General features: G+C 44.5%; 53 protein-coding genes (1 of these 53 running past the window's edge). 37 read left to right on the top strand and 16 right to left on the bottom strand.

Annotated features, from left to right (window positions below; translation table 11 throughout):
• On the bottom strand, positions 1 to 603 hold the start of the coding sequence (locus L1076_RS00735; protein WP_237302930.1) for a DUF1501 domain-containing protein. The gene continues 723 nt to the left of window position 1, outside the view; 603 of the gene's 1,326 nt are visible here — the first part of the coding sequence; the start codon lies at positions 601 to 603; its stop codon lies beyond the left edge, outside the window.
• A gap of 9 nt (positions 604 to 612) precedes the next feature.
• Complete coding sequence (locus tag L1076_RS00740) at positions 613 to 2,175, bottom strand: DUF1800 domain-containing protein (RefSeq protein ID WP_237302931.1); 1,563 nt, start codon at positions 2,173 to 2,175, stop codon at positions 613 to 615.
• Positions 2,176 to 2,756: 581 nt separating this feature from the next.
• Here L1076_RS00740 and L1076_RS00745 point away from each other — a divergent pair.
• Positions 2,757 to 5,225, top strand: a complete 2,469-nt coding sequence (locus L1076_RS00745) for a hypothetical protein (protein ID WP_237302932.1) — start codon at positions 2,757 to 2,759, stop codon at positions 5,223 to 5,225.
• A gap of 124 nt (positions 5,226 to 5,349) precedes the next feature.
• Here the strand turns inward: L1076_RS00745 and L1076_RS00750 are convergent, their stop codons facing one another.
• Positions 5,350 to 6,612: a hydroxymethylglutaryl-CoA reductase gene (locus L1076_RS00750; RefSeq protein WP_104036532.1), complete on the bottom strand. Its 1,263-nt coding sequence runs from the start codon at positions 6,610 to 6,612 to the stop codon at positions 5,350 to 5,352.
• A 540-nt stretch (positions 6,613 to 7,152) separates the two neighbouring features.
• The gene (locus L1076_RS00755; RefSeq protein ID WP_042601467.1) at positions 7,153 to 8,166 is read right to left on the bottom strand and encodes an AraC family transcriptional regulator; all 1,014 of its coding nucleotides are present in this window, start codon (positions 8,164 to 8,166) and stop codon (positions 7,153 to 7,155) included.
• A gap of 148 nt (positions 8,167 to 8,314) precedes the next feature.
• On the opposite strand from L1076_RS00755, the gene L1076_RS00760 reads away from it, so the two are divergent.
• From L1076_RS00760 to L1076_RS00775, 4 genes are read left to right on the top strand one after another with little or no spacing between them, the layout of a single operon-like run.
• Positions 8,315 to 9,436 carry an HlyD family secretion protein gene (locus L1076_RS00760; RefSeq protein ID WP_237302933.1) on the top strand — a complete coding sequence of 374 codons (1,122 nt, stop codon included), beginning with the start codon at positions 8,315 to 8,317 and terminating at the stop codon, positions 9,434 to 9,436.
• The gene (locus L1076_RS00765; protein ID WP_171306760.1) at positions 9,426 to 10,439 is read left to right on the top strand and encodes a DUF2955 domain-containing protein; all 1,014 of its coding nucleotides are present in this window, start codon (positions 9,426 to 9,428) and stop codon (positions 10,437 to 10,439) included. The genes L1076_RS00760 and L1076_RS00765 overlap by 11 nt, the downstream gene beginning before the upstream one ends.
• A 29-nt stretch (positions 10,440 to 10,468) precedes the next feature.
• A complete protein-coding gene (locus L1076_RS00770; RefSeq protein ID WP_237302934.1) occupies positions 10,469 to 11,590 on the top strand; it encodes an AI-2E family transporter in 1,122 nt (373 codons plus the stop codon).
• On the top strand, positions 11,587 to 12,246 hold the full coding sequence (locus tag L1076_RS00775; RefSeq protein ID WP_009705362.1) for an ion channel: 660 nt from the start codon (positions 11,587 to 11,589) through the stop codon (positions 12,244 to 12,246). The genes L1076_RS00770 and L1076_RS00775 overlap by 4 nt, the downstream gene beginning before the upstream one ends.
• A 67-nt stretch (positions 12,247 to 12,313) precedes the next feature.
• Here L1076_RS00775 and manA read toward each other — a convergent pair whose 3' ends face one another.
• From manA to uhpT, 5 genes are all read right to left on the bottom strand, one after another.
• Positions 12,314 to 13,522 carry a mannose-6-phosphate isomerase, class I gene (gene manA / locus L1076_RS00780; protein WP_237302935.1) on the bottom strand — a complete coding sequence of 403 codons (1,209 nt, stop codon included), beginning with the start codon at positions 13,520 to 13,522 and terminating at the stop codon, positions 12,314 to 12,316.
• Positions 13,523 to 13,640: 118 nt separating this feature from the next.
• Positions 13,641 to 14,981, bottom strand: a complete 1,341-nt coding sequence (locus L1076_RS00785) for an MFS transporter (protein WP_237302936.1) — start codon at positions 14,979 to 14,981, stop codon at positions 13,641 to 13,643.
• A gap of 5 nt (positions 14,982 to 14,986) precedes the next feature.
• Positions 14,987 to 16,486, bottom strand: a complete 1,500-nt coding sequence (gene uhpB / locus L1076_RS00790; RefSeq protein ID WP_038877357.1) for a signal transduction histidine-protein kinase/phosphatase UhpB — start codon at positions 16,484 to 16,486, stop codon at positions 14,987 to 14,989.
• Complete coding sequence (gene uhpA / locus L1076_RS00795; protein WP_005435246.1) at positions 16,486 to 17,094, bottom strand: transcriptional regulator UhpA; 609 nt, start codon at positions 17,092 to 17,094, stop codon at positions 16,486 to 16,488. Before uhpA ends, uhpB begins: the two co-directional genes overlap by 1 nt.
• Before the next feature lie 136 nt (positions 17,095 to 17,230).
• Positions 17,231 to 18,628 (bottom strand): hexose-6-phosphate:phosphate antiporter, encoded by a 1,398-nt coding sequence (uhpT, locus tag L1076_RS00800; RefSeq protein WP_038870657.1) that lies wholly within the window; start codon positions 18,626 to 18,628, stop codon positions 17,231 to 17,233.
• A gap of 647 nt (positions 18,629 to 19,275) precedes the next feature.
• On the opposite strand from uhpT, the gene L1076_RS00805 reads away from it, so the two are divergent.
• The 8 genes from L1076_RS00805 to L1076_RS00840 all read left to right on the top strand — a co-directional run bounded on the left by L1076_RS00805 (position 19,276) and on the right by L1076_RS00840 (position 26,078).
• On the top strand, positions 19,276 to 19,734 hold the full coding sequence (locus L1076_RS00805; RefSeq protein ID WP_054755324.1) for a hypothetical protein: 459 nt from the start codon (positions 19,276 to 19,278) through the stop codon (positions 19,732 to 19,734).
• 2 nt (positions 19,735 to 19,736) lie between these two features.
• The gene (locus L1076_RS00810) at positions 19,737 to 20,243 is read left to right on the top strand and encodes a hypothetical protein (RefSeq protein WP_020196865.1); all 507 of its coding nucleotides are present in this window, start codon (positions 19,737 to 19,739) and stop codon (positions 20,241 to 20,243) included.
• Between the two features lie 38 nt (positions 20,244 to 20,281).
• Positions 20,282 to 20,746, top strand: coding sequence for a hypothetical protein (locus L1076_RS00815; protein ID WP_237302937.1), 465 nt, complete (start codon positions 20,282 to 20,284; stop codon positions 20,744 to 20,746).
• Positions 20,747 to 20,809: 63 nt separating this feature from the next.
• Positions 20,810 to 21,808, top strand: a complete 999-nt coding sequence (locus L1076_RS00820) for an AraC family transcriptional regulator (RefSeq protein ID WP_237302938.1) — start codon at positions 20,810 to 20,812, stop codon at positions 21,806 to 21,808.
• A gap of 570 nt (positions 21,809 to 22,378) precedes the next feature.
• Positions 22,379 to 23,710 (top strand): amidohydrolase family protein, encoded by a 1,332-nt coding sequence (locus L1076_RS00825; protein ID WP_038877362.1) that lies wholly within the window; start codon positions 22,379 to 22,381, stop codon positions 23,708 to 23,710.
• A 79-nt stretch (positions 23,711 to 23,789) separates the two neighbouring features.
• Positions 23,790 to 24,422 (top strand): DUF3299 domain-containing protein, encoded by a 633-nt coding sequence (locus L1076_RS00830; RefSeq protein ID WP_054755320.1) that lies wholly within the window; start codon positions 23,790 to 23,792, stop codon positions 24,420 to 24,422.
• A 111-nt stretch (positions 24,423 to 24,533) separates the two neighbouring features.
• On the top strand, positions 24,534 to 25,760 hold the full coding sequence (locus L1076_RS00835) for a carbohydrate porin (RefSeq protein WP_237302939.1): 1,227 nt from the start codon (positions 24,534 to 24,536) through the stop codon (positions 25,758 to 25,760).
• 99 nt (positions 25,761 to 25,859) lie between these two features.
• Positions 25,860 to 26,078: a DUF6500 family protein gene (locus L1076_RS00840; protein WP_005446898.1), complete on the top strand. Its 219-nt coding sequence runs from the start codon at positions 25,860 to 25,862 to the stop codon at positions 26,076 to 26,078.
• Between the two features lie 66 nt (positions 26,079 to 26,144).
• Here L1076_RS00840 and L1076_RS00845 read toward each other — a convergent pair whose 3' ends face one another.
• Positions 26,145 to 27,848 carry an FAD-dependent oxidoreductase gene (locus tag L1076_RS00845; RefSeq protein ID WP_237302940.1) on the bottom strand — a complete coding sequence of 568 codons (1,704 nt, stop codon included), beginning with the start codon at positions 27,846 to 27,848 and terminating at the stop codon, positions 26,145 to 26,147.
• 150 nt (positions 27,849 to 27,998) lie between these two features.
• Between L1076_RS00845 and L1076_RS00850 the strand changes: the two genes are divergently transcribed.
• The 3 genes from L1076_RS00850 to L1076_RS00860 are packed head-to-tail and all read left to right on the top strand — an operon-like array spanning position 27,999 to position 29,174.
• Positions 27,999 to 28,292: a metalloregulator ArsR/SmtB family transcription factor gene (locus L1076_RS00850; protein ID WP_005435229.1), complete on the top strand. Its 294-nt coding sequence runs from the start codon at positions 27,999 to 28,001 to the stop codon at positions 28,290 to 28,292.
• Between the two features lie 10 nt (positions 28,293 to 28,302).
• Positions 28,303 to 28,719, top strand: coding sequence for a YeeE/YedE thiosulfate transporter family protein (locus tag L1076_RS00855; RefSeq protein ID WP_343231838.1), 417 nt, complete (start codon positions 28,303 to 28,305; stop codon positions 28,717 to 28,719).
• 14 nt (positions 28,720 to 28,733) lie between these two features.
• Positions 28,734 to 29,174 (top strand): YeeE/YedE family protein, encoded by a 441-nt coding sequence (locus L1076_RS00860; protein WP_054755317.1) that lies wholly within the window; start codon positions 28,734 to 28,736, stop codon positions 29,172 to 29,174.
• Here L1076_RS00860 and L1076_RS00865 read toward each other — a convergent pair.
• A complete protein-coding gene (locus L1076_RS00865; RefSeq protein WP_038877369.1) occupies positions 29,171 to 30,034 on the bottom strand; it encodes an endonuclease/exonuclease/phosphatase family protein in 864 nt (287 codons plus the stop codon). The two genes, L1076_RS00860 and L1076_RS00865, sit on opposite strands and share 4 nt — an antisense overlap.
• A gap of 308 nt (positions 30,035 to 30,342) precedes the next feature.
• On the opposite strand from L1076_RS00865, the gene nrdD reads away from it, so the two are divergent.
• Both nrdD and nrdG read left to right on the top strand, forming a co-directional pair.
• Complete coding sequence (gene nrdD / locus L1076_RS00870; protein WP_045465626.1) at positions 30,343 to 32,463, top strand: anaerobic ribonucleoside-triphosphate reductase; 2,121 nt, start codon at positions 30,343 to 30,345, stop codon at positions 32,461 to 32,463.
• Between the two features lie 85 nt (positions 32,464 to 32,548).
• The gene (gene nrdG, locus L1076_RS00875) at positions 32,549 to 33,019 is read left to right on the top strand and encodes an anaerobic ribonucleoside-triphosphate reductase-activating protein (protein ID WP_038870682.1); all 471 of its coding nucleotides are present in this window, start codon (positions 32,549 to 32,551) and stop codon (positions 33,017 to 33,019) included.
• A 139-nt stretch (positions 33,020 to 33,158) separates the two neighbouring features.
• Here nrdG and L1076_RS00880 read toward each other — a convergent pair whose 3' ends face one another.
• Positions 33,159 to 34,544, bottom strand: coding sequence for an MATE family efflux transporter (locus L1076_RS00880; RefSeq protein ID WP_237302941.1), 1,386 nt, complete (start codon positions 34,542 to 34,544; stop codon positions 33,159 to 33,161).
• Positions 34,545 to 34,696: 152 nt separating this feature from the next.
• Between L1076_RS00880 and L1076_RS00885 the strand changes: the two genes are divergently transcribed.
• From L1076_RS00885 to L1076_RS00895, 3 genes are all read left to right on the top strand, one after another.
• Complete coding sequence (locus L1076_RS00885; protein ID WP_038877372.1) at positions 34,697 to 35,554, top strand: AraC family transcriptional regulator; 858 nt, start codon at positions 34,697 to 34,699, stop codon at positions 35,552 to 35,554.
• A 155-nt stretch (positions 35,555 to 35,709) separates the two neighbouring features.
• A complete protein-coding gene (locus L1076_RS00890) occupies positions 35,710 to 36,897 on the top strand; it encodes an amino acid aminotransferase (protein WP_045405347.1) in 1,188 nt (395 codons plus the stop codon).
• 12 nt (positions 36,898 to 36,909) lie between these two features.
• Positions 36,910 to 37,587 carry an ATP-dependent zinc protease gene (locus L1076_RS00895; protein ID WP_038870689.1) on the top strand — a complete coding sequence of 226 codons (678 nt, stop codon included), beginning with the start codon at positions 36,910 to 36,912 and terminating at the stop codon, positions 37,585 to 37,587.
• Between the two features lie 95 nt (positions 37,588 to 37,682).
• On the opposite strand, the gene L1076_RS00900 is transcribed toward L1076_RS00895, so the two are convergent.
• Both L1076_RS00900 and L1076_RS00905 read right to left on the bottom strand, forming a co-directional pair.
• The gene (locus L1076_RS00900) at positions 37,683 to 38,213 is read right to left on the bottom strand and encodes a hypothetical protein (protein WP_038870690.1); all 531 of its coding nucleotides are present in this window, start codon (positions 38,211 to 38,213) and stop codon (positions 37,683 to 37,685) included.
• Between the two features lie 166 nt (positions 38,214 to 38,379).
• A complete protein-coding gene (locus L1076_RS00905) occupies positions 38,380 to 38,751 on the bottom strand; it encodes a NirD/YgiW/YdeI family stress tolerance protein (protein WP_054755315.1) in 372 nt (123 codons plus the stop codon).
• 163 nt (positions 38,752 to 38,914) lie between these two features.
• Here L1076_RS00905 and L1076_RS00910 point away from each other — a divergent pair, with 163 nt between their 5' ends.
• From L1076_RS00910 to modC, 4 genes are all read left to right on the top strand, one after another.
• Entirely contained in the window at positions 38,915 to 40,366 is a 1,452-nt protein-coding gene (locus tag L1076_RS00910) for a cobyric acid synthase (protein WP_237302942.1), read from the top strand.
• Between the two features lie 90 nt (positions 40,367 to 40,456).
• The gene (gene modA, locus L1076_RS00915) at positions 40,457 to 41,209 is read left to right on the top strand and encodes a molybdate ABC transporter substrate-binding protein (protein ID WP_054755314.1); all 753 of its coding nucleotides are present in this window, start codon (positions 40,457 to 40,459) and stop codon (positions 41,207 to 41,209) included.
• Positions 41,210 to 41,220: 11 nt separating this feature from the next.
• Positions 41,221 to 41,910 carry a molybdate ABC transporter permease subunit gene (gene modB / locus L1076_RS00920; protein ID WP_039977772.1) on the top strand — a complete coding sequence of 230 codons (690 nt, stop codon included), beginning with the start codon at positions 41,221 to 41,223 and terminating at the stop codon, positions 41,908 to 41,910.
• Positions 41,907 to 43,013 (top strand): molybdenum ABC transporter ATP-binding protein ModC, encoded by a 1,107-nt coding sequence (modC, locus tag L1076_RS00925; RefSeq protein WP_237302943.1) that lies wholly within the window; start codon positions 41,907 to 41,909, stop codon positions 43,011 to 43,013. Before modB ends, modC begins: the two co-directional genes overlap by 4 nt.
• Before the next feature lie 74 nt (positions 43,014 to 43,087).
• Here modC and L1076_RS00930 read toward each other — a convergent pair whose 3' ends face one another.
• Positions 43,088 to 43,525, bottom strand: coding sequence for a DUF3069 domain-containing protein (locus L1076_RS00930; protein ID WP_038870697.1), 438 nt, complete (start codon positions 43,523 to 43,525; stop codon positions 43,088 to 43,090).
• A 184-nt stretch (positions 43,526 to 43,709) separates the two neighbouring features.
• Between L1076_RS00930 and L1076_RS00935 the strand changes: the two genes are divergently transcribed.
• The 3 genes from L1076_RS00935 (at position 43,710) to L1076_RS00945 (ending at position 46,759) form a co-directional block, all read left to right on the top strand.
• Positions 43,710 to 44,669 carry a diguanylate cyclase gene (locus L1076_RS00935; protein ID WP_038877400.1) on the top strand — a complete coding sequence of 320 codons (960 nt, stop codon included), beginning with the start codon at positions 43,710 to 43,712 and terminating at the stop codon, positions 44,667 to 44,669.
• A gap of 20 nt (positions 44,670 to 44,689) precedes the next feature.
• Positions 44,690 to 45,655: a Solitary outer membrane autotransporter beta-barrel domain gene (locus L1076_RS00940; protein WP_258075265.1), complete on the top strand. Its 966-nt coding sequence runs from the start codon at positions 44,690 to 44,692 to the stop codon at positions 45,653 to 45,655.
• A 129-nt stretch (positions 45,656 to 45,784) separates the two neighbouring features.
• The gene (locus tag L1076_RS00945; RefSeq protein WP_237302944.1) at positions 45,785 to 46,759 is read left to right on the top strand and encodes a Solitary outer membrane autotransporter beta-barrel domain; all 975 of its coding nucleotides are present in this window, start codon (positions 45,785 to 45,787) and stop codon (positions 46,757 to 46,759) included.
• A 45-nt stretch (positions 46,760 to 46,804) separates the two neighbouring features.
• Here L1076_RS00945 and L1076_RS00950 read toward each other — a convergent pair whose 3' ends face one another.
• A complete protein-coding gene (locus L1076_RS00950; RefSeq protein ID WP_038870701.1) occupies positions 46,805 to 48,049 on the bottom strand; it encodes a GGDEF domain-containing protein in 1,245 nt (414 codons plus the stop codon).
• Positions 48,050 to 48,304: 255 nt separating this feature from the next.
• Here L1076_RS00950 and L1076_RS00955 point away from each other — a divergent pair, with 255 nt between their 5' ends.
• The 9 genes from L1076_RS00955 (at position 48,305) to L1076_RS00995 (ending at position 56,953) form a co-directional block, all read left to right on the top strand.
• Positions 48,305 to 48,673, top strand: coding sequence for a late competence development ComFB family protein (locus tag L1076_RS00955; RefSeq protein WP_038870703.1), 369 nt, complete (start codon positions 48,305 to 48,307; stop codon positions 48,671 to 48,673).
• Positions 48,674 to 48,723: 50 nt separating this feature from the next.
• Positions 48,724 to 49,005, top strand: a complete 282-nt coding sequence (locus tag L1076_RS00960; RefSeq protein ID WP_038877383.1) for an HlyU family transcriptional regulator — start codon at positions 48,724 to 48,726, stop codon at positions 49,003 to 49,005.
• 435 nt (positions 49,006 to 49,440) lie between these two features.
• Positions 49,441 to 50,997 (top strand): Re/Si-specific NAD(P)(+) transhydrogenase subunit alpha, encoded by a 1,557-nt coding sequence (locus L1076_RS00965; protein WP_038877384.1) that lies wholly within the window; start codon positions 49,441 to 49,443, stop codon positions 50,995 to 50,997.
• Between the two features lie 12 nt (positions 50,998 to 51,009).
• Positions 51,010 to 52,404 (top strand): Re/Si-specific NAD(P)(+) transhydrogenase subunit beta, encoded by a 1,395-nt coding sequence (gene pntB, locus L1076_RS00970; RefSeq protein WP_038877385.1) that lies wholly within the window; start codon positions 51,010 to 51,012, stop codon positions 52,402 to 52,404.
• Between the two features lie 220 nt (positions 52,405 to 52,624).
• On the top strand, positions 52,625 to 54,046 hold the full coding sequence (vxrA, locus tag L1076_RS00975) for a sensor histidine kinase VxrA (protein WP_161625078.1): 1,422 nt from the start codon (positions 52,625 to 52,627) through the stop codon (positions 54,044 to 54,046).
• Positions 54,021 to 54,683 carry a response regulator transcription factor VxrB gene (vxrB, locus tag L1076_RS00980; protein ID WP_038870712.1) on the top strand — a complete coding sequence of 221 codons (663 nt, stop codon included), beginning with the start codon at positions 54,021 to 54,023 and terminating at the stop codon, positions 54,681 to 54,683. The genes vxrA and vxrB overlap by 26 nt, the downstream gene beginning before the upstream one ends.
• Positions 54,684 to 54,692: 9 nt before the next feature.
• Positions 54,693 to 55,574, top strand: a complete 882-nt coding sequence (locus L1076_RS00985) for a DUF2861 family protein (protein WP_038870714.1) — start codon at positions 54,693 to 54,695, stop codon at positions 55,572 to 55,574.
• A gap of 59 nt (positions 55,575 to 55,633) precedes the next feature.
• A complete protein-coding gene (locus L1076_RS00990) occupies positions 55,634 to 56,755 on the top strand; it encodes a conjugal transfer protein TraF (protein ID WP_237302945.1) in 1,122 nt (373 codons plus the stop codon).
• A 42-nt stretch (positions 56,756 to 56,797) separates the two neighbouring features.
• Entirely contained in the window at positions 56,798 to 56,953 is a 156-nt protein-coding gene (locus L1076_RS00995) for a YoaH family protein (protein ID WP_080774323.1), read from the top strand.
• The last annotated feature ends 718 nt before the right edge of the window (positions 56,954 to 57,671 follow it).

The raw sequence follows: 57,671 nt of genomic DNA on the forward strand, positions 1-57,671 counted from the left end.
TACCGTTTGACGTTGTTCTAATCCTCGCAGCCAAAGTGAATCACCATGCACGCTATAAAGAGGCGTTATTTCAGAAGAAGGGCTCATTACATCCAACATTCTGCCTGCCCAGCCAAGGTTGGTAAATTCGTCCATGCCACCGCGCAACCAAGAGTTTGTTTGAGAATTATGTGAGAACAGTTGGTTTGGTAACGGGACATCACCAGATTCGATCGCCTGTTTCGTCATTGGTTGTTCTAGAATTCCGCTATTGAGCACGACGGTGGCGTCACCGTTATCAAACATCTCAGATAGTCGTGCAAGTTTAGGGTGCATTCCTAAAGGGACGGTATTACCTTGGTTGTCTTTTGCATTGAGGCCAATCGGAATGATCGTATTTTTAGCGACAGACAGTTTGCCTCTGACATTCGCATATTGGTCATAATGAAAATCAGACAATGGCAATATGGTGTTAATCGCATCATTACCACCCGCTAAATAAACACAGATTAACGCTCGAAAATCGTTGTTTGGTGAGGCAAGTGTGTAACCTGGTAGCCCAACCGTTGCCAATGCACCAAGAGAAGCGGTTCCTTTGATAAAGTTTCGACGTGAAGTGTCCATAATTCGCTCCTAATCTTGAATATAAAATTCATTGCCAGATACCGCAGTGAATATCACCAAGGCAAGTTTGGTTTTGGGTACATAGTTGGTTTGATAGTTGTCGAGGACATCGAGCATTACTTGCTTCAATCCAGTAGACGCTGTGTTAGCAAAGAAACGCGCATCAATCGCGTCTACTAGCGCGGGGTGGTTGTCTAACAAGCTGTAGAGCTCGTCCATATCAAGCGTATAAGTGGCGCCGGATTCTTTGCGTACGCTATAGAGCATAAAATTGACCAGTTCACTGTAGACAGACCAGTCAAACAGTTCATATTCGGGTGAGACCATACCTGTAAAGACGAAATCCGATGAAGGTTGGTAATTGGGAGAATAAAAGTTGAATACAGAAGGAGAACGCAAAGGTCCTTGGTTTGCAATGTTCATTAATGTCACTGCGCCATCGTATCGCGTGGCGGTTAGGGTGAACCCCGCAGCGCGATGAAAATTAGTAAGTACGAGGATTGGTTCTTTGACTTTCATGGGGCGATGAGCGGTTAAACCTTTGGCTTCGTCATCGAGCAAAACGGCTTTGATCACGGCATTCAAGTCGCCTTTCACTCCTTTACCATTGTTGTTAAACACCGAGGCGACTCTTGCGATGTATTCTGGCGTTGGGTTGGAAGTCACAAATCGTTGAATCAACAACTTAGACACAAATGGCGCAATGTTGTCGTGCGCCATCAAGAGATCAACAACTCGATTTAGTTCTTCCTCTGCTGTCAATCCGGCTGGGATGATGGTGCCCAATACCGTTTTTTCGCCCGTATCGTGACGGCCGTTAATGGCGCGCATTGGCTTCACAAACAAAGTATCTGACTTGTTCCAACCTGTAAGGGCACGAGCCAATTCTTGTATGTCTGCTTGCGAATATGTTGCAAGCGGTTGTCCGGTTTCTTGGTCAAATCTAACACTACCATCAAGGTTGAGTTGGTATAACCCAATAGTGAAAAGCTGCATCAATTCGCGAGCAAAGTTTTCATCAGGTAGGGCGCCTGTCACGGTATTTTCTTTTGCACTGCCCATCATTGAGAGATAGTTGCCCATCACTGGATGTTTCGCCGTATGTAAAAGCAAATCTCGATAGTTGCCAAATGCATGCTCAACCAACAAATCGTAATAATTGATTAAACCATCGGGTTTGCTAGAAAGAATTCCTCCATAGCGGGACACGACCAAAATTTGACTAAGTGCGTATGCCATTCGCTGTCTCAACTGATCATCCGCGGTGAGAACGGTTTGATACCACGCATTTTCTCGATTAGCTTGCGCACCTTTGCTAAACGACGTGGAGTAAAGAGCGCTGTGAAAAGTGGGAGGCAAAAGAATTTGTTCTGTAATCCAATCTTGGTAACTGCTTCGCTTAACCTGTTCGATTAACTGAGGTGTTGGACCAAATGTGGTTTGATAGATAAAGCGGGCATCGGCTAAATCTGGGTCATCTTCATCAGCTGAAACCGGACCAACAAAGAAGAGCAGCATTGCGACAAAGCCAAGCACCCAACAAGAAATTTCGTTTTGTTTCTGACGTCTCATAGTTAACTCGCTTACCCAAAGGAACGACTTAAATCCATTTAACGGGAGTCATGAAGCTCGAAATGAGCTAATTAATAAATTTAGTGAAATCAAGCAGCTGCAAGACGGATTATAGACGGTAAAAATCACTATCAAAGCTATCAATTACAGAAAATAGTCTGGCAAGGTCTTAATTTAAGATAATAAAAAACGGATAAGTGACTGAATAGTATTGCTACCAATCCGTTGTGATCGAACTCAAATAAAATGTGAAACTTTTTTGAATACGTAGAAATATTGGACGGGGTCACATGTCAGAAATTACGTCTGACTTCATACTGATATAACAGTTAGTTTGATGATTGTGAGCTTTTAAGACAATTAGATCTATAAAAAACATGCCAGAGTGATTACTTTACTGATCGATTTATTAATTAAGTTGCATAAAGCGTGAATGAGCTCACGATTGTACATAAATTGCACAAACAAATGCGATCAGTAACTAACATTTACCGGGTCGATAAGTTCGACACGGTTCAATCCGCAGCTAGTAAAGAGGAGAGGTAATAGCTGCACCATAAATGTTGGATAGGAGAGCACACATGGAAGCTCGCAAAACTATGCTCGCTGTTGTTATTGCATCTACGGTCGCTGCGTGTGGCAGTGATGACAATGATGAGAGCGCCAGTCAAACGTACACACTTAATGGTACCGTCGTAGATGGGTACATCTATAACGCTTTAGTCTGGATGGACATCGATAGAGATGGTGAGCCAGACGCTGATGAACCTCAGGCAAACACTGGTCTTGATGGTACATATTCATTTCAAATTTCAGAAGCACAAAAGGACGCCTTAGTGGGTGTGCCGATTTTGGCTCAGTTAACGAACGACTCTGTCGATGTCGGGACTGAACCCCCAACTACGATGGAAGAGTTAGAGCAGAAAATCGCTGTCAATGAAGCAGAGAAAGTCTTTGAAGATGCTGAAGATGGGCACGCCATTGTTCTTGGGATGCCACCTTTAACACAAGCCGACTTTGATGATCTTGAAGACGGTGAACTCGATGGTCAGGTCATCAACCCTTTTACTACCCAAGTTCATGAAGAGCTGACATCTCGAGTAAGCGCCGTTCTGGAAGATCAAAACCTCGATGAGTTGAGTGATGAGGAAATAGCAGCGCTGCTTGTTTCGCTTGGGAGCCTGGTGAACCAAGCAATTGACGATGCAGTCGACGAGTTAAAAGAAGAGCTCGAAGATAGCACCTTGACCGATGAAGAACTTAAAGACCGTTTGATGGGGGATTTTATCGCTGAAGGCGACACAGGCGAAATTCTCGAACTAGCTGAAAGTAAAGTCGACGAGCGCGTATCGGATGAGCGAGTTGCCGAAGAGTTAGAAGATGAATACCCCGACGGTAAGGTGACCCATTACTCGTATACAGACAGTTACTACGGTACACCGGACAACATGGATATCTCATTAGACTTCACGGTCGAAGGCAGTGAAACGGAGATCGTCGATGAAACCGCGAACACATTGACCTATCAAGCCACGGCTACAGAGTATTATCAACGAGCCGGCGTAAAAACGGTGTTCAGTACGTTTACAGAGGAAGCGGTGCAGAACCTCGATGACGGTACTTTCACGGCCAAGATAACGTTTAAAGCAGACTTGAACTTCGATGGCGAGTTTGATTTTACGAGCCATGTATATGATGTCGGTGTCGCAGATGAGCGGGAGACTCGCGGTCAGTGGGAATTTACCCGTTACGTTGATGAATCCAATCCTGCCGATTCTGGTGGTGACAGTGTCACTACGGATAACCCAGAGCGAGAGTTAAGCTACAGCACGGTTGATTTGTTCGCAGAAGCCATCATGGCGGGTGAAATGTCCGGTGTGGACCTGTTGCAGACCATGGTTGAGGTGGAAGAAACAACGACTGAATACGATTACGAATCTCGTGAATTTAAAGAGTACGACCTAGACGCTGCAGTACCTCTAGAAGCGGCTACCTATGCGCAAGTTCGTGAACGATGGGACTATGTGGATGGTGGTAACAAAGAAGTCATCATGCATGATTGGGATGCAGACGGTTCAGTTAATGAAACGACAACAAGTATGAACAATGCCGATGGCTCCGAGTCATACACGAAAGCAGGTCCGGTTTGGAACTGGGATGGTTCAGTTAGCTTCGAATACCAAGTCAATTATTGGGAAGAATATACCTATACCAAGGGTGTCAACGACGACAGTCAGAAAATCGAAACGAGTGTCGGTGGCAAATATATTCTCGATGAAGCTAACGCGGTCAAGAAAGTTGATGAAAATGGCGATGGTATGATGTTCAACCGTTGGGACGAAGTGAAAACCTATTGGTCAGAGACAGATATTCGTACTCATGTTGAATGGCAACACTTTGCAATTGAAAGGTATGACTACACCTTTAATGATGGTGGACAAAAATACAGCACTCTAATCAACGACAATTACACCGGTTATCCTGAGTACGTTGGTCCTTATATTGAAGACTTAGGCGAACTGGTCGACGGTTGGATCGAAGAAGGACTGTCCAAACAAGCGATATGGTTGCGAGTCATTGGTGAGTCTATACGTGGCGTGAGTCGCAGTGAGGGTTACGATTACTGCGAGGTCAATGCGACTGGTGCATCAGTCAATGCCGCTTTGTTGGCGACAGAGCTGACAAACTGTGGTGGCCTTCAACCATTAACGGCGGATGACGTTGTCGATTCAAGGCTGACGAGACGCAAAGGAAACGGAGTCGAAGTTCGTTTCTGGGACATCTATGAAGGTGGTATGGCCGATCGCGAGACTTGGAAAGCCGAAGGTAATACTGAAAACCTCGGTTGGGATTGGAGTATCACCTCAGAAGGTTACTTAAGGTTAAGCAAAGGAGACGATTTTGTCCGTTTGATTGCGCCTTACTTCAAAGGTGAATATGGCGCTGCAGTTATTATCTTTGACAAATATGCAGATACGAGTATGAACGAGATGTGGAGTACGTATTTTGTTGATACTGTGGATTTATACATACCACCGCAACCTGAGTAAAAAAGCCAAGTTGCTAGTAGTATCGATAACGAAATAAGCACAAGAGCTTAAACTAAAAAGCCGCTCACTCATTGTATTAGCACGAGTGCGCGGCTTTTCGTTTTAACGAATTAGGCTCAACAGCTTATTTTCTCGCAAGCTTATGATGCGCTCTAGAAAAATGATCGGCACAGAATGCGCCAACAATGGAAAGCTCACCTGCCAAGCATAAACCGGCAGCGACTTCTGCTAACGCTTTTGCTTTGCCGTTGCCGTGCAAACCAAGGATATCCAAACACGCTTTCTGAGTTGGTAGGCCTGTACCGCCACCAACGGTGCCAACCATGATGTTTGGCAAAGTGACAGAGGTATACAGGTTGCCATGAGAATCCACATCCATTCTAGTAATACCAACCGCAGATTCTGCAACGCACGCTGCATCTTGTCCGCAGGCGATGTACAAAGCGGTGAGGGCATTGGCGTAGTGCGCATTGATACCGATAGTGCCGCTTAGTAATCCACCAACAGTATTCATTTTGCCAAACTTCACCATCGCATCTGGTGTGGTGTGCAGGTATTTCTCGACCAAAGCTGCAGGAATCGTCACTTCAGCTGAGACTTTTTTACCGCGAACAGAGCGTAAAGTGTGGGCGTTGGCTTTCTTATCACCAGATAAGTTGCCGTCAAGGTAAGCATCAACCGGCGCGACTGGACTGTGTTCAAGAATGTAATGGAAGACTTTGTGTGTCGCGATGGTCACCATGTTCTGACCAGATGCGTCACCCGTCACGTATTCAAACACCAAGTAAACATGATTGCCTTCGATGTTGACGTTGATGTCTTTAAGCTTACCGTGCGTGGTGGTGGATTCTGCTTCTTTACGGAAGATATCGTATTGAGTGACCACCCAACTGACGAACTGCGCGGCTTCTGCAAGTGATTGGAAACCAAACACCGGAGTACGACTCACACCTTCGCTGATCAAAAGCGTACTTGCGCCACCAGCTGCGGTAATCAAGTTCGCGCCTCGGTTATAAGAGGCAACGAGAGCGGCTTCTGTTGTTGCGAGTGGTACTAGGTAGTCGTCATTCGCGAACAAGCCGTTAATGCGAAGAGGCCCAGCAACACCGACAGGGACGTTAACGGTACCAATAAAGTGTTCAATGTTGTTGGCGTATTGGTCGTAATGCGATTGTGTGAAAGGATCCAGCAGAAGATCTTTGTCCGTCATCGATTCGAGTACTTTCCAACGGCGTTCAATGTGCTTTTCCGTCAGACCCGCACTGAGGCAAAGTTTCTTTTCTGGCTTGTGGTATTTCGGTTCTAATGCCGATTGTACTTTTTCGCAGGTTTCATTATCAGAGAGTGCAGAGCTATTCCTTGCGCTGTCTAAATTTAATTTCGGCATACAAACGTTTCTTTATTCATTTGGTTTGGAATTGTAGTGATACAAAACGTGATTACAATCCCGCGTATACGTTTTGCAACAAAAGGCTGCTTAACTTCAAACTCACTGAAATCTTACTTGGCGAATAAATAGCCCTTTAAATGCTTGGTATAAAGCGTCTGGTTTTTGCGCCTTTTTTCTCTATGCTCTTGAAAAAAAGAGAAAAATCGGGCTTATTTGAAAGGTTAAAATCGAGCAATGAAGAGCTCAAATAGAAATTCTTTCTTTCTGTAAAGATTGTGCAAAGTGGGCGTTCTACTCTAATTTGAGACTTCAAATAATGAGATTGGAATGTGATCAGTGGCGTAAAATGGTAAATAACTTGGTTTGCGTCACGGCATAATAGCCCCACGTTTTCAATTGAGGGTAACGTATGATTGTTTACTTTCGAGTTCAGGACGTAGAAGTGCTGTGTGATGAAATAGACCTCGCAACACTGATGCAAGCCAAGCTCAAACAATTACCAACTACCAAGCCTCAAATGGACTGAGCAGTATAACGTCACGAAGTGCTGGATGCGTTCAGCGCAATAGACTGTTTATACACTTTAGGAGATAACCCGGACACTCTTTTAAAGGCGCGCGAAAAGTGCGAAATACTGGTGTAGCCAAGTTGATTGGATATATAAGTGAGAGAGTGTCCTTCTTCCATCAATTCGCAAGAAACAGAGAACATCAATGACTCTTTAATATGCCGAAAAGAAGTGCCTTCATTCTTTAACTTTCTTTGAAAGGTTCGGACAGAATAGCTCAGCAACTGAGCAGCTTCTTCTATCGACAAATTACGCTCTCGCACATAAGGGCGCAGGAGTTCAAACACGCTATCGGTAAAACTTGTATGCCACTGGATCTGACTTGGTTCAGCGCCTAACTGTGAGTCCGATATTTGGATTGGTACGTTAAGAATGTCCGCGGGAATGTAAACACCGGTCTTCTCTTGACCCACAAATATCTGGCACTGGCTAGGAACAACACTTTTTACGATATCGCTGTTGCTGCCTTGCAGGCGTACCTTGCTTGGATACCAAGCGGTTTTGGTCAAAATGCTGATGAGCTCAATGATGTAAATCACAGCAAATGCTTCAGACCAGTTAGCGATTTGTGTGTCTTTTTGTTCCGAATATCGACAGAACCAGGCATGGCCATGATGGGTTTCGAAAGAAACGTTACTGCCAGGCGAGTCTAAACTGAAGATTTCATCAATGTGCTGCATTGACTCACCGATGGTTTGAAATGGCAAAAACTGATGCAAGACATTGGGTATAACGCGGCGACGAAAGACTAACACCAATAAGTCGGTGAATTTCGTTACGCCAAGTTGGGAAGAAGTAAGATGAATCAAACGTTTTATTGATTCAGACGGAATGTAGTCGCTCTCGGTTTGGAATAAGTCCGCAGGTAAGCCAGCGTCACTAAGGAGCTTATGCTTGTCCAAGCCATAGTCGGCAAAGACTTCGACCAGAATACGAGCATAGTTAGTCTGAATGACAGGTAAATGAAACGTTTGATTTGGCATTGTGGTGATACTCCTTTATCAACGACTAATCTTAGCGCATAACGGACGGTTTTTGATACAGCTCGCTATTTATTATTCAATTAATTGAAGGTTGGGCAGGACGGTATATTATTAAAATGTTCAATCTATTCAATGGCAAGGGGATAACATGTCCGAGAACGAAAAACAAAAACAGCCAACGGAAGTGGCGGAAAACAAAGAGACGAATAAAAAAGACAAAGTAAAGATGGTCACCAACTATTTGCTTTTGTTTATCGTCGTCATGCTCGGGTTCAGCATTGTGTCAGACCGCATCATTCCAGTGACTGACAATGCACGCGTCAAAGGCTATATCGTGCCGATAAAACCTCAGGTTTCTGGCAACGTTTTAGATATTAAGGTTCGTCCGAACCAACTTGTTGCAGAGGGTGATGAGCTAGCCGTTCTCGACAAATCAGATTATGAAATTGCCGTGAAGCAAGCTGAAGAGAATCTGGAAATTGCTGGGCAGAACGTTGGTGCACAAACCGCATCAATCGCATCGGCTCAAGCAAGGTTAACTTCTGCGATTGTTGAACGCCAAAACACTGAAGCGCAAGCCAACCGTGTTCTTGCCATGGCAGAGAAAGGCGTAGTGTCGAATTCGGATGCAGATAAAGCACGAGCATCATTGGCAACCGCGAGAGCGAACGTAGTAAATGCAGAAGCGGATCTTGAAAAAGCGAAACAACAACTTGGCGCAGAAGGTGAAGAAAACAGCCAAGTTAAAGCGGCATTGCTGGCTCTTGAGCAAGCTCAACTGAACTTAGAACGTACTGTGATTCGTGCGCCAACTCAAGGCGGTGTTTCGAACTTCAGCTTAACCGAAGGCTTCTACGCTTCAGCAGGTCAGCCAATCATGACGTTTGTGTCGACAGAAGACATATGGATAGAAGCATACTTTCGTGAAAACAGTTTAGGCAACGTCAGCATTGGTGACGAAGTAGAAATCGCACTCGACTTTGTTCCTGGCAAAGTCATTAAAGGCAAAGTCAGTAGCATCGACTGGGGTGTCGATTGGGGACAAAACCAACAAGCAGGTAAGCTCGCGCAAGCCAACCAACAAACAGGCTGGTTACGCCAAACGCAAATGTTGCCAATCGCTATCGAGTTTGATCGTGAAGAGGTGACGGGAATGCTACGCGTTGGCGGTCAAGCAGACGTGATTGTCTACAGCGGTGACAACTTCGTGTTCAACACCCTTGGCAAACTTTGGATTCGTCTACTGAGCGTACTGTCTTATGTCCGATAATCTGAGCATTGATAACGCAACTCAACGCCGGATTCTGCGCTTCACCATTGGTGTCGGTCTGGCGGTGTTTCTCGCTGCTTGGATTAATTGGCAACTGGCGTTTGTCGCGCCGGTATTTACCGCGAAGTTCTTGGTCGATAAGCCAAATCTTCACAGAGAGACGATTTACGAGTTGCTGCTGGCATTGATTGCCACGATGGGATTGGGACTGCTTCTTTCAGGAGGCATTACTCAGTACCCAATTGTTCTACTGATTGCCGTCGGTTTGATGATGGCATGGGGTTACTACTTGTTTACTGACCCCAAATGGAATCTGTTCGCGACCATTTTGTTGATTGCGGTGTTGATGTTGCCGTTTATGGCAATAAATAACCCAGCGATTTCCTTGGTGCTCGCGAGCGGTTTGGCAATTTCCGGTGCGGTATCGGTGGCGATTTTTGCTCTGGTTCATATTTATCTACCAGAGCCAGACAGTGAGTTCGCTGGTTATGCGACTCCACCAATTGGCAAAGAACAACGTTGGCATGCGTCATTTCGAGCCATGTTGATTTCGTTTCCTGTGGTGTGCTTCTTCTTTATCTTTCAGATTTCAGAAGCGCTGCTCACCATGATGTTTGTCGCGTTGCTGTCTTTGATGATTACGTCAGAGAAGTCAGTCAAATTAAGCGCGTTCTTAATCATCAGTAACGGTATCGGCGGGATACTTGCCATCTTGGCATTCTCGATTCTTGCCATTGTGCCAAGCATATTCTTTTACACCGCCTTTATTGCGTTATTGGCGGTATTGATAGGGAAGAAGATTTACACCGTGCCAGAGAAGGCACCGATATTCGCCACGGCGTTCAGTACCTTGCTTGTCTTAATCGGCAGCACGCTAATGAGCTCTGGCGATATCGACAGCAATACATTTATCCGAATCTTCCAATTGGTGTTGGTCGGGACGTACATGATCCTCGCAACACTCTTTTTGGAAACCCGACAATGGAAGTTTTTGCAAACATAACACTTAACAGACAGTGAAAAGGTAACGCTATGAAAGCTTCAAATGATTTCTCTAAACAGGCGATAGACGCCGCTATCAAGATCGGAGCCGTAGCGTTACTGATCTGGTGGTGTTTCTCTATCCTTAGTCCATTCATTATGTTGGTCGTGTGGGGCGGTATTATTGCCATCGCTTTGTACCCAGTCATGATGTCCCTTCACAATCGCTTAGGTATCTCAAAAGGTAAGGCGAGTGCGCTCCTCAGTACTATCGGTGTGCTGTTACTTTTAATCCCACTTATCGCGCTCTCATCTGGCCTTTATACCAGTGGCACCGAGGTCGTCACTGGGTTGCAAGATGGCACTTTAGTTGTACCTAAGCCACAAGGAAGCTTAAAAGAGATCCCTGTCGTGGGCGACAAGCTGTTCGTTGCGATTAACTACGCATCGACCAACATGGAGGGCTTTTTAGTCAACTATGGCGAGCAAGTGAAAGGTTTCCTTTCTCAAGCGGCATCTATTGTTGGTTCAGTAAGTGGTGGTTTTATTCAGTTCATTATTTCTACCATGATTGCTGGTGCGTTCATGAGCAATGCTGAAGTGTGCCAGAAAGGCTTTACCAAGCTAGCTGATCGCCTCACCAACAAGAAAGGCGAAGCGTTGATTGATCTTTCAAAGTCGACTGTTCGCAGTGTCGTTCAAGGTGTGATTGGCGTTGCGCTGATTCAATCTGTCATGGCAGGTGTTGGTATGGTCGCAGTTGGCGTTCCTGCTGCTGCGCTTTGGATGGTTGCCGTGATTCTGATTGCGATTGTTCAGTTGCCGCCGATTCTGGCATTGATTCCTGCGATCATTTACGTGTTTAGTGTCGAATCAACACTGGTTGCTGGCATCTTCCTCGTTTGGTGTATTTTGGTGAGCGCGAGTGATGCGGTACTGAAACCAGTTCTTCTAAGCCGTGGTTCTGACACACCGATGCTTGTGACACTGTTGGGTGCACTGGGTGGTATGGCAATGTCTGGTATCGTTGGTCTGTTTGTTGGTGCCGTGGTACTGAGTCTGACTTACCAGTTGATGGTGAACTGGTTAGATGAAGATGACGCGGAAACAAACAAAGCACTGAGCATTGACCAAAAAGCGAAGGAGGAAGACAAAGTAGAGGTGGCATCATGAAACCGATGACCAGGGAAGATAACTTCTACTTTTTGTTTTTCGCACTCATTGCGTTGTTTTTTGGCTGTGCTGTGATGCATCAGTTTTACCCAGATGGGCAGGAGTTTGTTCTTGCTCTTTTGGTGGTGACACTAGGTGCTTCGATTGCTGGTATCAACAAGAAGAACAAAACCAACCGAACATGGTATGGCGTGCTACTGATTGTGGCCGTCATCTCCTATGGGATGTCGTTCTTAGAGCATTTAGATCTGTCTATTTTGACGCTAGGTGCGTTATTGGTGTTCTTGTTTTCGCACATATACTCGGCGCTAAAGCAGGTAGTATTAACCAAGTCGGTAACGACAAACCACATCATAGGTTCGATTTGTATCTATCTATTATTAGGGCTTGCGTGGGCAGTGATCTACTTGTTGGTGTTGGAGTTCTTCCCGAGTTCTTTCACAGGACTAGAAGCAAAACCTTGGCTGTCGAACTTGTTTAATGCCTTGTACTTTAGCTTTATCACATTAACGACAGTGGGCTATGGTGACATTTCACCAACGGTTCCAGTGGCTCAGTTCTTCGTTTTCTTTGAAGCGATAGTCGGGAGCTTTTACTTAGCCATCATGGTGGCAAGTTTGGTGAGTATTCGTTTAGCTCAAGCACAGAGTGAGTAAACAAATGAATGGTTTGAATGGCGGAGCTGAAAAGTCTCCGCCATTTTTGTTTTAAGAGGAAATGAACTTAGCCATTAAATGCACGAGCTACGCGACCTTCACAGCTGAGCGTGTAGTTCCCTACATAAGCAGGGATGAAAGCCGATTGCCCTTTGCCAAGCACCAATGTTTCGCCGCTTTCTGCAAGCAGCGTTACGTCCGCATCGATTGGCATTAAGATTTCTGCACTGATCATCTCGACTTGTTGATCTTTTGGCTCTTGGAACACAGAGAACTTGAAGTCTTGTACAGGGACAGGGAAGTTGTGCTCACAGTCTTTGATTTCTGCTTTGGTTAGTAGCGTATTCATTGATTTTGGAATGAAGTCGGTACACTTAACCAATTCTTCCACATCCATATGTTTTGGTGTTAAACCAGCGCGAAGTACGTTATCTGAGTTCGCCATGATTTCCAGACCAGTACCTTTAATGTACGCGTGAGGCGTTCTTGCGCTTAAGAACATGGCTTCACCAGGTTTTAACGTAATAACATTCAGCAGTAATGGGGCAAACAAACCCACGTCATTCGGGTACTGAGCAGCAAGGTCTAAAATCAATTCGCACACAGGGCGTACTTGGTTGGCTGCTGCGTAACTTAATAAGTGATCCACGGCGTTAATCTTGCGCGCCTCTTCCATAGAAAGAATCTCCACAAAGAACTTACACAAGCCGTCTTGGTTAGGATTGCGCTCAAATTGCTCTAGGTAACCGTTGATTTCAGGAATGTCACACAGGCGGAATTCAGCAATGATTTCATCAAACGAGCGAAAGCCGTTCATTGCTTGGTATTCAGTAAGTGCGTAAACCAGCTCTGGCTTGTGGTTAGCATCTTTGTAATTACGATTGAAAGCACTTAACGGGACACCTAGCTGTTGTTCTTTTGCATAACCGAGCTCTGCATCTTGCTTGTTTGGGTGCACTTGAATCGACAAGGCTTTATCCGCCGCAAGAATCTTGAAAAGGAAAGGTAGGTCACCAAATACTTCAGCCGTGTTTTGGGATAGAAACGCTGAAGGATCTTGTTTGATCAATTCTGATAACGACACATTTGTACTTCCTTGATTGACGATAGAGCAACCATTCGGATGCGTGCCCATCCAAACTTCGGCTTGAGGTTGTTGAGCTTTGTTAACAAAGCCAAACAAATCGTGGATAGCAGTGCGGCTTCCCCAGTCGTAGTTTTGGATCTTATTGTCCATTTTGAAGAAGCATTTTGATGAAATAGTATTCGAATTCATGAATTTTACCCGTAGAAAACCCTCCGAACTGAATCGGAAGCAAAAAATAGTGGAGATTCGACGGGTGAGTGGTTAACTCACCCTAAGAGGTGTAGAAGTCGCTTCTACAATCAGACTTCTACAACCTAAGCTTGGGAGCCAGCGGCTTTCTTGAAGGTTGAGCCTGTAAGAATGGCAATAACAACAAGCCAATAACGGCTGCGCATACCGAGATGGTGATAAAGAATCCAGTCCAGCTGTATTCTTCAAGAATCAATGCCAATGGATAGCCAGAAAGAGCAGCCCCCATGTAAGCAAACAAACCAACAAAGCCCGTTGCAGCACCAGCGGAGTCTTTGTGTGAACATTCCGCTGCTGCCATACCGATCAACATTTGTGGGCCAAACACAAAGAAGCCAATAGAAAACAATCCTGCAGCTTGGAACGCGAAGTTGGTTAATGGCATCAACCACAGGGCTGCGACAGATAAGAATATACCCGCGGCAAACAACAGGTTCATCGGACCTCGGTTACCACCGAACAGTTTATCCGAGCCCCAACCAGCCACCAGAGAACCAACAAAGCCACCGATTTCAAACATCGACAATGCTGCGTTAGCATTGATCAGGCTGTAGTGGTGTTGCTCTGTCAGGTACAAGTTACCCCAGTCATTGATGGCGGTGCGCACGATGTATACCAGTACATAACTGAACGCGAGCAACCAAATGTACTTGTTGTTGAACACGTATTGTTTGAGGATTTCTTTATAACTCAGACCTTGCCCGTGATTTTCTTGTGCCAGCTCTAACTTGTCATCACGCCATTGACCAACCGTCGGCAATCCTTGAGTGGTCGGTTTATCACGCAAACGCCAACACACAACCACACCAAGAATCACGCCGATTACGCCCGGTACGATAAAGCCTTCTCGCCAGCTGTAATGGAATGTGAGAAAACCAACGAGTAGGGGAATTAACGCGCCACCTACGTTATGAGCCGTGTTCCAAATTGCCCACAAAAAGCCACGTTCTGAGCGCGAATACCACGTCGTAAGTAACTTAGAGCACGAAGGCCAGCCCCAACCTTGGAACCAAGCGTTCATCACCCACAGGGCTGCGAGTGCAACCAAAGAGCTAGAGAAGCCAAATGCGATATTGATAAGGCCCGTCGCGATTAAACCGACACCCATGAAAAAGCGAGGGTTAGAACGGTCGGAAATGGTGCCCGAAATAAACTTTGATAAACCATAGGTAATGTAGAAAAGCGTACCAATCATACCGATATCGGCTTTATCTAAACCTAAATCAGCGATCATCGCGGGTGCGGCGTAGTTGAAGGTTTTACGAGTGAAGTAAAAGCCCGCATAACCAAGATACATGCCCTGCATGATGTGCAGACGCCAATAACGATAACGTTCATCCACTTGGTCTTTGCTAAGGGGAGCTTGGTTGTAGCTCGGAGACTGAAATAATCCAAACATGCTCGTTACACCTTAGGTAATGTGATGGCGATTTGCGTACCATCCACATGATCGTTCAAAGAGTAGATATACATTTTTCCACCAAGCGCTTGCACACGTTCTTGCATGCCGCGAACGCCCATGCCTTTCATGCAGTCTTCGGTTTTGAAACCAATGCCGTTGTCAGCGATGTTCAACGAAATGTTCTCGTCAATAGACAGCTCGATAACGATTGACGTCGCACTCGCATATTTGGCAGCGTTGTTCAACGCTTCTTGGCACAAACGGAATAGGGTGACTTTCAGCGTGTCGCCCAAAGACTCATAGTCTCCTTGCCAATCAAGCACAACGCGAGTGCCATGATTGTCGAACTCCATTTCACGGGTTAACTGGTGAACGGAGTCTTTCAAATCCAAATCATCGAGCATTTTCGGACGTAGCTTGCTCAGCAAATGTTTGGTGGTGTCATAAACATTGAGTGATAGGTTTTCGATCATGTCGGCACAGCGTGTGTTCATTTCGGCATTATCAACCCGCTTAATGATGCTAGCTTGGGTACGAATAGCTGTGATGTTCTGACCAATCTCATCGTGCAGCTCCCTTGCCACGTCACGACGTACCGACTCTTCCGCTTGAATGAGTTGTCGGGACAAAGTTTGGTTTCTCGACAATTCGCCACGCAGTTTTTGGTTAAGATCTTTTTGTTTCTGCACCGCTAAACCGAGCATGATGCCCGTTAAGGTTTGTGCCGAAAGGGACAACAGAAGGTCAGTGATTTCCAGATTCGAAACACCGCTTCGTGCAGCGATCAAGGCAATACTGTTTAACATGGTCGCAAGCAGTGCACCTTGCCAACCGTAACGCAGTGCCAAGACGATGATTGGGATCGCCATACAGAAAGGTGCAAATCGAGCCAGTTCATCAGGCAAGCTGGTTTGAACCAAAATGCTGGCAATCAACAGCACGCTATAAAGCAGAATATGACGAACTTTGAATTGAACTTCGTTGGCTAACAAGTTCGAGGTCAGCGGTGACCAAGGGCTTTGGAAGAGATAATTCCATAGCAAGTAACACATCGGCAGCACCAACAAACCGCCCGCAATGCTCGCTAACCATGCCATATAGGCAGATTGAACATGATAGCCAACCGCAAGTACGTTAATGCAAGACGTCACGAGCAACACGACCGCCATCACCGCTAAATGTTGGTTCTGATCGCCTTTGTAATAACGCTTAGCAAGGTAAACCACTGGAATACTCAACACGCTGGCCACCAACACCATCAACCATTGTGGCTGTTCAAGAAGTAGAGCGAGTGCAACGGTCAGCCCCCATTCGGCAAGGTAAATCGTTGCCCAATACTTTGTGCGCGTGTGCAGTGTTAACCCCAAACGCAACGCGAAGGGGAACAACAAGATCGCAAGCTCGGCATCGTTCACAAAGTAATAGGCGATCACCCACAGACAGAACCACGAGCATCCTGTCATGAATAAACCGCAAATGGAGGTGATGGTGTAGCTACGCATTAAAACGACTCTTGAGAGAACAGTTTGGCGAGCTCAACGTTGTTCTTTACGCCAAGCTTATCCATGGCGTTTGCACGGTGAACGTGAACGGTTTTATGGCTTAAGCCAAGCTCAGTGGCGATAGACTTCACATCCAAACCACGAGCCAGCAATTGGCAGACTTCGTTTTCACGACGTGTCAGTTGAGTCAGCGTCGCCGCTTTGTCACTCGGTGTGGCGAGCTTCAATGCAATATCCGGCGTTAAATAACAGCCGCCCGATGCGCTAGTTCTTACAGCTTGAATCAACTCATCTGGGCTACAACGTTTACTTAGGTAACCTTTTGCGCCGAGTTTAAGTGACTTTTCAACCATTGCCGGAGAGTCATGCACGCTAAGCATGACACAAGCAATGCCAGAAGGGATTTCGGAGAGTAGGGTAAGCCCACTTTCGTCTGCCATCGAGATATCTAGGATAACTACATTTGGCTTGCACGCAGGTAATCCCACTCGAGCTTCTGCTACCGAGCTAAATTCACCTACAACATTCATGTCTGTTTCAAGGCTCAGCAATTGAGCAAATCCAGAACGAACAATGACATGGTCATCAACAAGCGCTACGTTAATCATCTTAAATACCAAACTTCAGCAATACACAAACGAAAATGAGCTCTCAAAGAGCCCAATAAAAACCTACTATGATACTAAATTGACCAAGTTTATTTAATGATCTAGCGCGCTTTGACTTGCAAAGCGCGCTGTTTGATTAAGCTTGGTTTTCTGCGAGTTCAAGCTTCTTCTTGTTTTGACGGATCTTTTTCTCTTCCGCGATAGCAACAAAAGCCAGCAAAACAATACAAATCATTGCGGAGGTATCTAGGGCAGCAAACGTGCCTTTCCAACCCGTTAGACCAAAGATTGGCGTGCCGTCTGCAATCATACCCAGACCCAGTTTCGCGAAACTGTCACCAATTAGGTAAGCGAATGTGCCTTTTACGCCATCTGCAACACTGATTGCTTTTTTAGGAACAAAGCCAACCGCAGCAACACCGATAAGCAGTTGAGGACCAAACACGAGGAAGCCTAGAACAAATAGCGACGCTAGGTACATGAACTCGCTCGTTGCGTGTTGGTAGAACTCAAGTGATACGATGATCAAACCCAAAGAAACACAAGCCACTAGCGCACGGCGACCGTTCGCAAGGTCAGACAGGTAACCCCACATCAGAGTCCCCACAAGCGCACCCACTTCGAATAGGGTAAAGCCAGAGATTGCTGTTTCTTTTGATAGACCGAGTTCTTGGTAAGCGTAGACCGTTGACCATTGGTCGATGCCGATACGCACGATGTAAAGGAAGATGTTTGCAAAGCAAAGTAGCCAGATAACTTTGTTTTTCAGTACGTACTCAACAAAGATTTCTTTCTTGGTCATTTGATTTTCTTCAGCCGCTTCGTCTTCTTCGCTGACTGCTTCATCAAATAGCTCTTCAACTTTACCTAGACCATATGCTTCTGGAGAGTCGTTACCAAAGCGCATGCCAATGAAACCAACGATGATCGCAATAATAGAAGGGAACACGAACATGCCGATTACGTGACCGTCGAACAAGTAGTTTGCACCAAACAAAGCTACACCTGCGGCACCCGCACCACCTACGTTGTGAGACATGTTCCAAAGACCTAGATAAGAACCACGCTTGTTACGCGGCGTCCACTTAGTGATGGTCGAGTAACTAGAAGGACCACCAGTACTTTGGAAGAAACCACTCAGTGCATAGAATGCGACCATCATGAACAAGCTCGCGCTACCGCCACCCATGCTGAAGCTGAAACCAAGCATCGCCAGACCAGAAAGGATAAGCATAAAAGGGAGGAATTGCTTGGTGTTCTTACCATCGGCGTAGTAGGAGACTACGGTCTTACCGATGCCGTAAGTAATCGAGAAACCCAGACCAATCAAACCTAGATCTGTCATCGACAAACCGTAAGTTGAGATCATGTCATTTTGCGCGACGTTGAAGTTTTTACGGATCAGGTACATGGTCAAGTAGCCAATGAATACCACAAGGTAAGATTGGATAAATGGCTTAAACCACATTTTTCTACGTGCTTCGACAGGAAGGTCGAGGGTAGGCTTTCGGACTTGTTCAAGGAATCTTAACATCGTGAACTCTCTTGTATTAGTGTGATGCACTTGCGTGCTCGCTTTCTTTTAACTGTCGGCGATTGTAGAGAGTCCTCTTTTGAACCACATGAGAGGAGGGCTTAGATCGACTAGGAAAAATTCCTAGAAAACGATTGCTGATTTAGAAAGCGTGAAAATCATCACATTCTGTGCGGAATAGCCTTAATTCGAGCGATAAGCATCCAGTTACCTAGTTAGTTTCTTCCTTGGCGTAAAATGGTAAGGATTAAAAACTGCACAAAATAAAATCACCGTCTGATTTCTTCTCAAGGTAATAAGCCATGGTACGAAAGGTGATTATATTAACGATGCTAATCTCTGGCAGTGCATCGGCAAATTTACATATTTGGAAAGAGAGAGAGTTCACCGCATATACCGATATGACGGAAGTTCAATTTCTTTTAAAGAATCAGTACAACAAAAAAGCGGATTATTATCTCAGAATCGATGATAAGACGTTCAACAGTAAAATAACACTCGATCCTCAACAAGAAGTGTCATTAAACGTTCGAGTCAAAACACCTGCGGGCCAAATAAGCAAAAAGAAAATTTGTACTCGAATGGTGAATAACACACTAAATAGCTACGAAGTGTGTTCTAACATCCGGTTAAAAAGGTATTAAAGCATGAGCACGATTGCTAGCAAGCGTGTTCTGTTTTGTGGCTTGCCTTTGTTACTGCTGAGTTTTGGTGTTATCGCAAATCCTATTCCCAGTGTTTCTAACCCATCGGGTACAGACAGAATCAGAACGTCTGAAGGCGCAACCTGTGAGCAAGCCGTCTCAACTGGTAAAACCTTTCAGGTCGGTACGTATGGCGCAACGGGTCAAGAAGACAGTGATAACTACTACAACAACTATTACCAGCAAAACCAAGATGAGGCGGGCGTATACGCGTCACTGACTTTTCAATTCGGTGGTGAGGAACGAGTCGATTGTACTCGTCTTTATGAATTCGAGTTGCGAGAGAGAAAACGGCAGGAAGAACTCGCTCAGGCAGAGCACGAGCTGAAGCTTCTGCAAATTCAAGCAGAAACACAAAGGCTCAAGAGAATGAAGCAAACTCAAACCACTTTTTCGGAGTAAACATGAAACTCAAGAAACGACCGGTCCGCATTGCATTGTTGGCAACACTCATTGCAGCGACTGGTGTACAGGCTCAAGCGCTTAAAGATAAGGACGAAGCTACGAGTGACGACGTCACGTTTAGTGCGACTATTCAAGAACAATGCGGCATTGATGTCACCATCGCGAACGCTGATCTTGCTTTTGGTGAGCAATATAACGATTCAAAAGCACAAGTTAAATTGATTAACAACGAAGACGACGGAAAAATTGAGCTGAGCCTTGAGCCATTAAAAGAGCATGAACTCGGTAACCACATTGATAAAGAAGATGTGTGGTTTAAATCCGGCGGTGTCCATGAAGCAAATATGAATGCTAAAGATTGGGAGGAAGGTATTGAATATTCCCGTTCTGACATCCGAAATAATAATCTCGTTGACTTGTCCGCTCGAATTAATGTCGATGAAAGCAATTTGGATGCTGACCAATATACACTGGTCACTAATTGGGTCATCGAATGTGATGATTAATAAATTAATGAAAGCCCTTTAATAGGGCTTGTTTTCTTATGAAGCAATTTCTAATTTCATTATTAGCAGTCGCGCTATTAAGCGTGAGTTCGCTTTCTCGTGCGGCCCAAGTTCATTTTCATAAACATATCGATGAGTCTTGTGGCATTGAAGTGATTAAAGAGCGTGGCGAAATTCATTTCGGTCGAAGATTTGGCACTGATTCATTAACGCTCAAACTACTTGCGAATAACCGAGATAAGCGTCTCTATTTTCGTTTGTCCTATTTCAATATTGATATGGGCGCAGAGACCATCAGTCCGGAACGTATTCACTTTAAAGTGGAAACGCCGGAGAGTTTTGTCGGTAATCTTGACTTCTGGCGGCAAGGCATTGAGCTAAACCTTGAGCAATTAGATTCTAGTAAAGAAGTCCGAATCAGCGCCAGAGTTGATATGAACGAGTATCAAATGCCTGCAGGTGAGTTCTCTCTCAATATGGAATGGCACTTAGATTGCTATTAATGACAGCTCGGAAGTTTGTGCATAAACTAGAATAATCCTTGGTATTTTAAGATGATAGCTTGCATGCCCAATACAGATATTCCTTTGGTTCACTCGGAAGAAGTAAAGCTTTTTGCCACGATGTTAAATGAGCTTGATGGAGATATTCACTCATTACTTGAATCCGCCCGAATGCCACAGGATATCTTGTCTAACCAATCCCTTGACGCGTTTGTTCCTGAGAGCGCGCTAAAAGCCGTCTTCCAAACGTTGGGGGAACGTGCGTCACCAGAGAAGTTTGCCTTGCTTACTTGGACGCTTTGTCACGACATCTATGTGCCTAGATTTGCGAATCAAATTACTCAAACTCACTCGCTAAAAGCAGCGCTAGAAGAGGTATCCCAACTGCTTAAACAAATCTCTGATAACGTGAGTATTTCTGTTCAATCGCGCGGCGGGAAATGGTGGCTAGTGAGAGAAAAACAGAACGCAGAAAGGGACTGGTTCCGTTACGCAGAAATGTTCTCCGCGATGTTCATGAATGAGTTGCTCAAAAAGCTAGTTGGTGCCCAATGGCGATTGGCAGAAGTCGGAATTCAAGATGTAGAAGCCGAACCTTTCAATCTGTTGCCGGGTATGAAGAGTGCGCAGTTCTTTACTGGTCGACCGGTTACTGCAATCTCAATTCCTAATGAATGGATTAACCAGCCGATTGCTTTCACACCATCTCAAACTGCGCCAAATACAAGTTTTCGTGGTGAGGATGATAAGTTCAGCGATGCCTTAGCAAGGGCGCTCACGCCTTATCTCTCGATGGGTAAGATCTCTATCCAGTTTGCTGGCGAGTTGATTGACATGAATGCTCGCACCATACAAAGGCGGCTAGCAAATGAGGATACGACGTATAGAGAAGTGATCGAAGGTTTGGTGCTGAAACAAACGCTAGAGCTTTTAGCGGACCGAGACCTCAGTATTACGCACATTGCGCTCAAAACAGGCTACTCCGATTCTGCTCATTTCACCCGTGCATTTAAGCGAATGATGAAAATGACACCTAAAGCGTACCGTCAATCTTTGTTGTAATTATTAGGGTCTGTTTATCTTTCGTGGTTAAATTTCGTTCGGATGGGGACGCCTAGTCAAAAGCGTTTTAATCGCGACGAGTCGATTGAAGCCTAGTGTTTCTAAGTAAAATTGACTCAACAAAGAGTAAAATGCTTTTAGCCGGGGGCGCCTAGCCGAACCCTTTGGGCAGCGTTTGTAGGTGCTTTCTACTGCGTTATCGGCTTATCAGGTAGAATAACTACATATCAAAGCCTCTGCCTTGCATAAAACACCTACAAACTGCTGCAAAAATCATCACGAAAGGTCAACAGACCCTGACACATAAAACCTCTGAATAATCGGAGGTTTTCGTCTCAACTCACATTTCTATAACAATATCCGCATGTTGTCGTGTAAAGGCAATTAAACCACCTTGAAAGTCGTCATTATGACTTCTATGTTTTTAACGTAAGTCGTCTGTTTCATATGTATTTTTATCTGATCAGTTGTTTTTGGTGATCACTGAAATAGATGCCCTCATAACGCCGCTGTTTAAACAGGGAGGTTATAGGAAATGGACCCCAACTATCCAAAAACATAGGTGTAATAATGACAATTTCTAAGAAGAACCTTTCTTTAGTTGCGCTATCTTGTGCGTTCGCCCTCAATGCCAATGCAGCCTCAACGCTGTTTACCAACGTCGATGTTTTCAATGGCACGGATGAAAAGCTACTGCAAAACCAGAACGTATTGGTTGTCGATAACTTAATCAAAGAGATTTCGGCTAAACCGATAAAAACCGACAAGCAAACCACAACGATTAATGGCGAAGGCTTAACCATGATCCCTGGCTTAATCGACATGCACTCACACATGTGTATTCAGGAAGGCATGTTGGTAGGTCGAGATGGTTACGACCAAATGGCGATGGGTGCACGTGCTCACGTTTCCATGATGCAGTACCTCGACCAAGGCTTTACGACGGCTCGTGACGCAGGCTGTAATATTCTTGGTATGGCAAAAGCCATCAACAATGGTTTGCTAGAAGGCCCAAGACTCTTCCCAGCAGGCGGTTTCTTGAGTCAAACAGGCGGCCACGCTGATACCGGCAGCTTCAATGATGTACCAGGACGCGTTGACGATCTCGAACGCCACGGCTTTGGCTATATCGTTGATGGTGAAACAGAGGCTCGTCGTGCTGCGCGTCAGAACCTTCGCTCGGGGGCAACTCAAATCAAGATCATGGCTGGCGGCGGCGTCGCAAGTGAGTTTGACCCAATCCATATGACGCAATTCTCCAAAGAAGAAATGGAAGCGATTGTGGGCGTAGCGGAAGACTATGGCACTTATGTCATGGCCCACGCTTATCATGACCGTTCGGTTAATCGCGCCATTGATGCTGGCGTGAAAGTTATCGAACATAATTTCCTTATCTCTGAGGAAACTATCAAACGAATGAAAGAGAAGGGCGTAGCGCTCTCTGCTCAAGCAGTGATGTCTCTTGAAGCCTTTGCAGAACCAGAAAAGATCACCTTCTTCAGTCCCGATCAAAAAGCCAAAGCGACTAAAGTAAACGAAGGCGCGAAACAGATGTTTGAGTGGGCGCGTAAATACGACTTGTTGATTGTAACGGGCGGCGATATGTTTGGCCCGTCTTACAATACGCGCCAAGCAGACAACATGGTTTGGATGGAGAAAGTCGGATTTACCCCTTATCAAATCATGAAGATGGGCACATCGAACGCAGCAGAAGTGCTTAGTTGGTCGGGTGGTATGAATCCATATAAATACGGAAAGCTCGGAGTTGTAGAGCCGGGGGCTTATGCCGATGTGGTGCTGGTGGATGGAAATCCTTTGCAAGACATCACAGTTCTTAACGATTACCAAGATAAATTCAAAATAATTATGAAAGACGGCAAGATCCACAAGAACACCTTGTAGTAAACTCTTTCGACTATTTGGGGGCGAAGGCTGTCCCCAAATTTTTCTCTAAAAGACAAAGAACGATTCAAGGGAACGTATGAAGAAGTACCTATTAGCTGGCTTAGTTTTGCTGGCTTCATCAAATGTATCCGCCGACCAACTTAGTTGGCAGCAATTATTGCCAGTCAATGTTCCTCAAATTGAAGACCCATTTGTAAAACTTACCGATCAACAGCTTTTCGAACTTGGTTCTCTTGCAAGATACCGCGATTCTCAAAATCTTAATGAGCAACAGAAGCAAACCATGAAAGAGTTAGAGGACAGTTTAAAAGCTGACGACTTAGACATTGAATGGTTGTTCAAAAAGCGCAAAGAAATTACTGAACATCGTCGTATGTTGGCATCAATGCCAAACGCAACACTTACCGAAGATACTTATGAAATTCCAGGCTTTGTAACGCCAGTAGAATTTAACAATGACGTTGTCACAAAATTCTTCCTTGTTCCCACCATGGGCGCATGTATCCATACACCACCACCTCCAGCAAACCAGATTGTGTTGGTTGATTACCCGAAAGGTTTGAAACTGACTTCTCTTTACGAACCAATTTGGGTGAAAGGGGATCTGCACGTGAAAAAGACCAAAGCAGACGTATCATACTCTGATGGTGCTGCGAACGTAGAAACTATCTACCAAATGGACGAGGTTTCTATCCGACCTTACCAATAAGAGTCTATTATCGAAATGACATAAAGCAGTGAGCTGTCGCTTAATGGCAATTTTCAAAACTCTGAATCATTAAAATCTCTTTCTAGAAATCAATTTAATGAGAACCCAGACATGAAAGTAACTGTTCCCAAGCTTAGTTTTATCGCTCTTTCACTTGTAATGGCGTCATCGGTAAACGCGGCGAACTTTGGTAGCCCTGATACGGTAGACAATACTATTGCAGAAAATGCTCGAGAAAAACGCTCATGGCGTGAGTCATTAGCTGAAGAACACAATGTTACTTTCGGTCTGGATTATCAATTCCTTGGACTAACGGCCTCAACCCCTCAAAGTGGTGGTGAAGATACGGCAAGTGCTGGTGTTGCTCGCTTTTATGGTAGCTGGGATCTGATCGGTCTTGATTCTGGCAATACAGGCGGTCTGGTTTGGAAAGTCGAACATCGCCATGCTTACAACGATTTGTCACCAAAAGAGTTCAGCTTTATCGGAAATGGGCTTGGTTATGCAGGCATGATTGGTCCAGCATACAGCGATCAAGGAGCTCGTCTAACCAACCTATACTGGAAACAAAAACTGAATGATGGCAAAACTTCCTTCATGGTGGGTTTCCTAGATACGACTGACTACGTTGATGCCTATGCATTGGCAAGCCCTTGGACCGGATTTACTAACCTTGCATTCAGTACTGGTGGAGGCTCGATTGGTCTACCGGATGATGGGATTCTCGGCTTAGCCGTGGGACACATGCTGACTGATAACTTCTATATGGTTGCAGGTGTCGCAGAAGGTAAAGGGCGTTCAGATGAGCCATTTGATGGCTTCGATACCTTATTCAACGATCATAAATTGTTTACCACGTTCGAGCTAGGTTGGACGGCGTCACAAGACCAAATCTATACCGATAATGTTCACCTAACGGCTTGGCATTTAGATGGCGACACGCAACATAACCTAACGAATAAAGACAGCGGACAGGGTATTAACTTTTCAGCAAGCTACTTTGCTACAGAGCAATTAATGCCATTTGTTCGTGGTGGCTTTTCGGAAGGTGATGTGGCGCTTTATGATCGCTCCCTAACGGTGGGGATTGGTTATTTTGGTTTAGGTAAGCCAACCAACAACCTCGGCTTCGCTGTTAACTGGAGCCATGTTAACGATAACCTAGAGCAAGCCTATGGTGTGGATGACTCTGAACAGTTCACTGCCGAGCTTTACTACAACATGCAGTTAAACGACTACATTCAAATTACCCCTGATATTCAATACATTAAAGACCCAGCATTTTCGAACAAAAGCAGCACTTGGGTATTAGGTCTTCGCGCGAGAATATTCATCTAGATGATTATGTTTATTTGCCTTACTAAGAATAACTGTATATAAATACAGTTATTCTTGTTTTGGGTTAATTTTGCTATTGCGAAGAGAAAGGGAAAGGCAATGAACATCGCGTTAAGAGACAAAATCATTCAGGTGTGTAAGAAGAAAATAGAGCAGAAAGGCGACAATGTTGGTGTGTCCTTTTATGCCTTTTTCGCCAATAAGAATGATAATCCTGAGTTATTGATGGAAGCGGCGACTTGGTGGATTCAAACTCATCAACTCGATCACTTCGAAAAAGCGACCAAGATTATTCAATTAGTCGAATCCGAGATGTAGAAAGGGGCACATTACGTGCCCCTTTTTTATTTTCAGCCCTAAACCTTAGATTTTTAGAATCAGCGATTAAGCTTGTGCGAACTTATAAGTACGGTAACCGCCAAGTAGGTTACGTGCTTTAAACCCTGAGTTGACCAGTTGACGATAAGCGACGTTACCGCGCAAACCGACCTGACAATAAATCACGATCTCTTTGTCTTTCGGCAGTTCATTCATACGTTGGCGAAGCTGGTCGACAGGAATATTGATCGCGCCTTTAATGAAGCCTACAGATTCCAATTCTCCCGGATTACGAACATCAAGCAGCACCTGGTTTTCTGACAGGTTGTCAATCTCATCAAAATGAATCGCTGTTGCGTCACCTTTAATGATGTTGTTTGCAACGAAAGCCGCTTGGTTAATCACATCTTTCGCTGAGCCATAAGGTGGCGCGTAAGTTAGCTCAAGGTGTTGCAGCTGTTCTACCGTCATGCCAGCACGCTGAGCAACTGCCATTACGTCAATACGTTTATCAACGCCGTCTTTACCTACTGCTTGCGCACCTAAAATCTTTCCGGTTAATGGATCAAACAGCATTTTGAACGACACAGTTTCTGCGCCAGGGTAGTAACTCGCGTGGCTAGCTGTGTGGACATACACTTTTTCATAAGCGATGTTTTCACGTTTAAGCTGCTTCTCGTTTTTACCAGTAGAAGCAACGGCTAAATCAAAGATCTTACAGATCGCCGTGCCTTGTGTACCTTGATAAGTTTCTTGGCGGCCAAGCATGTTGTTTGCTGCCATACGACCTTGACGGTTTGCCGGACCTGCCAACGGAACAAGTGTTTGTTCGCCAGTGACAAAGTCTTTCTCTTCAACCGCATCACCAACGGCATAAATAGAAGGATCGCTGCTCTGCATATACTCGTTGGTGTAAATACCGCCTAGCGCACCAATTTGAAGACCGGCTTCTTGTGCAAGTTTTGTCTCCGGGCGAACACCAATCGCCATGATTAGGATATCGGTATCAAGTTGGTCACCATTGTTTAGAGACAGTGTCAGCTTTCCTTGAAGGTGTTGGTGCGTGTCATCTTCACCCGCTTCGTTGTTAGCGACAGATTGGTTCGCAATATATTCAACAGAAGATAGAGCAACGCCTAAGCGCAGGTCGATGCCTTTCTCACGAATTTCTGCATGAGCAAAACCAGCCATTTCTCGGTCAACGGACGTCATCACTTGATCCGCCATTTCAACCAATGTGGTTTTTACGCCAAGCTGGTGGAAGGCTTCCATCATTTCCAAACCGATAAAACCACCACCAACGACTGTAGCATGTTCCACTTTGTTGGTTTCGAGCGTCTTAATGATGCGATCCATATCTGGAATATTACGCAGCGAATGCGTTAACGGGTTATCAATACCCGGAATAGGCGGCACCACTGGACCTGCACCAGGGCTAAGTAGAAGAAAGTCGTAGCTCTCTTGGTATTCAGAGCCATCAAGTAGGTTGTTAACCGTAACCGTTTTATCTTGGCGGTTAATAGAAACCACTTCGTTCATCACACGAACATCAACATTGAAACGCGCTAAAAAGCTCTCAGGCGTTTGAAGAAGCAGTTTACTTCGTTCTTGGATATCGCCACCAATGTGGTACGGCAAGCCACAGTTTGCGAATGACACAAATGGACCGCGTTCAAACATGATGATTTCTGCGTCTTCACTAAGACGACGAGCGCGAGCTGCTGCAGATGCACCGCCAGCAACACCACCAATAATCACGATTTTGCTCATGGATTTCTCCTACTGAATGATCGAAAACGCCTACACCTTACTTAAATAAATTAGCAATGTCTAATGTTAATTTGGCTACATTAGCATTGACTTAATAATATTAATTAGTAATATCTAATAAAACTTAACGTATTGATGAAAGGACATAGAATGGGCGACAGTATGCTACAAAGCGCGACCGAAGCGAGTGAGCTACTTAAAATTATGGCTCATCCAGAGCGCTTAATCGTGATGTGCAAGCTGATTGAAGGCGAAAAAGGAGTCGGTGAACTGTTTGAAGGCTCAACATTAAGCCAATCAGCCTTTTCACAACACCTCACCGTATTGAGAAAACACGACATCATCAAAGCTCGAAAGGTTTCTCAGCAGGTATTTTATTCGATTTCTGATGGGAGAGTCGCTCCGCTGATCGAAGCGTTTAACCAAGTTTTCTGTAAGCAATAATTCAAACTTTATATTGGTGGTTGTTATGTTTGAAGTTCCTTGGATGTCGCTTTTAGGCGGCGTCATGGTTGGCGCATCAGCGGTAATATTGATGCTATTCACAGGTAAGACAGCGGGAATCAGCGGGATCTTAAATGGCGCGATTGAGAATGCAGACCGCGTTTGGCGAATTGTCTTCTTAATTGCGATGGCATTGGGCGGTGTGATTGCTGTTTATGCCCTTGGCGGGCATGTACCAACTGAGTACAGCAGTTCTCTTATCTTAGTTGTCGTTGCAGGTTTACTTGTTGGGGTCGGTACCCGTATCGGTAATGGTTGTACGAGTGGTCATGGTATTTGCGGAATGGGGCGTTTCTCTGTCCGTTCTGTTGTAGCGACGTGTACTTTTATGGCGACAGCCATGCTAACCGTCTTGCTAGTATCGTGAGGAATAGTGTCGTTATGAAAACTGACGTAATGAAAAATGTTAAACAAATTTCCATTGTCGCATTTTCTGGTGCGCTTTTCGGTATGGGTATGGTGATTTCCGGTATGGCTGATCCGGCAAAAGTGATCGGTTTCCTAGATATTACCGGCGCATGGGACCCAAGCTTAGCCTTCGTTATGGGCGGAGCACTTGCGGTGTTCGTTCCTGCTTATCTTTTATTAATAAAGCCAAGAAGCGAATCTGTGTTTGGTGATGAGATTTTATGTCCAACTTCTAAAACGATAGACAAAAAGCTAGTTGGTGGTGCAGCACTGTTTGGTATTGGTTGGGGCTTACTGGGTGTGTGTCCTGGTCCTGCGGTTGCCAGCCTTTTCACTGGCAACATACAAGTTCTGCTCTTTATAGCGGCAATGTTGGTTGGGTCATTCACCGCTAAAAGAGTGGTTCGTCATTAAAAAGAGAGGGTCGTAGACACCGGGCAATGGTCACTCAGTTTGTAGTCGAGTACATCTTGTGTTTTGAAAACGGTTTGAACACCAGACGACGCCTTTAAATCACCACTCACAATAATGTGGTCTATCACCGAGCGGAATTGGTGGGTTTTATTCGGATTACGATTAGAACGCACCTTACATTCCGCTTTGGTATTTTTGGTCACTAACTTAGCATCGGTATTGTCCGATAGCACGTCCCATAACCAATCTCCTCGATAACCCAAATTGTGGTTAAAGTCGCCAAGCACCACATAGTGTTGTTTGTTGTCCTCGCGCGCTTTTATCCACTTTGCTAGTGCCTGTCCTTGTTGTTTCACTATCTTACAATCGCGGTTATTGCGATACGCACCACTACAACCCGCTTTTAGATGTACAGAGAGTAGGTGAGTTTCGTTGTCTTGGTTAGGATTCAAAACAAGGTAGCTGGCGAAGCGGAGCTTGCTGTTGCCTCGTGTGATAGAAAAGTCAGGCTTGTCCAATACGTTTACGCCATTGCGTACCGCGAAACCTGTGTACTGGTTGGTATCGTTGAACTGAAGATGTCGATTAGAAGTGCTCGCACGATCAGACAAATAAATAGTGAAGTCATTACCAACCGTTTTTTGGATTGCAGCTGCACTTTCGACTTCTTGAAAAGCGAGAATATCAACTTGTGTGTTATCCACATAGTGGGCCAGTTTTTCAAAATCTTGTGGTGTTCTCGAAACTTTACCACCACTTATAGATAACCATTCTATATTCCAGCTGGTTAAGTTGACGGAATTTTGAGCAAATGAAAAAGAACTAAAAAGTAATATCGTCGTAACAAAAAGTGATCGCATTTTGGTCTATCGCACTCCTATCTTTTAGCGCATTCCTTTCCATCCTTTATCCTATAAGACCTCTAAAAAAAGCAAGTGGATTTCGCTCCAATTTTGCAATTTTCACAGTTTTCTTCGCAACTGAGATCAACGCCAATAAGATCGATTTGTTCTTGTTCGCTACCCATTTTTTATTGATCAAAATCAATGTTTTCAATTGGTGCTTCTCGTTAAATACGCCACAATATATTGTGTCATCAGAATAAGAAATAACCCCATATAGTGTATTTGTGGATAAGTCTGTGAGTATTTTGGGGTAAGGAGAAAAAGTGAAACCAATCGTAATCAAGCGTGACGGCTCAAGAGCTCCGTTCAACAGGGATCGTATTCAAGCAGCAGTAGAAGCTGCAGCGGAAAACAAAGACAAAGATGTCGCCATTTATGCACTAAATGTTGCTCTGGCAGTTGAGTTACAGCTTCAGGATCACGATGAAGTTCACATTCATGAGATTCAAGACTTAGTCGAAAATGAACTCATGCAAGGTCCTTACAAAGCCCTAGCTCGTTCTTACATTGAATACCGCCACGATCGCGACATCGCTCGTGAGAAGCAAAGTGCACTAACTCGCGAAATCGAAGGTCTAATTGAAGAAAGCAACCTAGATCTAATCAACGAGAACGCGAACAAAGACGGTAAAGTGATTCCGACTCAACGTGACTTGTTGGCTGGTATCGTAGCGAAACACTACGCGAAGACACACATCCTTCCACGCGATGTGGTTCAAGCGCACGAAGTAGGTGATATTCACTACCACGATTTGGATTACGCTCCGTTCTTCCCAATGTTTAACTGTATGCTTATCGATCTTAAAGGCATGCTAACGCACGGCTTTAAAATGGGTAACGCTGAGATTGATACTCCTAAATCAATTTCGACTGCAACAGCAGTAACGGCACAGATCATTGCTCAAGTAGCGAGCCACATATACGGTGGTACAACCATCAACCGTATTGATGAAGTACTAGAACCGTACGTAATGACAAGCTACGAGAAACACCTAGAGATCGCAAAAGAGTGGAACATTGCTGAGCCAGAAGAGTTCGCAAAATCACGCACTGAGAAAGAGTGTTACGACGCGTTCCAATCTCTAGAATACGAAGTAAACACGCTACACACGGCGAACGGGCAAACCCCATTCGTTACGTTCGGTTTTGGTCTTGGTACAAGTTGGGCGTCACGCCTGATCCAGAAGTCTATTCTGAAGAACCGTATTGCAGGTCTAGGTAAGAACCGTAAAACAGCGGTATTCCCTAAACTGGTATTCGGCATCAAAGATGGCTTGAACCACAAATCAGAAGATCCAAACTACGACATCAAGCAACTTGCGCTTGAGTGTGCGTCCAAGCGTATGTACCCAGACATCCTTAACTACGACAAAGTAGTAGAAGTAACGGGTTCATTCAAAACGCCAATGGGTTGTCGTAGCTTCCTTGGTACTTACGAAGAAAACGGCGAGCTGATTCACGAAGGTCGTAACAACCTTGGCGTAGTAAGTTTGAACCTTCCTCGTATCGCTATCCGTGCAAACGGCAGTGAAGAGAAGTTCTACGAGCTTCTAAACGATCGCCTACGTCTTGCTCGTAAAGCGCTAGAGACACGTATTTCTCGTCTAGAAAACGTGAAAGCACGTGTTGCTCCGATCCTTTACATGGAAGGCGCATGTGGTGTTCGTCTGAAAGCGGACGACTCAATCGCAGATATCTTCAAGAACGGTCGTGCGTCGATTTCTCTTGGTTACATCGGTGTACACGAGACAATCAACGCGCTATTCGGTACAGAAGCGCACGTTTACGACGATGCTGTTCTACGTGAAAAAGCAGTAGCTATCATTAAGCACTTGAAAGACACAGTAAACGGTTGGGCAGAAGATACCGGTTACGGTTTCAGCCTCTACGCAACGCCAAGTGAAAACCTATGTAGCCGTTTCTGCCGTATCGATGCGAAAGAGTTTGGCGTAATCAAAGGTGTAACAGACAAGGGTTACTACACTAACAGCTTCCACCTAGATGTTGAGAAAACAGTAAACCCATACGACAAGATCGACTTTGAGATGCCTTACCCAGAAATCTCAAGCGGCGGCTTTATCTGTTACGGCGAGTTCCCGAACATGCAACGTAATGTTGAAGCACTAGAAAACGTATGGGATTACAGTTACACCCGCGTACCTTACTACGGTACAAACACACCAATTGATGAGTGTTACGAGTGTGGCTACAACGGTGAGTTTGACTGTACAAGTAAAGGCTTCACTTGCCCAAGCTGTGGCAACCATGACTCAACCAAAGTGTCAGTTACACGTCGTGTTTGTGGCTACTTAGGCAGCCCAGATGCACGTCCGTTTAACTTCGGTAAGCAAGAAGAAGTGAAGCGTCGAGTTAAGCACCTATAAGGTTCACTTAAGCTCAAACCCAATAATGAAAATCAACCTGTCGTGGGTTGATTTTCTTTTCTAGCCAGCAAAACAAGGCACGATTATGAACTACCACCAATATTATCCAATTGACGTTGTTAACGGACCAGGTACACGCTGCACGCTATTTGTGTCGGGCTGTGTACACCAGTGCCGCGGCTGTTATAACCAGTCGACGCAACGCTTGGATTCTGGTGTGTTTTTCACGCAAGAAGCGGAAGACAAAATCATTGCAGACCTAAACGACACGCGCATCAAACGCCGTGGTTTATCTCTGTCTGGTGGTGATCCTTTGCATCCAGCGAACGTGCCGCACATTCTTAAGCTTGTAAAACGCGTAAGAGAAGAGTGCCCAGGCAAAGATATTTGGATTTGGACAGGTTACACGCTTGAAGAACTAGACGATGCACAGCGCGAAGTGACTCAGTACATCGACACATTAATCGATGGCAAATACGAGCAAGATAAACGAGACCTCAATCTAGAATGGCGAGGCAGCTCGAATCAAATTATCCATCGATTCACTGAGCTTTAAGCGTGAAACACAAGAAAGCTAAATATGAAAAGGGCACATTCGTATAGTTCGGATGTGCCCTTTTGGTGTGAGTTCTTTTAAAGCTTTGCTCGATAGATGAGTCGCGCTGTTGTGATCTTACTATAGCACAACACTTCGGTTACACTGTCACAGTGGAATCATCATCAACCATGTTATTAATCCATCGCTTAGACTGAATTCGGTGAGTTGTTAGAATGCCTTTTACCAATTCTTCGACCAGTAGAGACATCAGCACCCAATGCAGTGGTAAACCTAATACCATTCCAGTGTAGTAGGTAAGCGGAATACCAATCGCCCATTGACCAAACGTGTCGATGAAAATGCTATAGCGAATATCAGCGCCACTCTTTAATACGCCCCCAATACCAACCATGTTAAACACACGCAGTATCATGCCTAGCGCAAGTACTAAACATACATTCAGCGCCATTTGTGTGTCTGTGAGCGGGCTCATTTCCAGTAAATTCAATATTAAAGGCGAGCTAACCCACACAGCAAAAAACAACACAGTTGCGAGCACGGCACTGGTTAAGACATACCACCAAGCGGTTTTCTCAACACGGTCATATTGCTGGGCGCCAATGTCATTCCCAAGCAACACAGACGCGGCAACAGCGAATCCCATAAAGGTTGAAATCAATACGCCTTCAATCGGCGATAGGAAAGAGATAATCGCCAGTTCGGTTACGCCTAATTGACCGTAAATGATGCTGTAGATAATCAGGCCGCCGGTCCACAACGCATCGTGGATCAGCATTGGCATAGAGACTTTGAAATATTTGTTCCGATACTTCTTTATTGTACCTTCACGCCAATCTGAACGGGTAGGGAGCAGATACGCGTATCGACGACAGAAGAAATAAACCAGAATCGCCGTTTGAAAGAATCGAGAAATCAAAGTCCCCACAGCTGCCCCAAACACGCCCCATTGTGGAAAACCAAGTAAACCAAAGATCAAAACTGCATTGAGAAAGATGTTTACAACAATGGCAGCAATACTGACGTAAGTCGGCATCTTAGCTTCACCGACTGATCTCAACACCGATTCAATGGGAACAACGACAGCCGTGCCAATCAAACTCAATCCAGTTACCACCAAGTATTCCCTCGCGTACCCAACATACTCGGGGTCGTCCGCCATAAAAGAGACAATCTCTTTATCGTAAACCACATACAACAAGATAAACGGCAAGGTCACGACCAACGAAATAAACCAAGATTGAGCGAGTGTTCGTCTTATTCCCGCAAGGTTCCCCGAACCATAATATTGAGAGGCTAAAACCGTTACAGCCCCACACAAACCAAACACCACAGCAAGGTTAAAGAAAAAGATTCGGTTACCGACACCCACCGCAGCGGTAGCGGACTCACCAAGTTGACTAACCATGAAGATATCCACGGCTCCGAGCAACGAAAACAGCATAGATTGGAGCGAGACAGGAACGCCAATCGCAACCAGTTTTTTCCAAAATGCTTTATCTATGTATTGACGTGTTAAGAGCATCGCATTTCTCCTCTAAGAATAATGCGAGTAGTTTATCCACATGATTTAGCGGTGTATTTTTCAAAGACATCCAATAGTTTTGCGAAACTATCCAGTCTCTGTGGGAGTTACTCTAACTCCGAGACGAAAGTACCTTAGTGAGTCGATGAATCATGGAAGAAAAACAAGAACGCTACACCATTTCAGATAAAACCTATCAAGAATTCATCGATCATACCCGTGTACTTGCGCTTGAAGAACGCGGTATTGTCCAATGTGGAATCGCTACTTGCCGAGATTTTTTTTCCGTTTATCGCAAAAACCAAAAAAAGCACATGTTGTTATACACCGTCCGTGGAAGAGGTTGGCTAGAGAGCGGGGCATGTCGATATGAGTTAGAACCGGGGTCATTAGTAATTGTTCCAGCTGGAACGGAAAATGGGTTTGGGATGGAAGATGAAACATGGCAAATCGCTTGGGTTTTCCTTTCACAAGATAAAGAATGGCCAATGGTTAATGAAGAGATCGAATACCAACTGACCCCTGCACCAGAAGTGCTGTATTCCTGCATTCAAACGCTACTGCGCAGTATCAACTTGCCTATTGACTACGGAGGTGAGGTAGGAGCTCACAGTGTTGCTCAATTAGAGCTTATGCTAAATATGCCACACTCAGATTCCCTTTCGCGTAATCAATTAAAACTACGACGTGTGTTCGATCTAGTGCAACGGCAACTTCATAAAGATTGGACAGTTGAACAACTCGCAGCGTTATATCCTTGTTCTGAGCCGCACCTTCATCGTTTAACTCAGCAACAATTTGGAAGAAGTCCGATAGCACATCTCACACGCATGCGGATGGAATATGCAGCTCGATTGTTGCGTTCGACAGAATGGTCAATTCAACACATTGGCGAAATCGTGGGGTATCCTACTAGTGCGAACTTCAGTACCCGTTTTAAAGCCTGGTCGAGCATGACCCCACGTGAATTTAGAAAGAATGGTAAACTTGACTCAAACTCGGATGAGTGAATCGTTCTTTTTATAACCGATTGAGATCATAAAACGCGTTCGTTCCCAGTATTTTGTCCTCTAATTGATGAAATCCGTTAAAAATCCTTTCGCCATTTTTAACGAAAGTGTTACCGTGAGGTTCGATACTTGAATTTCAAAGGGTTATGACTTTCATGCTTTCTAATCTACCAACTCCTGTATTAGATCCTATTTTATCTCTTTCCGTCGCATACCGCGGCGATGAACGCCCTAACAAGGTTGACCTTGGTATTGGCGTATACAAAAACAGCGCTGGCGAAACACCAATCATGAAAGCCATTCAAATGGCACAAGAAGTGGTCGTTGAGAACCAAAAGACTAAGTCTTATGTTGGTCTTGCAGGCTGTGAAGAATTCAACCAAAGCATGATCGACCTCCTTCTAACGGGAACATCAGCCACAGATCGCGTTGCTGCTATTCAAACGCCTGGAGCAAGTGGTGCATTGCGTATGCTGGGTGACCTAATGAAGGTCGCACAACCAGATACGACGGTTTGGATTTCAAACCCTAGCTACGTAAATCACAAACCAGTGATGGAAGCGGCTGGGCTGAAAGTTAAGTTCTACCATTACTTCTCTCCAGAAACCAAGCAAGTTGATACAGCAAAAATGCTCGAAGACCTTTCTAAAGCTGGTCCTTCTGATGTAGTACTTCTGCATGGTTGTTGCCACAACCCAACGGGTGCAGATATTGATTTTTCAGCGTGGCAGACAATCACTGAGCTTTCTCAAAAAAATGGTTTTACGCCATTCGTAGATATTGCTTACCAAGGTTTTGGTGACGGCTTAGAAGAAGACGCAAAAGGTCTTCGCTTTATGGCTGACAACGTTGAAGAAATGCTGATCACGACTTCTTGTTCTAAAAACTTTGGTTTGTACCGTGAACGTACCGGTGCAGCGATTGTGATCGGCAAGAATGCAAAAGATGTGGCGAATGCGAAAGGTAAACTGCTTACGCTAGCACGTTCAACATACACTATGCCGCCAGATCACGGCGCAGCATTAGTAAAAACCATTCTTCAAGATGCAAACCTCACTTCCGTTTGGAAACAAGAATTGAACGAAATGCAGCAGCGCTTGTTGAATCTTCGTCAAACTTTGTGTAACGAATTGAGAAACAACCATAATACAGATCAATTTGATTTCATTGAGAGTCACAAAGGCATGTTTACTGTGCTAGGCTTTAGTGAAAACCAAATGGCGCAACTGCGTGAAGATTATGGGATTTATGGTGTCGGTGATGGTCGTATCAACATCGCTGGTTTAACCGAAACTCATATTCCTTACGTTGCTGACGCGATCCAAAAAATATCTCAACGTTAATTGGGAGAGTTAATGAAGAACTGGAAACTGATTCTGCCGCTAATGATGAGCGGCGGTCTTATTGCTTGTACGTCGACACCGACGACCACTGAGCCTGTTGAGCCAGAAAAACCAGTCGTGGAGCAGCCGGTAGAAAAACCGGATGTAAAACCAGAAGTAGACCCAAAACCCGAGGTGAAGCCGGAACAAAAACCGGAAACTAAGCCCGAGAAGAAACCCGATCCTAAACCGGCAAAACCACCGCAGGCAAAGAAAACACCTGATGGTATGTTGATCCTTGGTTCGGAAGAGTGGGTTTATGTACCAGACATTGACCAAACATTTAAAGGTCGCGTCGATACCGGTGCAACCACATCATCAATCAGCGCGACAGAAATAGTGCCGTTTGAACGAGATGGTAAAGACTGGGTTAAGTTTAAAATCGATATTAATGGTAAAGCGAGCAAAGAGTTCAAGTTACCTGTTGAACGTTGGGCAAAAGTTCGTCAATCCTCTTCAGAAGAAGTAGATAAGCGCGCTGTTGTTGTAGCTTACATTCAAGTTGGTGACCTAAAAGAGAAAACGGAATTCACACTGGCTGAGCGAGGCCACATGAATTTTCCAATCCTACTTGGTCGAAGCTTCTTCCGCGACGTTGCTGTTGTAGACGTATCTAAGAAGTATGTTCAAAACAAGCCAAGCGGCAAGTAAATCTCTGCTTCACGTAGCAAGCAAAAAAAGCCTCTCATTCGAGAGGCTTTTTTTACATAATATCAATGCGTTATTGAACTTTAATATCGAACAACTTAGTAAGCAAAGCGTGCTGATAAAACAAGCTGTTGGCCGTAAGTACCGTTATTTTTTAAATCCGCACCCAACGACAGTTGTTGCGTAGAGTGAAAACGTGCACCTAGGTTATAGATAGTCTTAGAGTCATCGTTGTCAATCAGTTGGCCAATACGACCATGTAGTTCAATGTTCTGCATAAACCAGACTCGAGTGCCGATGTTTACTTCTGTTTTCCACTCATCACCGTCGCCATTGTCTTGTTTGATGTTGTGAACCAACATTTGACCATAAATATCAGCAAATTGGCCTGCAGGACCATTGAAGCCAATACCGCCTGCAACATCCCAATCACCACTGAATTCACTATCAGCACGTCCAATAAAATGCGTATTTTCAGTAAAGTAGGTTGTGACTTCCCCACCAAACGTACCTGGGCTGGTACCCATGCGGAATTCCATTGTGTTGTAGTTGAAATTGTTTGCGTGAGCAGAAAGTGGCAAAACAGCGCACAAACCAAAGGCAGCAACCTTTAGAGCTTTACCTAGCATGGGTGTCTCCGGGCAAGAAAAATAATACGAACGAAAAAAAGGTCTGCAAAATGCAGACCAATATTTACAAAATATCATTTCAGGTGTTTCCCGTCACCTTAAACACTAGGACAGAGTGCTTATGATCATGGTGATGACGCCCAATTAAGCGGCAAGAGAGCAGTGCTTACATCACCACTAAGTGTTCAACTTCGATCTCTGGCTTACTACCGCCTTCAAACTCACCAAATAGACGAACTTTTGTAGTCTGGTCAATTGGTGTCGCTAGACGGATGTCGTCGTCCAACTCAACCATGATCTCGCCAGAGCCATCGCTAAAGATAAACTGGTCTGAGCGTGTTTGACGAAGTAGGTTGCCTTCTACGACCACGTCTTTCTCAGTGAACATGCTTGAGTCTTTAATCAATGCATCGACTTTTTCAATCGTTACAGGACCATTAAATTGAATGCTTGATTGACCGTGGTTGTGGTCTTTAGCCGTTGCAACAGTAGGAGCGATAGCAAGTGCAGCGATAGTAGCGATAACAGTGTTTTTCATAATTTGGTTTCTCTATTAAAGTGTTCGTTTTGATGGTGCTATTAAAACAAACCTTATTTGAACCATTACTGATTCGAACATTCATATTCGATTCATTTTCTTGAGTCCTATGCTGAGATAACGTTATGATTGTTCACCTTCTTTTTTCTCTTAATAAACGTTCATGAAATCACCAATCCCTTCATTAATGGTTCAAGGCACAACTTCAGATGCCGGAAAAAGCGTCCTTGTGGCAGGTTTATGCCGTGTATTAGCTCGCAGAGGGATAAAAGTTGCCCCGTTCAAGCCGCAGAACATGGCTTTAAACAGTGCAGTAACGAAAGATGGCGGTGAGATTGGACGTGCTCAAGCCGTTCAAGCGCAAGCCTGCAACGTCGAGCCTACGGTTCATATGAACCCTGTGTTGATTAAGCCAAACAGCGATACGGGCGCTCAAATTATCTTACAAGGTAAAGCATTGTCCAATATGGACGCTGTCGGCTTTCACGATTACAAAAAAGTCGCAATGGGCACGGTATTAGACTCTTTCTCTAAACTGACCGAAGAATTCGAATCCGTGATGATTGAAGGCGCTGGCAGTCCAGCAGAAATCAACTTAAGAGAAAATGATATCGCCAACATGGGATTTGCCGAGGAAGCAGACGTTCCCGTCATTATTATTGCAGATATCGACCGCGGTGGCGTGTTTGCCCATCTTTACGGGACACTAGCGTTGCTATCCGAATCTGAACAAGCGCGCGTTAAAGGCTTCGTTGTTAACCGCTTTCGTGGCGACATCAGCTTGCTTGAATCTGGTCTTGATTGGCTAGAAGAGAAAACGGGCAAGCCTGTGCTCGGTGTATTGCCGTATCTTCACGGATTAAACCTCGAAGCAGAAGATGCCATTACGGCGCAGCAAGAGCTGTCTTCACAAGTGAAACTCAATGTTGTGGTACCAGTTTTAACGCGCATTAGTAACCATACTGATTTTGATGTTTTGCGTCTAAATCCAGACATTAACCTTCGCTACGTTGGCAAAGGTGAGAAGATCGATAAAGCGGATCTCGTTATCTTGCCAGGTACTAAATCAGTCCGAGACGATTTGGATTATCTGCGTAGCCAAGGGTGGGACAAAGACATTCAACGCCACATTCGCTTGGGCGGCAAAGTCATTGGCATCTGTGGCGGCTACCAGATGCTTGGCAACGTAATTGATGACCCAAATGGCGTAGAGGGCCGGCCTGGTCGTAGTGAAGGCCTTGGTTTGTTAGACATCACCACAACTCTAACCGATAGCAAACAGCTTACAAACACACGAGCAGAGCTTTCTCTTAACGGTAAAAAAGCTAATGTGAAAGGTTATGAAATCCATGTGGGAAGAAGTGAAGTGCAGGGCGCTCAACCTATCAAGTTAAATTCTGGCGAAGCAGAAGGCGCGCTTAGTGCATGTGGCCAAATCATGGGAACCTACCTACACGGCTTCTTCGATGAGGGAGATGTCTTGAGCCTTGTTTCAGAATGGGTAAACGGCACTCAAATCAAACAACAAGACTTTGAACAGCTCAAAGAACAGGGCATTAATCGAATTGCAGATGCGATAGAACAACATATGAATCTTGACTTTCTGTTCAAATAAAACCAGTTTTTAACTGTCTGAAGTATAAATAAAAGTGGAGATTGCTTTCCACTCATTCATCTTCTGCCTGTCTAACACCGGAGTGTTTTTATGAAAGCATGGAAAATTCATGCTTGCCTAGTGGCAATATTGAGCGTTTCATCAGCAGCAAACGCGGCAACTGACTTAAAAATTTATGCAGCGTCGTCAATGACTAATGCGATTGATGATATTGCTCAAAAATTCGAGCAAAAATACGATGTCTCAGTCACACCTGTATACGGTGGTTCATCATCCATTGCTCGCCAAATTCTAAATGGCGCACCGACCGATGTGTTTATCTCTGCAAACACTAAATGGATGAATTACCTAGTAAAATCAAAAGCTGTAAAGAGTGACAATGTCACTAATTTAGTACGAAATTCCCTCGTTGTCATTGCGCCGCAAGATAGCAGTATTGCAACATTTGATTTCTCTGATGCTGATGCTTGGAATAAGGCACTGGACGGCAACCGCCTTGCTCTAGGCAATCCAGTGTCCGTTCCTGCCGGAATGTATGCAAGAGAGTCTTTAACTAACCTTGGCGTGTGGAAAGTACTAGAACGTCAAATTGCTCCAGCAAAGAACGTTCGTCTTGCACTTGCGCTAGTAGAGCGAGCGGAAGCCCCGTTGGGAGTGGTCTACAAAACGGATGCACAATTGACAACTAAGGTGAAAATAGTTGGAGAATTTGCAAGCGATACTCACGCAGACATCGTTTACCCAGCCGCGATTGTGAAAGACTCAATACAATCAAAACAATTCTTCCAGTACTTGAAGTCGGATGAAGCAAAACAAGTCTTTGCTCATTACGGTTTTCAATAAAAGGGATCAGAGTGTCAGAACTTGAATACCAAGCCTTAATGCTAAGCCTAAAAGTCGGCACCTATGCCGTCGTTTGGTTGATTCCAATAGGCGTTGCTCTCGCTTGGTTACTGTCTAGAAAAGAGTTTATCGGTAAGTCCATATTAGATAGCTTGATTCATCTTCCACTCGTATTACCTCCTGTGGTTATTGGTTACTTGCTACTGATCTCTCTCGGTCGTCAAGGATACTTGGGTGGGTGGCTATATGAACACTTTGGTTTAATATTCAGTTTCAACTGGAAGGGGGCCGTCATCGCCTGTATCGTCGTTGCCTTACCATTAATGGTCCGTTCGGTTCGATTGAGTTTAGATACGGTTGACCCCAAATTAGAACACGCAGCCTCAACCCTCGGAGCGTCGCCGTTAAAAGTCTTTGTCACAATTACGCTTCCGTTAACTATTCCTGGAATCATCACTGGTACCATGCTCTCGTTTGCACGCAGTTTAGGAGAGTTCGGTGCCACTATCAGCTTCGTTTCGAACATACCAGGGGAAACGCAAACCATCCCACTAGCCATGTACAACTTTATAGAAACGCCTGGTGCTGAAATGGAAGCCGCGCGCTTATGCATCATTTCTATTGCCTTAGCTCTGTCGACGTTAATGATCTCAGAATGGTTAAATCGTAAAGCCGCAGCGCGTCTGGGGGCTAAGCGATGAGTATAGAAATTCAATTTAAACAAGCACTTGGTGAAACCAACTTTGACATTAACTTGTCGTTACCGCGTAACGGAATAAGTGCGCTATTTGGTCGTTCCGGCGCCGGAAAAACGACTCTAATTAACGTTATTAGTGGATTAGTTACACCACAGCAAGGCAAAGTGGCGATTGGCGAGCACATCCTTTTCGATAGTGATGCGGGTATTAATCTACCGACGCATAAGCGCAAAATTGGTTATGTATTTCAAGATTCTCGCTTGTTTCCGCATTATTCAGTAAAAGGAAACTTGCTCTATGGTGTTGTAGAAAAAGATGAAGAGTATTTCGATAAGGTCACAGAATTACTTGCTATTAAACCACTGTTAAAACGCTTCCCAGTTTCTTTGTCGGGCGGTGAAAAGCAACGTGTAGCCATTGCGCGAGCACTACTTTCTAAGCCTAATCTGCTTTTGATGGATGAACCTTTGGCTTCCTTAGATATGCCACGTAAGCGAGAAGTCATGCCATTTTTAGAAGAGTTGTCTGAGCAGGTCAACATTCCGATCGTGTACGTTACGCATAGCTTGCAAGAAATCCTACGCTTGGCCCAACACCTTTCGATTCTCGACAAGGGACGAATCATGACGTCAGGTAAGCTTGAAGAAGTATGGGCGTCTCATGCGATGCGTCCGTGGCAGTCATTTTCCGATCACAGTAGCTTGTTTGAGGGCAAAATTGCGACCCATCATGACAAATACGCGTTAACGTGCGTAAAGCTCGCACCAAAGGCTTGTTTGTGGGTTCAAAAGGTCGATGGTGAGCCAGATACGTCAATTCGCCTGCAAGTGCGTGCCAATGATGTCTCTATAGCTTTGGAAAAACCAGTTGCGACGTCTATTCGTAATGTACTGTCAGCGACCGTCGCATCCATTGAAGAATTCAATGCTGGCGAAGACAAACAAAGTATTACGGTATCGCTGAAGTTAGATACTGACTGCCACTTATGGGCGACCATTACGCCTTGGGCGTTGGATGATTTGAATTTAAAAGTCGGTGACATGGTGTACGCACAAGTAAAAGGGGTCAGTGTAACGCAGAGAGATATCTCGTTGGCGCATCACTAGCGCGTAACCAGATTATACGAAATAAAAAAGGCCGCAATTGCGGCCTTTAACTTAACTGAAGTAAATGGGAAGAATTACTTCACAAATACTTCTTTAAATTCACGCTTAAGAAGAGGATCGCGACGCGCTTTCTTAAGTTGCTTAACCATGTCTTTCACGCAGTTGTGAAGAACATTGTCAAGAAGTTGAGAACGGTAGTCTTCTTTGTCTTCATCTGTCATGTTTTCAGGCAGATTAAGCGTTGGGAATTCTTCCATTACGTTTAGACCAGCGAATGCTTGGCCAACCGTTACTAGAGCGTGGAATTGCTCAAAGTTGTCCAGAATGTTTTGTGCACTTGCAGGCATTTCGTCCCAAGACGCACGAACAGCTTCTTCAGACACTTCATGGATAGAGGTAACCATCTCGAACATTTGCTCTGGAACTTCGTCAAATTCGATAACTTTGCGTAGTTCAGGAGAAATGGTTTCTAGATCGATTTTTTTGCTTTCGTTGTTAGTTGCTTCTGACATGGTGTGTCTCTCGTTACAAAAGGCGGGAATATTAATACCAAATGCATCAAATAGCTACCATAAGAAGCATTTGATTCCGTGACCACTCAACAAAAAAATATAGCACTAAATGAGTGGCGTAATGCAACAATCTCGTGAGTATGATATATGTTTAATAAAGACTTACAAAAGAATGGGACGCGCTATGCAACCGACAGGGACATCGATGCGCATTCTACTGGTTGATGACGTTCAGCTGGATCGAATGCAGTTGGCTATCCGTTTGAAACAACAAGGTCATATTGTTAAAGCCGTTGGAAGTGGTCTAGAAGCATTAAATACTTATGAAAGCTTCGACCCAGAACTGGTTCTGCTAGATATCGCTATGCCAGACATGAATGGCTTTGAAGTATCACTTCATATCAGAGAAACATTCCCGGACTGGATCCCAATCATCTTCCTCAGTAGCCATGAGGAACCAGAAATGATCGCCAAAGCTATTGAGGCCGGCGGGGATGATTACCTTATCAAACCTGTCGACAAGCTTGTTCTTAATTCGAAGTTGATGGCAATGCAACGTATTGCTCACATGAGACGAGAGCTGAAACAGGCGACCGCACAACTAGAAGAGATGAACTCAAGATTACAACAGCAAGCCAATGAAGATGGTCTGACGAAGTTGTATAACCGCCGCTATATCGATCAAAAGTTTGAAACCATGATTGCTTGGCATGGCCGTCATCATATGCCAATGGCCCTCATCTTACTCGACGTTGATTTCTTTAAGCCGTTCAATGACAACTATGGGCACATAGAAGGGGATCGCTGTCTGCAAGCGATTGCAAATCAACTCAAAGCAACGTTCTGTCGTTCTGGAGAGTATGTCGGGCGTTATGGTGGGGAAGAATTTGTCATTCTTCTCAATAGCACGGATGCGAAAACTGCAGAAAGGGAAGCCGAACGCGTGCAAGAGGCCATGTACTTCCTCGACTATCCACATGCATACTCTAGCATTGCAAATAGAGTGACAGTGTCACAAGGAGTCTTTGCCTTTCAACCCACAGGTAAAGACAACATAGCAGAATTGTACGCAACGGCAGATAGAGCGCTTTATTCGTCAAAGTCTCTAGGAAGAAATACATACACTGTGGTAAATGCTAGTTGATTCAGAAGCTTAATTTTAAAATTATTATCGTGACAATGTCACTTATTTCTAGTTTTTGTCACGCAAATCCCGTACAGCAAACGCTACAAAAAGAGTTTGAGCGCAACTTCGCGATTGGCATTGTGCTCTCTGACAGTGATGTCTTTACCTTAGGCTTTCATGATTTCGACCCCAATAAATATCTTAATATTGATAACGAAGATATTGGTACCCAAGACTCTGTCGACCTGAGAAAACAGGTTGCGCTGTCCACACTCCCTTATCACTTATCTCTTTCTGAAGATAAAACTGCCCCAGTTAAATATAATCTCAAAGGTCGATTATATGCGTTAGGTATCGACCAAGATGTGACCGTCAATGAAGACAAAGTGCCAGATCGAAACAAAGAGCTTATCTTAGGGTCTTACACCGAAATTGAACAACAAAACCAACTCACAGAACATCTATCATTGAGTGGCGCCGCGGGAGCTCACCTGATGTATTACCGCAACGAGTATTCCTACCGTAGTGATGCGCTCGATAACCTTAAGCCATATATAGAGGGAGTTTACCTCAATACCGATGCTTGGGCGTTGGTCGGAGAGGTCAACGCTGAACTCAAGTACCTCGAAAATGAAAATTGGGGGAAATGGTACGTTTGGTCGTCGCCACATTACTTTTATGGAATGGGTTGGGGCGAAGGAAATAATGGCGATATAGGAAACCCAGAAGGCTGGTATTGGGTGAACGGCGTCAAATTGTTTTACGACATCACCAAAGTGGGCAGAACCGTCCAGTCTGTATACACCAGTTTCAATCGAGTTGATGTTGGCGGTGATACGAGTAAACCGATGAATACCTCACACTACTATGAAGCAAGCTTTGGTTGGTTAATGACACCACCGTTTAAAAGCGAATGGATTGATAACATAGGTCTCGGTCTGTCCGTCAATTACGGCAGTGCACTAAAAGGCGGAAGCCTTGTTTTGTTCTTTAATCAGGAGTAATTCCGCAATGGCAAAGAAAACCATTGCATTTCCTCACTCGGCGAGCCAAAATCGCGCCCCATTTTGCTTAATAGGAACATAAGCACATAAACCAAGTCATGGAACGACAATAACAAACCTATAAAAGTTATGCGTAAGTTGGCTTGTTTGGCGATGTGTTTCGCTTCTACTTCATCTTATTCCAGCACCGTTGAAAAGCAGCTGCAAAAAGAGTTCGATTATAACTTCTCCTCCAGCATTGTCCTTTCAGACAGTGATGTGTTCACCTTTGGCTTCTCAAACTTTGACCCTAACGAATACCTCAATCTCGATGATGATTCTTTAGGTGATAACGAATCCGTCGACCTTCGGAAGAAAATCTCCGTATTGTCGTTGCCATTCAGTATTCCGGCGAGCAATTACCGTTATTCCCCATACCAGACAACCGTGAACGGGCGAGGCTACCTGCTTTCTTCTCAACAAAAAGTGTCCGCGTTAAATGCCGACACTCCTGACGACCTTGATGAGCTTGTTTTGGGTGGCTACTTAGAAGTTGAGCAAGAGGCTTATTTAAATCGCAATATCACGTTGGGCGCAGCGGCGGGAACGCACATCATGTACTACCAAAATGATTACGCTTATCGTAGTGATACGTTGGAGGATTATCGTGACCAAATTGATGGTATTTATGTCAATACCAACGCGTTAGCAATGGTCGGCGAGGTTAATGCGACACTAAAATACAGCCCTTATGGTCATTTTGGTCAATGGTACTTTTGGTCTTCACCACATTACTTTAACGGCGTTGGTGTCAACTTCGGAAAAGGTGACAACGTAATTAACCCTGAAGGCTGGTATTGGGTTAATGGTGTAAAGGTCTTTCACCGTCTAGCGATATGGCAAAACATGGTTCAGTCGTTTTATACCAGCTTCAACCGAGTTGACATAGGTGGCGATACCAAGAAACCGTTAAACACGGATCACTACTATGAAGCGAGTATGGGTTGGCTTATGACACCACCGATTAAAATCCCATTTGTGGTGAACATAGGTGTAGGGATGAGTCTCAACTATGGCAGTGCGTTTAAAGGGGGTAGTTTGGTCATGTTCTTCAACCAAGTTTAACGCTTTTCAGATTTCAACGACTCTTGTAAGCAGAAAATAGGACAATTAAGCGTGGCAGAACTTCACACAGTTTCGGCCCGCTTTTTTGGCTTTATACAGGGCGTCATCAGCAAGTTTAATCACGTCAGTTGGGTTTCGTGCACTACGGCTGTCTGCAACCCCAAAACTCGCAGTGACAGATACGGTCTTTTTCTTTGAATCAGCACTTCCGCGCTTTTTGCGGCCTTGTTTGTTGTCATCAGGTCGACTGTCTTGATCGCGTAGAATCATTTCATATTCAGCAATCAATTCGCGAACTTCTTCCACATGAGCTTCGCAGTCTTCGGTGTACTTACCTTTAAAGACAATGGTGAACTCTTCACCACCAAAACGATACACCTTTGCTCCACCTTGTGTCTTCATTAGGCGCGAAGCCACCATCTTTAACACATCATCACCGGTGTCGTGGCCGTAGGTGTCATTAAACTTCTTAAAATGATCAACATCCAGCATCGCAATGGTGAACTTACGTCCCATATGCTTAAGGTCCAGATCCAACGCACGACGGCTAGGAATGAGCGTTAAGCTATCAGTAAAAGCCAGTTGATGGCTCGCCGATGTGGAGTAAATGATGATCAATAGGCCCGTTAGCGTAAACATGGTGCTAGAGATATATTGGACGTCGAAGAAGATAAACGTCGCCGAGGCTAACACCATCGCAGAGTAAGTCATCGCGTGAATGATCTTATTCTTCTTCAGCACCAAAATGCCAAGGAAGCACACAATACCAACGCAATAGAGCACAAGTACTAGAGGAAGTTTGGAAACCTTGGGAACAATAAACAAGATGCCATTGGTCCACTCATCGAATCCACCTTCTACGTAATAGGTCAGCGTCACATAGGACCAAAAGACAAACATAACCAGCACAAAAATGTAGGCTAACGTGGCTTTGGAATCGAAACCTTCTTTATTGAACAGAAACACCGCTAGGAAAGAGACGGGTAAAAGACTCGCTAAAATGGTGAGCTCTAAAAGCGCAGTTCCCGTTTGAAGCGGAACTTGTAGGCGATGTTGGATTACGAAGTAGGCAAGTAGCATGGCAATGCAAACCATAGACTCGCGACCTTGCTTGAATGAGTAACACATTAACAGTGCACAGCCCAACAAAATATATGGCAAATTCGAAGCAATGCCCCAGTTAGACTGAGTCATCTGAATGATGCTATCCATACCCAAGCTGATCATACCCAACAGTATAATTGGAAATAGAAACCGAAAGCCTGGAGAGGTCATTAAAGATGAAGCCATCTACTACAAATTACCTGCAAATAGTTGAGTATATCTAAAGAGTTACATTAAGCATTCAATTAATACCGTGTGTGGGCAGTATATATTCTGACGCTTTCAAAACTAACAAGAATACGTGTATTTGCGAATTTTCCAAGTGTTTTACAGTCGATGATTACAAAAAGAGAGAGGTTGATTAAATTAAGACCAATCAACAAGTTGCACGATAGTTGTGACTGCTATAATTTCGTAGTGTTGAGCAAAGGAGAAAAATCGATGCAAATCAGTTCAGATGTACACAATTATATGGAGACACTCGTTGGGCAAGAACTCTCTTCAGAGCGATACGTCGATCAGTTTGATCATGAACAGTTGGCTGACATCGCTTGCTTGGCGCTGATCCAATTAAAACCAGTTTATATCCGCCATGATATCGATTTTCTGTCTGCTCTACCTGAGCGTAAACTGACGCAGTTTAAAGATAGTGTCTATATCGCGGTAGAAAATGCAGCAGCAATGGTGCAAGAAGATCGACGCACGAATCGTAACAATGATGTACCTGTAATTTTCTCGCATACCAGTTATGATGAAGACAAAGAACTGGATTGGTTTGAGAAGCCAATTCTCAACGTCAACATTAAGTAATGAATGTCTTAATCAGTCTTAAATAGATAAGGCATGCCCAAGGAGGAATTGTGGGATTCTTTTCGCGCTTGTTTGGTGGTGGTGATAAAACTGCCGCAGTTAAAACCGTAGACCCCGTCGAATATAAAGGCTTTTTGATTTACCAAGAGAGTATTTCAGAAGGTGGTCAGTACCGCATTGCAGGACGGATTGAGAAAGAGTTCGATGGAGAAGTGAAAACCCACCGCTTTATTCGTTCCGACTTGATAGGATCAGAACAAGACGCCAATGAGCTGATGCTGAAAAAAGCGCAGATGTTCATCGACCAAATGGGTGAAAAAATCTTCAATTAAGAACTCACTGCAACTTGATTCGAATCATCTCCAAGAGAGCCATTAGTGTATATGCTGATGGCTCTCTTTCTTTTTATGGCTTAATTACCTGTTAAATTAACCACTTAACATTCATCTGGTTAGACCTCTGTCTAGTGGCGCTAATCGTTGTTATTTTTCAGCGCGAAGTAGAGAATCATTCATTACTTAGCGTTATATGTAATGAAATTTAGTATTTTTATTACAAAATACTTGAAGTCATGATGGACGTTCGTTAAAAACAGAAGAATAACAGGGCTGTTAGTCAAGATTTGACTGTGCAAATGGGTGACCCAAAACACCATCATTCGTTTGCGTTTTCTTGCGTAGTAAACAGATAGAAATAAAAAAGAATTAGAGTAGAGCAACGCTCTGTTTTGGGACTAATTATTGATATGTATACAAGGAGTATGCGTTTTGCAAATCGGTGTACCTAGAGAAATACTCGCGGGTGAATCGCGAGTAGCTGCATCACCTAAATCGGTTGAGCAGTTAATTAAGTTGGGGTTCGATGTCGCAATCGAATCACAAGCGGGGGTGCTAGCCAGTTTCGACAATGCGGCTTATGAAGCAGCAGGGGCGACAATTGTATCTAGCGACGAAGTATGGCAATCAGGCTTAATTCTTAAAGTGAATGCGCCTCATGTTGATGAAGAAAATGGCATCGATGAGATCGCATTGTTACAAGATGGCGCAACATTGGTTAGCTTTATCTGGCCAGCGCAAAACGCGGAGTTAATGGAACAGCTCTCAAGCAAGAACATCAACGTTCTCGCAATGGACTCCGTTCCTCGTATCTCACGTGCGCAAGCATTAGACGCGCTCTCTTCTATGGCTAACATCGCCGGTTATCGAGCAGTGGTTGAAGCTGCTCATGAATTCGGTCGCTTCTTCACTGGCCAAATTACTGCCGCTGGTAAAGTACCACCAGCTAAAGTGTTAGTTGCTGGTGCAGGTGTCGCTGGACTTGCAGCAATCGGTGCGGCTGGTAGCCTTGGCGCAATCGTTCGTTCTTTCGACGTTCGTCCTGAAGTGAAAGAACAAGTCGAATCGATGGGCGCTGAGTTCCTGACGGTAGATTTCAAAGAAGACTCAGGCTCAGGTGACGGTTACGCCAAAGAAATGTCTGATGAGTTCAACAAGAAAGCGGCTGAGCTATACGCTGAGCAAGCGAAAGATGTTGATATCATCATCACTACGGCGCTAATTCCTGGCCGCCCAGCACCGACGTTGATCACCAAAGAAATGGTCGACAGCATGAAAGCGGGCAGCGTGATCGTTGATCTGGCGGCTGCCAATGGCGGTAACTGTGAATATACAGAAAAAGACAAAGTCATCACGACAGCCAATGGCGTAAAAATCGTTGGTTACACTGACATGGTAGGCCGTCTGCCAACGCAATCTTCTCAGCTCTACGCAACCAACCTTGTAAACCTTCTAAAACTGTTGTGCAAAGAGAAAGATGGCAACATCGATATCGACTTTGAAGACGTTGTGTTACGTGGTGTGACCGTCGTGAAAGAAGGCGAAATCACTTGGCCGGCACCACCGATTCAAGTTTCTGCTCAACCACAAGCAAAAACCCAAGAACCGGTCAAAAAAGAGCCGAAAGTTGAAGAGCCAACATCACCAGTTAAGAAATTCGCACCACTGGTTATTGGTTTGGGTGCGTTTGGCTGGGTTGCATCAGTCGCTCCGGCTGCATTCCTATCACACTTCACCGTTTTCGTATTAGCGTGTGTGGTAGGTTACTACGTTGTTTGGAACGTGACTCACGCACTGCATACACCACTTATGTCGGTAACAAACGCGATTTCCGGCATCATCGTAGTGGGCGCGCTACTGCAAATTGGTCAAGGTAATGGTGTAGTTACCTTCCTATCATTCATTGCTGTTCTCATTGCAAGCATAAACATCTTTGGTGGCTTTACCGTGACCAAACGTATGCTTGAAATGTTCCGCAAAGACAAATAATAGGAGTTACCAATGTCTGCAGGATTAGTACAAGCGGCATACATTATTGCTGCGCTATTTTTCATCTTAAGTCTCGCGGGACTTTCTAAACAAGAATCAGCACGAAATGGTAACTACTACGGTATTGCTGGTATGGCAATTGCGCTTATTGCGACAATTTTCAGCCCAAGTGCCGAAGGCTTTGCATGGGTCATCATCGCGATGGTGATCGGTGGTGGTATTGGTATCCACTACGCGAAGAAAGTAGAAATGACAGAAATGCCAGAATTGGTTGCGATTCTACATAGCTTCGTGGGTATGGCCGCGGTACTTGTTGGTTACAACAGCTACCTAGAGCCACCAGCACCAGTATCAACAGATCTTGCTGGTATTCACGCAGAGCACGTTATCCACCTTGTAGAAGTATTCCTTGGTGTGTTCATCGGTGCGGTAACCTTTACTGGTTCTATCGTAGCGTTTGGTAAGCTTCGTGGGATCATTTCTTCTTCACCACTTAACCTACCTCACAAACACAAGATGAACCTCGCTGCGATCGTTGTTTCAACACTGCTTATGATTTACTTCGTAAAAGCAGACGGCAGCATGTTCGCACTGATCTTGATGACACTGATTGCTTTTGCATTCGGTTACCACTTAGTGGCATCAATCGGTGGTGCAGATATGCCGGTTGTTGTTTCAATGCTTAACTCATACTCCGGTTGGGCGGCTGCGGCAGCAGGCTTCATGCTAGCAAACGATCTATTGATCGTGACTGGTGCGCTGGTTGGTTCTTCAGGTGCCATCCTTTCTTACATCATGTGTAAAGCAATGAACCGCTCGTTTGTAAGCGTAATTGCAGGCGGCTTCGGTCAAGAAGTAGTGATTTCAAGTGATGAAGAACAGGGGGAACATCGCGAAACATCAGCTGAAGAAGTTGCTGAAATGCTGAAAAACTCGAAGTCCGTAATCATCACCCCAGGATACGGGATGGCAGTGGCACAAGCTCAATACCCGGTACATGAGATCACAGACAAGCTACGAGCTCAAGGCATTGAAGTTCGCTTTGGTATTCACCCAGTAGCTGGCCGTCTACCTGGTCACATGAACGTTCTATTGGCTGAAGCGAAAGTACCGTATGACATCGTACTAGAAATGGACGAAATCAACGACGACTTCCCAGCAACAGATACGGTTCTGGTCATCGGCGCAAACGACACAGTAAACCCAGCGGCACTAGAAGATCCAAACAGCCCGATTGCCGGCATGCCAGTATTAGAAGTTTGGAATGCGCAAAATGTCATCGTATTCAAGCGTTCAATGAATACAGGTTACGCAGGCGTTCAAAACCCACTGTTCTTTAAAGAGAATACGTCGATGTTGTTCGGTGATGCGAAAGAGAGCGTAGAAGCAATCTCTAAAGCACTGTAAGCGTAGGGGACATCAGCATCTGCTTCGAATGGAAGTATTTGCTTTAAAACTCATCAAGGCCAGCATTCGCTGGCCTTTTTTTGTGGGCTTTCAATGTTATAGTACTGCAAATCCTTAAGCTGCCTAATGTCATTTGTTTTTAGATTGATGTATAGTTCTGGCTAATGTAACAAGTACCGGTAACAGTTTGATTAAACAGTTTTTGCTCCGTTCTGCCTTAATGCTGCCACTTTTCTCGGCAAGCGCATTTGCAGATTCATTACCAGAACGAATAGATACGTTTACAGAGCTATTTAATTATGAAGTGGCTCTTAAATCGTATGACATACGCATACTGCAATCGAACTACCCAACCAAATTGCTTTCACCGGACTCAATGTTGCCACAAACGGCCGATTATCCGCTAAAAGACATTCAACAGCTGTATCGCTTGGCGAACACATGTCGCGGAAAACTGCCGTTAAGTCCTTTAATTACGGAACCTTTGGTGTTTACTCGTGCCTTATGTAAAGGAACGCAACTCACACCACGTTGGTTTTCTCGTAGTGGGTTGATTCACCCAGGAGGCGGCACTTACGCAGCTCGTTATGCTGAGAAATATCCAGAACTGCGCCCTAAGCTTGCACAGTACATGCACATTAAAGAGCGCACTAACGACGATGGCGACGAACTGCTAGAAAGCTTGCAAAGCATGGATGATGATGCAATAAACGCACTCATCGCTGGTGCAAGCATGTTCATTGAAGGGAAGGAGCTTTGGCTACGCCGCGGTGATCACTACTTCGTTTTCTCTAAAAATGTTTGGCAAGAAAATGTTGCGAATGCTGGTCTGTCTTACGGACTCGCATCAGAAAGCCGAAGCTGCTTTGTGAAACGCGGTAACATTTGTTGGGATGTAGAAGATCACTCGCAAGTGTTGCGGATCAGCATGATCATTCTTGTGATTGCCAACATCTTATTGGTGATCGGCTGGGCAGTGTATCGCTGGAACAGCAAACGAGAAGAAATGCGCAGTCGCATGTTGGTGCTGCAAATTCTTACTCACGAACTAAGAACGCCGATTGCGTCTTTGTCTTTAACCGTTGAAGGTTTCCGTCGTGAGTTCGAACATCTTCCAGAAACCGTTTACGACGAATTTCGTCGATTATGCGAAGATACGCGCCGATTACGCCAGTTAGCAGAGGCAAGTAAAGATTATTTGCAATCTGATAACCAAATGCTTGCAACAGACTGGGTTCCTTCTGTTGCAGAATGGCTAGAATATAAGATTGAAGAAGAATTTGATAACGCTGTACTTTTCAAAATAAACGAAGATGTAGCTGCTAAAGTTAACGTGTATTGGCTCGGAACCTGTATCGATAACTTGCTACGAAACGCATTGAAGTACGGTAAAGCACCGGTCGAACTATGTGTAGAAACCAGTGCGGATAAAATCATTATCCAAGTCATAGATGCCGGCAGTTTAACTGCAAAAGATTGGGCAAACCTAAGAAAGCCGTTCGTAAGTAAGAGCGGACTAGGGCTTGGATTAACAATAGTTGAATCAATGGTAGGCCGCATGGGCGGAAAAATGTCCCTAATGGGACCACCTACAACCTTTATATTGGAGATACCTTGTGAAACAGACACTGCTTCTCGTTGAGGACGATAAAAACTTGGCTGACGGCCTGTTAGTAAGCCTGGAACAAGCAGGATATGAGTGTTTACATGTGGAGCGTATTTCAGACGTTGAGCCACAATGGAAAAAGGCTGACTTAGTCATTCTGGACCGCCAACTACCAGACGGCGACTCAGTACAATCTCTTCCTGAATGGAAAAAAATTAAAGATATCCCTGTAATCCTTCTTACTGCACTGGTTACTGTAAAAGATAAAGTTGCGGGTTTAGATTCTGGTGCGAACGATTACTTAACAAAACCATTTGCAGAAGCGGAACTGTTTGCGCGTATCCGAGCACAACTTCGCGCACCAGATTCAGCGGAACAGGGTAATGCAGACAAAGTGATGACCAAAGACCTTGAGATCGACCGCGCAACTCGCGAAGTCGTATTCCAAGGTGAAATGATCACTCTGACTCGTACCGAGTTCGATCTACTGCTGTTCTTGGCATCTAACTTAGGTCGCGTATTTACACGTGATGAATTATTAGATCACGTTTGGGGTTACAACCATTTCCCAACAACGCGTACTGTAGATACTCACGTACTTCAGTTACGTCAAAAGCTACCGGGTCTAGAAATCGAAACGCTACGTGGCGTTGGTTACAAGATGAAAGCGTAACGGCAAAGAATGAAAACACTACTTCCTGTAGTTCTCTCATTGCTATTAGTGAAACCAGTCCAAGCTACGGACTGGTTTCAAACTAATACACCACTGACACAAGCTCACCAGCATCTGCTCGAAGATGACCTTGGTGGCATGTTCAATTCCCTTGTCGAACTATGGCAAAGTGAACCAAACAAAGAACTCACACCGCACCTCAATGATTTATTAGCACAATCACTTTCTAGAGACTGCGGCAAATCATTAACAGGTGTCACGCTTCCTGATTGGATAAGCGGCATTAACGTTATTCGACAAACCATCCAAAGCCCTGGCAGAGATACTTATCGACTTGTCGTTAAACTGCGTGCAACAACGGATATTGAAGACATCTCTTTCCGCCGTTGGGTCGACAGTACGATCTCTGCAGACAGCTCATTCAATTTTGAAGAGCAACCGGAAGGCGCAGAACTGGCAAATGAACGCAGCTTTTTAAAACGCTACAATCTAACCGGCAAGTTGGATGCGGGCTTATATCACTTATCAGTTACGACAAAAGACAAACGTACTTACCGTACATGGGTGATTTTAGGCGATTCAAACTCGACACAATATGTTCGTTGGACTTCAAAAGAGAACTGGAAGGTAGAGAAGAGCGCGCTACGGAACCCACATTGTCCGCTACCACAGCTAGAAGTCGGCCTTTATGATTATGTCGAAGGTCAATATGACCAAGTATGGAAAAAGACATACGAATCTAATTACCCAAATTCTCTCGAATTAGATGGAATCCCTAATGACCGATATGTGTTAGCTGTGAGCATTAACAGTCGACGTTGGCAAGGTGACATTATTGTTGAGCAGGCTCAAACTATTAGCCGAACTTATGATGTTTCTCTCGAAGAATAGCTAAAGAAATTACACTTGTGCCGATATAAGTTCAGGACGAACGAAATCACAAGTGTAGTATGAAGACACAATTCAAAATTTTAACCACGACCATCACAGCAGCGTTATGCTCCAGCGCTGCTTTTGCTGGCACTTACGCAATCGAAGCTCGTAGTGACGCAATGGGTGGAGTCGGCACCGTATCAGCCTCTTACCTAACTGCACCATTCTTTAACCCGGCATTAACGGCAATCTACCGTCGTAATGATGATGCAGGTATGATCGTGCCAAGTTTTGGCGTTAACTATAACGATCAAGACGGTTTAATCGACGAAATCGAACGCATAGGTAAGCTGACCGATCCAACAGAAATCGTAAACTCCTTAGACGCGATTAACGGACAAAAGATGGATTTTGACCTTGGTGGTGTCGTCGCCGTTGGTATTCCGAATAAATTCTTATCTGCAACAGCTTACGGAAAACTATATACCGAGTCTTTCGTTGAACCGACTATCGACACGGCAAGTGGTGACCCGTTAAATGATAGCTACGTGCGCGGCGTCTCTATTGGTGTGGCAGAAGCGGGGATCTCCCTCGCTAAATACACCAACTTCATGAATCAGCATTTGTCGTTTGGTATTACACCAAAACTACAGCGCATCTACACTTACTCTTACGCAACAAGCTTTGCTGCGTTCGATACTAAAGATTTGCGTGAAAATGAAACCGCAGAAACCATGTTTAACCTTGATGCGGGTGCATTGTGGTTCTTTGGTCCTTACCGTTTAGGTATTTCAGCGAAAAACTTAATCGGTCGCGACGTGAAAACAAAATCTTTCACCTACAACGGTGATACCATTCAATCCTACGAATACAGCATGCGACCAGTCTACACCGTAGGTGCCGGATATGTCGCAGATTACTTCAGCTTCAGCGTTGACTACGATTTGAATGAAGAGAAGAAGTTCTCTACCTTTGATGACAACATGCAAATGGTTCGAGCCGGTTTTGAAATTGACGTACTTCGTCAGCTAGCACTGCGTGGGGGATACATGAAAAACCTTGCACGTTCAGATGACGACGGAACGATCACGGCGGGTATTGGTTTGTCACCTTTGAACTTAATCGAACTTGATATTGCAGCGCAATATACCAATGAAAACGCAATGGGTGCTTCGATTAATTTCCTTGCGACCTACTAAGCGAGCCGTTATAGTCAGCTCCTCATATTGAGGAGCTTTTTTATGTTTGACGATTTACCACCTCTGTCTCATCAAGAGCAGCAACAAGCTGTAGAACGTATTCAAGAATTAATGCAGAAGGGTACCAGTACCGCAGAAGCGATTAAGATCGTAGCCCAGCAAATTCGAGCAGAATACGCCGCGAAGAAACAAGACTAAGAAATTACAAAGAGCAGGGCACAGACCCTGCTTTTTTTACGCCCCTCACATATATCGCTAAATCAAACAGCTCCCCGTCTTTTCACCACACTACCTTAAACAAATTCAACGTTACCACGTAACCAAGCAGTTCAAAAGTGGAGTAGAAACACCTGCAATAATAAGTTAGTAAAATTTTACTAGATACCATTAACTGTCACTTTTGAAATGCAGGCAAAAACACTGAGCAAGCACAGCAAATTGAATATAACCCCCTAAAATACAAGCACTTAACTCGGGATAATCATTCAAACAATAAAACACTCCCACCTCGCTCTGTAATTTAATTACAGTGACGAATTCAATGGCCATATCCAATAGTGAAATATTCTGCAAAAACATAAAAGAGACGCCGTCACTTTGATTGGCAGAAAATTTAGACATATAAAATGGTACTTATGAAAACAGTGAGTGCTTGCGGACTAAAACCGAACCGAATCTGAAACCGTACTTAAAACAGAAAAAGAGAATGAGTAAACGGTGTTTTTCACGTGAGATTTAGATGGAATGAGCGCAACTTTTTTCAAAAAATGATCACTGGCCTACATTGGAGATATAAACGCAATTTTACTTACGTATTACACTGTAACGTTATTAGGTTAAAAGTGAGATGCTGAATGGGGTGAACTATTGATGAGTAAAGTTTGCAGTTAATTCTTAAGCCTTTTGCTGCATGGTA

Source organism: Vibrio sp. MMG023, from assembly GCF_021654215.1.
In the GTDB taxonomy this organism is placed as follows: Bacteria; Pseudomonadota; Gammaproteobacteria; order Enterobacterales; family Vibrionaceae; genus Vibrio; species Vibrio jasicida.

Excerpts from the sequence above, each read along its gene's own strand:
- L1076_RS00830 (WP_054755320.1), top strand. The coding sequence starts at position 23,790 with ATGAAGAAGTACCTATTAGCTGGCTTAGTTTTGCTGGCTTCATCAAAT.
- L1076_RS00880 (WP_237302941.1), bottom strand. The coding sequence starts at position 34,544 with ATGCTCTTAACACGTCAATACATAGATAAAGCATTTTGGAAAAAACTG.
- L1076_RS00825 (WP_038877362.1), top strand. The coding sequence starts at position 22,379 with ATGACAATTTCTAAGAAGAACCTTTCTTTAGTTGCGCTATCTTGTGCG.
- L1076_RS00895 (WP_038870689.1), top strand. The coding sequence starts at position 36,910 with ATGAAGAACTGGAAACTGATTCTGCCGCTAATGATGAGCGGCGGTCTT.
- L1076_RS00760 (WP_237302933.1), top strand. The coding sequence starts at position 8,315 with ATGTCCGAGAACGAAAAACAAAAACAGCCAACGGAAGTGGCGGAAAAC.
- L1076_RS00865 (WP_038877369.1), bottom strand. The coding sequence starts at position 30,034 with ATGCGATCACTTTTTGTTACGACGATATTACTTTTTAGTTCTTTTTCA.
- L1076_RS00810 (WP_020196865.1), top strand. The coding sequence starts at position 19,737 with ATGAAACTCAAGAAACGACCGGTCCGCATTGCATTGTTGGCAACACTC.
- nrdG (WP_038870682.1), top strand. The coding sequence starts at position 32,549 with ATGAACTACCACCAATATTATCCAATTGACGTTGTTAACGGACCAGGT.
- L1076_RS00905 (WP_054755315.1), bottom strand. The coding sequence starts at position 38,751 with ATGAAAAACACTGTTATCGCTACTATCGCTGCACTTGCTATCGCTCCT.
- L1076_RS00935 (WP_038877400.1), top strand. The coding sequence starts at position 43,710 with ATGCAACCGACAGGGACATCGATGCGCATTCTACTGGTTGATGACGTT.
- L1076_RS00930 (WP_038870697.1), bottom strand. The coding sequence starts at position 43,525 with ATGTCAGAAGCAACTAACAACGAAAGCAAAAAAATCGATCTAGAAACC.
- L1076_RS00955 (WP_038870703.1), top strand. The coding sequence starts at position 48,305 with ATGCAAATCAGTTCAGATGTACACAATTATATGGAGACACTCGTTGGG.
- modC (WP_237302943.1), top strand. The coding sequence starts at position 41,907 with ATGAGTATAGAAATTCAATTTAAACAAGCACTTGGTGAAACCAACTTT.
- L1076_RS00985 (WP_038870714.1), top strand. The coding sequence starts at position 54,693 with ATGAAAACACTACTTCCTGTAGTTCTCTCATTGCTATTAGTGAAACCA.
- L1076_RS00835 (WP_237302939.1), top strand. The coding sequence starts at position 24,534 with ATGAAAGTAACTGTTCCCAAGCTTAGTTTTATCGCTCTTTCACTTGTA.
- L1076_RS00850 (WP_005435229.1), top strand. The coding sequence starts at position 27,999 with ATGGGCGACAGTATGCTACAAAGCGCGACCGAAGCGAGTGAGCTACTT.
- L1076_RS00885 (WP_038877372.1), top strand. The coding sequence starts at position 34,697 with ATGGAAGAAAAACAAGAACGCTACACCATTTCAGATAAAACCTATCAA.
- L1076_RS00990 (WP_237302945.1), top strand. The coding sequence starts at position 55,634 with ATGAAGACACAATTCAAAATTTTAACCACGACCATCACAGCAGCGTTA.
- pntB (WP_038877385.1), top strand. The coding sequence starts at position 51,010 with ATGTCTGCAGGATTAGTACAAGCGGCATACATTATTGCTGCGCTATTT.
- L1076_RS00805 (WP_054755324.1), top strand. The coding sequence starts at position 19,276 with ATGAGCACGATTGCTAGCAAGCGTGTTCTGTTTTGTGGCTTGCCTTTG.
- L1076_RS00750 (WP_104036532.1), bottom strand. The coding sequence starts at position 6,612 with ATGCCGAAATTAAATTTAGACAGCGCAAGGAATAGCTCTGCACTCTCT.
- uhpA (WP_005435246.1), bottom strand. The coding sequence starts at position 17,094 with ATGATTAACGTAGCGCTTGTTGATGACCATGTCATTGTTCGTTCTGGA.
- uhpB (WP_038877357.1), bottom strand. The coding sequence starts at position 16,486 with ATGCGTAGCTACACCATCACCTCCATTTGCGGTTTATTCATGACAGGA.
- L1076_RS00910 (WP_237302942.1), top strand. The coding sequence starts at position 38,915 with ATGAAATCACCAATCCCTTCATTAATGGTTCAAGGCACAACTTCAGAT.
- uhpT (WP_038870657.1), bottom strand. The coding sequence starts at position 18,628 with ATGTTAAGATTCCTTGAACAAGTCCGAAAGCCTACCCTCGACCTTCCT.
- L1076_RS00815 (WP_237302937.1), top strand. The coding sequence starts at position 20,282 with ATGAAGCAATTTCTAATTTCATTATTAGCAGTCGCGCTATTAAGCGTG.
- L1076_RS00775 (WP_009705362.1), top strand. The coding sequence starts at position 11,587 with ATGAAACCGATGACCAGGGAAGATAACTTCTACTTTTTGTTTTTCGCA.
- L1076_RS00745 (WP_237302932.1), top strand. The coding sequence starts at position 2,757 with ATGGAAGCTCGCAAAACTATGCTCGCTGTTGTTATTGCATCTACGGTC.
- L1076_RS00860 (WP_054755317.1), top strand. The coding sequence starts at position 28,734 with ATGAAAACTGACGTAATGAAAAATGTTAAACAAATTTCCATTGTCGCA.
- L1076_RS00740 (WP_237302931.1), bottom strand. The coding sequence starts at position 2,175 with ATGAGACGTCAGAAACAAAACGAAATTTCTTGTTGGGTGCTTGGCTTT.
- L1076_RS00785 (WP_237302936.1), bottom strand. The coding sequence starts at position 14,981 with ATGTTTGGATTATTTCAGTCTCCGAGCTACAACCAAGCTCCCCTTAGC.
- L1076_RS00900 (WP_038870690.1), bottom strand. The coding sequence starts at position 38,213 with ATGCTAGGTAAAGCTCTAAAGGTTGCTGCCTTTGGTTTGTGCGCTGTT.
- L1076_RS00840 (WP_005446898.1), top strand. The coding sequence starts at position 25,860 with ATGAACATCGCGTTAAGAGACAAAATCATTCAGGTGTGTAAGAAGAAA.
- vxrA (WP_161625078.1), top strand. The coding sequence starts at position 52,625 with ATGCTGCCACTTTTCTCGGCAAGCGCATTTGCAGATTCATTACCAGAA.
- L1076_RS00890 (WP_045405347.1), top strand. The coding sequence starts at position 35,710 with ATGCTTTCTAATCTACCAACTCCTGTATTAGATCCTATTTTATCTCTT.
- L1076_RS00945 (WP_237302944.1), top strand. The coding sequence starts at position 45,785 with ATGCGTAAGTTGGCTTGTTTGGCGATGTGTTTCGCTTCTACTTCATCT.
- L1076_RS00755 (WP_042601467.1), bottom strand. The coding sequence starts at position 8,166 with ATGCCAAATCAAACGTTTCATTTACCTGTCATTCAGACTAACTATGCT.
- L1076_RS00820 (WP_237302938.1), top strand. The coding sequence starts at position 20,810 with ATGCCCAATACAGATATTCCTTTGGTTCACTCGGAAGAAGTAAAGCTT.
- L1076_RS00765 (WP_171306760.1), top strand. The coding sequence starts at position 9,426 with ATGTCCGATAATCTGAGCATTGATAACGCAACTCAACGCCGGATTCTG.
- modA (WP_054755314.1), top strand. The coding sequence starts at position 40,457 with ATGAAAGCATGGAAAATTCATGCTTGCCTAGTGGCAATATTGAGCGTT.
- L1076_RS00770 (WP_237302934.1), top strand. The coding sequence starts at position 10,469 with ATGAAAGCTTCAAATGATTTCTCTAAACAGGCGATAGACGCCGCTATC.
- L1076_RS00995 (WP_080774323.1), top strand. The coding sequence starts at position 56,798 with ATGTTTGACGATTTACCACCTCTGTCTCATCAAGAGCAGCAACAAGCT.
- L1076_RS00950 (WP_038870701.1), bottom strand. The coding sequence starts at position 48,049 with ATGGCTTCATCTTTAATGACCTCTCCAGGCTTTCGGTTTCTATTTCCA.
- L1076_RS00845 (WP_237302940.1), bottom strand. The coding sequence starts at position 27,848 with ATGAGCAAAATCGTGATTATTGGTGGTGTTGCTGGCGGTGCATCTGCA.
- manA (WP_237302935.1), bottom strand. The coding sequence starts at position 13,522 with ATGAATTCGAATACTATTTCATCAAAATGCTTCTTCAAAATGGACAAT.